Genomic DNA, 54,757 nt, shown 5'->3' on the forward strand with positions numbered 1-54,757 from the left:
CCGAACACGACCGTTAAGCCCTCCAGCGCCGATGGTACTTGGACCGAAGGGTCCTGGGAGAGTAGGACGTTGCCAAGCGAAGAACCACTGTTGATGAATATCAACGGTGGTTTTTTTGTTTTATTCAAACCCTTGGATTGGAATGTTCTATTTTTGATACAATTCAGGGCCTGGCAACCTAAAGGTAGTTCCTCCCCCCAGTTTCATGTATGAACCGAAATGATTTTGGACATCCCACCAATGGGATGTCTTTTGCATATGTTGTCCGCTTCAAGTGGACATGTATTTGTCCCTGCAAGACAAGGGCGATTCCTCTCATTTTTACCAGACTGATTACCTTGACAGCTTCGAGTGGGCTTTGCTAAGATGGCAATAATATATTTTCAGAAACGATTTTCAAGCCTTGTTGCATAAGGATTTTAACAAATACATTACATGACAAATGAGGGGGAAATTACGAAGTGTGGGAACAAAAATTTGCTAAAGAAGGATTTACGTTTGACGATGTTTTGCTGGTACCCCGGAAGTCCGAAGTGCTGCCAAAGGAAGTCGATGTGTCCACGAGACTAAGCGATTCGGTTAAGCTGAACATTCCTTTGATCAGTGCAGGGATGGACACAGTAACGGAAGCTGCCCTGGCCATTGCGATTGCACGTGAAGGCGGCATCGGCATTATTCATAAAAATATGTCGGTTGAACAGCAAGCGGAGGAAGTGGATCGGGTTAAGCGTTCCGAGAGCGGCGTTATCACCAATCCTTTCTCACTGACAGCCGATCATCTCGTATCCGATGCCGAACAGGTCATGGCGAAATTCCGGATTTCGGGTGTTCCGATTGTGGACGAGCATAACAAACTGATCGGTATTCTTACAAACCGCGACCTGCGCTTCGTTCATGATTACAGCATTAAGATCTCCGAAGTGATGACTCGTGAAAACCTGGTAACTGCCCCAGTAGGTACGACGCTTCAAGAAGCGGAAGTCATTCTGCAGCAGCACAAAATCGAAAAGCTGCCGCTGGTTGATGAGAACAACACATTAAAAGGTCTTATTACCATTAAAGATATTGAGAAAGCCATTCAGTTCCCGAATGCAGCGAAAGATGCACAAGGACGTCTGCTCGTAGGTGCGGCTATCGGTATTTCCAAGGATGGTTTGGATCGGGCCGCAGCCCTGGTCAAGGCTGGTGTTGACGTCATCGTCGTCGATTCCGCACACGGCCATCATATCAACATCTTGGATGCGGTTCGCCATCTGCGCAGCTTGTACCCGGATCTTACGATCATTGCAGGCAACGTGGCTACGGGCGAGGCAACACGCGACCTGATCGAGGCGGGTGCTTCGGTTGTCAAAGTCGGTATCGGACCGGGATCGATCTGTACGACGCGCGTTATTGCCGGTATCGGCGTGCCGCAAGTCACAGCAATTTACGATTGTGCTTCGGTAGCCAAAGAATACGGAGTGCCGATCATCGCAGACGGCGGTATTAAGTACTCCGGTGAAATTACAAAAGCACTTGCAGCCGGCGGCCATGCCGTTATGCTGGGAAGCTTGTTTGCGGGAACGGAAGAGAGCCCTGGGGAATCGGAAATTTACCAAGGCCGCCGCTACAAGGTTTACCGCGGCATGGGCTCCATGAGTGCCATGAAACAAGGCAGTAAGGACCGTTACTTCCAGGACGACGATAAGAAGCTCGTTCCGGAAGGAATTGAGGGCCGCGTCGCTTATAAAGGTCCTTTGTCCGACACGATTCACCAACTGATCGGCGGTCTCCGCTCAGGCATGGGCTATTGCGGAACGAAAAACCTGCAGGAGCTGCGTGAAGATACCCAATTTATCCGCATCACGGGTGCGGGTCTTCGTGAGAGCCATCCGCACGACGTGCAGATCACGAAAGAAGCTCCAAACTACTCGTTGTAATATTCGACACGGTTTGCACAAAACCAACATCTTCTTGTACAGACAGGCCTAAATTAGGCCTGTCTGTCTTTTTTTGCAGTATACCCTGTGTTAGAATAGACAAGTAAGATTTAAGGGCAAGAGGGGAGTTAACAATTCATTGAGTAAGAAATGGAGCAAGTTGGGGAAACCATCTTCGCACAAACGTAAACGTCACTTTGTCAAAAAGAGCGTAGCCTCGGTTATGCTATTGAATATGTTAATGCTGTCCGCTCTACCGGCCATGGCTTTGGCTGAGGGAACAACAGCAACAACGACCACTACGAATACCGCATCGACAACTACGGCCAGCAAGGTGCCAAGCGTATCGTCTTTGCAGCTTCAAGTGAGATCCGCCGTGTTGATCGAACCAACGACGGGGCAAGTCCTCTTGTCGGTGAACGCGGATCAACCACTGCCGCCAGCCAGTATGACCAAGATGATGACAGAATATCTCATCGCAGATATGGTCAAAAAGGGCAAGTTTAAATGGGACGATGTCGTGACCGTTGGCGATAATGCTTCCAAGACGATCGGCTCGCGTATTTTTTTAGATGCTAATGATCAACATACCGTTGAGGAACTGTACATAGCGATGGCGGTGGGTTCGGCGAATGATGCTACCGTAGCGCTGGCTGAGTATGCATCCGGGTCTGAACAGGAATTCGTCAAGCTAATGAATGAAACGGCTAAGAAGTTCGGGATGAAGACAGCCCACTTTATCAACTCCACTGGGCTCGACCGTGCGGATATGCCTGAGAAGTATCGTCCTTCGGCTGAAGGGGAGACGGTCATGTCCGCGATGGACGCTGCCATCCTGGGCAAGCATATCGTCCAGGACCATCCGGATTTTTCCAAATATACGGCGATCCAATCCTATAAGTTCCGTGAGCGCGATAAAAATCCGATCATCAATTGGAACTGGATGCTTGAAGCGAATAAGGATATTCCGAACTTTAAGGCTTACGCCTACCCGGGGTTGGACGGCCTTAAGACGGGTCATACCAATAACGCCGGCAACTGCTTTACGGGAACGGCCGAACGCGATGGGATGCGCCTGATCAGCGTCGTCATGGGAACGAAATCGGAAGCACAGCGCTTTACCGAGACCCGGAAGGTGCTTGATTACGGCTTCAACAACTTTGAGATCAAGCAGGCCGTGGCCGGCAAATCCAAGGTTGAAGGTCTGGACTCCGTTGAGGTCAAAAAAGGCGTCAAAACTTCGGTCGGCGTCGTGACGGATGCCCCAGTCTCCTTTATGGTACCTAAAGGCTCCGATGCCAAAGGCGTTACCTTCAAAACTCAGCTTGAGCCGACGGACAAGCTTGTGGCTCCGATCAAGCAGGGAACCAAGGTCGGTACCATCACTTATACCTATAAAGTAGATGGGATTGAGAAGCCTCAGACGAAAACCGTCAATTTGATCACATCGGACGAAGTGGAGAAGGGCAGCTGGCTGCGCCTGTTCTTCCGCGCCATTAAGGAAATGTTTGGTGATTTATTTGACGGAATCAAAAATCTTTTTTAAGATCAATATAAGATTTTTGCTTTAGTCCACCAAAGCAGCTCTGCAGAGTATGCAACCATCCTGCCATTCATAGGCAAGGGCGGATTACATGATATATATTTCGGGAGGCGTAAACCATTGGAAACGGGAACTTCGAGAGTTAAAAGAGGTATGGCTGAAATGCAAAAAGGCGGCGTCATCATGGACGTCATGAATGCCGAACAGGCAAAGATCGCTGAAGCTGCGGGCGCAACTGCCGTTATGGCATTGGAACGCGTTCCTTCGGATATTCGTGCTGCCGGCGGTGTAGCGCGTATGGCTGACCCTACGATTGTAGAAGAGGTTATGAAAGTCGTATCGATTCCGGTTATGGCGAAAGCCCGTATCGGTCATTATGTGGAAGCGAAGGTGCTTGAATCCCTCGGCGTCGACTACCTCGACGAGAGCGAAGTTCTGACGCCTGCCGATGAAGTATTTCATATCGACAAATGGGACTTCACCGTGCCGTTTGTTTGCGGCGCCAAAGACCTGGGAGAAGCGCTGCGCCGCATCGGCGAAGGCGCATCGATGATCCGTACGAAAGGCGAGCCGGGAACAGGCAACATTGTCGAAGCCGTTCGTCATATGCGTCTGATCAACAGTCAAATCCGTAAAGTGCAAAGCATGTCGAAGGACGAGCTGTATGCCGAAGCGAAAAACCTTGGCGTACCATACGACCTTCTGCTTGGTGTGCACGAGAGCGGCAAGCTGCCGGTCGTTAACTTTGCTGCGGGCGGCGTGGCTACTCCAGCCGACGCAGCGCTGATGATGCATTTGGGAGCCGACGGGGTATTCGTGGGATCGGGTATTTTCAAATCCGATAATCCAGAGAAGTTTGCCCGCGCGATCGTGGAAGCAACAACGCATTACCAAGACTACAAGCTGATTGCCGAAGTATCCAAAAACCTGGGTGCGCCAATGAAAGGCATTGAGATTTCGAAGCTGAGCCCGTCTGAGCGGATGTCGGACCGCGGCTGGTAAGAGAGAGAAGGCTGGACATATGAAAATCGGGGTACTGGCGCTTCAGGGTGCCGTAGCAGAGCATATTCGCAGCATCGAGCTGGCCGGCGCTGAAGGTATCGCCATTAAAAAGGTAGAGGAACTGGAGCAAGTTCAGGGCCTGATTATTCCTGGCGGCGAAAGTACGACCATCGGCAAGCTGATGCGGAAATACGGGTTTATTGAAGCGATTCGCCAATTTTCGGAGGCAGGCAAGCCGATTTTTGGCACCTGTGCCGGATTGATCGTACTGGCGAAGTCGATCGAAGGCCAGGAAGAGCCCCACTTGGGGCTGATGAATATCACCGTGGCGCGCAATGCTTTTGGACGTCAACGGGAGAGCTTTGAAACAGATTTGGACGTCAAGGGGATTGAGGAACCGGTTCGTGCCGTCTTTATCCGTGCTCCTCTGATCCGCAGTGTGGGCGATGGAGTCGACGTACTGTCCTCCTATAACGATGAGATTGTGACCGCGCGAGAGGGCCATTTGCTCGCCTCTTCGTTCCACCCCGAACTGACGGATGATTACCGGCTACATCAGTATTTTGTGGATATGGTAAAAGCCAGTCAAGCGTCTTAAATCAGCAGGATAAACGATGGTAACACGATGACACCTTGACTCTTTTGATGATATCTAAACGCTGCCTCATGGGTAAGCTTTAGGTAAAAGGTATTCCTCGGTTGGCGGCCTGAGCGGCGGTCCGAGGATACCTTTCAAGGGGTCAGGGTTGTTTTTTGATTCACGCAGGTCTCATCATGGAAGTACGTCGCACAAGACGTTTTTCTTTTTAGGAGGAATTGTCCAATGTTGGATGTGAAAATATTACGCGGTGATTTCGCGAGAGTGGAGCAGGCACTCAAAAACCGGAACAAGTCGCTGGATTTGATCGCCGGATTTCCCGAGCTGGATACCCGCCGCCGGGAGCTGCTGCAGGAGAGCGAGGCGCTGAAAAACCGCCGCAACACCGTTTCCGGTGAAGTAGCCAAGCGCAAAAAGAACGGGGAGAACGCCGACGAGCTTATTCTGGAAATGCGTCAGGTTTCCGACCAGATCAAAGCGATGGACGAGGAAGTGCGCGAACTGGAGGCGTCTATTTCTGATCTGACGATGGCCATTCCGAATATTCCGCACGAATCGGTACCGGTCGGCCAGTCCGAAGAAGACAATGTGGAGCTTCGCCGGTGGTCGGAACCGACAACGTTTGATTTTACGCCAAAAGCCCACTGGGATCTGGCCCAGGACCTGGGCATTCTTGATTTTGAAGCGGCAGCCAAGGTTACAGGTTCGCGGTTTACGTTCTACAAGGGGCTCGGTGCCCGTCTGGAGCGTGCGCTCATCAACTTTATGATGGATTTGCACAGCAGCGAGCATGGCTACGAAGAAATGCTTCCGCCTTATATCGTGAATGGGGACAGCCTGCGCGGGACCGGACAGCTTCCGAAGTTTGAAGAGGATCTGTTTAAAATCCGTGACACGGACTACTATTTGATCCCGACCGCTGAAGTGCCGGTGACCAACTATTACCGTGATGAAATTTTATCGGTGGAGGATCTGCCGAAGCACTTCGTGGCTTACAGCTCCTGCTTCCGTTCGGAGGCCGGTTCGGCCGGACGTGATACACGTGGCTTGATCCGCCAGCATCAATTCAATAAAGTGGAACTGGTGAAGCTTGTACATCCGGATTCCTCTTATGAAGAGCTTGAGAAAATGACGGCAAATGCGGAGCGCGTTCTGCAGCTGCTGAAGCTGCCGTATCGCGTGATGGCGCTCAGTACGGGAGATATGGGCTTCTCAGCTGCAAAAACGTACGACCTGGAAGTTTGGCTGCCTGAGAGCGGAGCTTACCGGGAGATTTCCTCTTGCTCGAATACAGAGGACTTCCAGGCACGGCGTGCTAATATCCGTTTCCGTCCTGAGCCTAAGGCCAAACCTGAGTTTGTGCATACGTTGAATGGATCGGCACTTGCCGTTGGACGGACTGTGGCAGCCATACTGGAGAATTATCAGCAGGCAGACGGCAGCGTTGTCGTTCCGGATGTGCTTCAGCCTTATATGGGCAATGTTAAAGTTATTGTCCCTAAAAGCCAGGGTTGATATTAGCATTAAACTGTGGTAATATATTTTTGTTACGCGTTGCGTGACACTGATGTATTTTCCACGTGGAGGGGTACCGAAGCGGTCATAACGGGGCGGTCTTGAAAACCGTTAGGGCGCAAGTCCACATGGGTTCGAATCCCATCCCCTCCGCCATTTAAACAAACCAATGACAAAGCCGATTCTGCTTATGCAGGAGCGGCTTTTTTTGTTTTTGCCAAACGCCGTTATCGTATAAAAAGAGCGCATCCTCCGCACATTAACAAAGGCAGGGGAGGTGTTCAATCATGAACCGAGACTTTGAATTGAACCAAAACAAATTGGTCCAAGCTTGGCAATCCCAGCTTCCTCAAACGCTTGACTCATCCGACCAGGCACAGGTGTTTGCCGACGAGGCAAATCCCCAGGCGCTGCGGATCCATATCGATACCGCGGGACGGTCGAAGTATTCATTCGACTTCCAGTGCTCCTACGTGGATACGCGGGAGGTTAAAGTGGATCTGGTGGATGTAGAACGCGAAGGACGCACGGTAGACGAACGCACGGATGTCATTCAGAATATGGCGCAGGATTACACCCGCCAAATTCACGAGTGCGCTCAAGCCCTTCACGATTTGACGCATCACTCTTAAGAAGAGAGGGACAACGATGACCAAAGCCAAACCGGGTGTCGACAAAAATCTCAGCAATGTCGTCGAGGATTTAGATCAAACGGCAGTGAACAGCCATCAGGCAAATCAGTTGCAGCAGAAGCGAAATGATCGCAGGCATGAACATGAAATCAATCATCAGCACACGATCGACCTGGAGCATCCGCATTCTTAACATTCTAATGTATACAGGGGGAATCGCCGATGAGTAAACCAAACGCTGTTCCGGTACCTGAAGCGCAAGAGCAGCAGCCGCGTAACCGAGACCGGGAGCGGTCCGGCATGCAGGAGCCGTTGTCCGGATCGAAGAAGGTCAAGAATCGGAAACATGTTAGTCATTTGAATAGAGAAGGGTCCTAAGGTCCCGTCTAAAAAAGCATCCGGCTAATAGCCAGGATGTCTTTTTTTGCGTTAAAAATGAAAATTCACCAAAAGATTTCCAAAAAAGGGTTCCGGTAACGGACGATATCGTTTATGATTACAAGGGGTATTTTTTTGCTTTTTAGAGACGAGAGGAGAGAGAGATTGTGATGAAGAAGAAATGGGCAGCCCTGATTCTTACGCTGGTCTTGGCAATGACCGTGGTGCTTGCAGGCTGCAGCAGCAAGAAGGAACCGAAGGAAGCGCTGGAGGCTTCGGCCGTCAACGCGATGAAAATGACATCGTACGAAATGAAGAGCAAGGTAACGATTAAAGATCTGCAGGTTACCAGTGCAAGTGCTGATAACGCCGCAGCCAGCCAAGTGATGAGCATGCTGAAAAATGCGGAATTGACGATCGATGGGGTATATCAGAACGATCCACAACAAACGGAGATGACGCTCGGAATTAACCTGAAGGGCGACATGTCCATGAGCTTTAACATTCCGATGGTAATGACCCAAGATAAATTGTACGTCAAAGTGCCTAGCATTCCGATGCTGCCGCTGCCTGAAGACGTTGTAGGTAAATTCCTGGTACTCGATATGAAAGAGCTGGCGGAACAGCAGGGAACGTCCTTTAACCCCGACATGATGAATCCCGAAAAGACGAAGAAGCTCGCCGGCGAAATTATGAATACTCTGTTTACCGAATATGATGGTAAGAAATATTTCAAAGACGTTGCAGTTAAAGACGCGAACCTCCCGGATGGCGTGGATGCCAAGCAGGTCGTTCAATTCTATGTAACCAATGACAGCGTGAAAGAAGCGGCTGACATTCTGGTGAACAAGGCGCTGCCGAAAATCCTTGATATTATCAGCAAGGATGAGTACCGTGAGATGCTTGGTGTCAACCAGGAAGATATCGACCAAATGAAGAAGGATCTGAACTCGACCGACAGCAAGGATGAAATCAGCAAAGGTCTGAACGATCTGAAGAACTACCTGAAAGTTAACCAGTTCGAAGTCAACACGGCCATCAATAAAGATAACTTCCCTGCTTATCAGGGTGCTGTGATGAACGTGGAAATGAACGATCCGGAAACGAAGGACAACATGAAGCTGTCGCTTGAGGCGACGAGCCAATACAGCAAGATCAATGAGAAGCAAACCTTCAGCATCGGCATTCCAAAAGAAGCGGATGTTATTACGATGGAGCAGCTTCAGGAGAAAATGGGAGCTACGGCTTACTAAGCAGCCCCCGTACGAATCACAACAGCCCGGCCAGGGTTACTGGCCGGGCTGTTTGTTTGTGTCAGGCTTTGCCCCGCAGCTTGCGGAAAAACTGCGTCAGCAGCCCAGCGCATTCCTCCTGCAGCACATCGGCAATGACCTCGGTGCGGTGGTTGAAGCGCGGCTCCTGCAGCAGGTTCATCAGCGTCCCGGCGCACCCCGCCTTGGGATCGTAGGTGCCGTAGACGACCCGCGGGAGGCGGGACTGGACGATCGCGCCGGAGCACATCGGACACGGCTCCAGCGTGACGTATAGCGTGCAGTCCAGCAGGCGCCACGATTGTACGGCGATACTGGCTTCCCGGATGGCGACAATCTCAGCGTGGGCGGTCGCGTCCTGGGACGTTTCCCTTAAGTTATAGCCCCGCCCGATGATCTCCCCGTTGCGGACGATGACCGCTCCGATCGGCACCTCCCCCAACTCCTCCGCCAATTTGGCTTGGTGGATCGCCTCGCGCATCCAGTGTTCATGACAATCATTATCCACAGACTCATCCACATGAAGCGGATGTTTCGTTTGATTTTCCAACGTAAAAGTGCCTCCCTATACCGAATTTCGGCTTATTCAGCGAACAAGCATTCTATTGTTAACATGCTGTGCATAAAATTGTGGATAACTATTTGATTACGCACAGAATTATCCCCAATTTATTAAATGGTGCTGTGAATATGTTGATAAGTTGTGGACATGCTGCGTTATTTCGAGTTAAGCCGATCATTTTCGACAAGCTTTTCAAATATCGGCCTACAGAGTATGATGGAATAGATTATTCCAATTATCGCCAAGGCAAGATTAGAGGTGACCCGATGTGTCAATGAAGAAGAAACTGTCCCTCACCATGGCCGGTTCACTCTGTCTGATTTTACTTTTAAATATTATTCTTAGTTTGTACACAACGCAAGCCAGTTTACGCCGGGAAAGCGAACGCAAAATGCTGCTGGCCGCCAGGCAGGTGGCCGCCTCCATTGAGCAGAGCCAGGAGAGCGCTGGCATGGTCGAACGCCAAATCGGGGAGCTGCTGCATGTGGCTGCCAAATTGGCTGCCAAAGAGCTGGACCCGGATATCCAGAACATTACGAACGAGCAGCTGGCCAAGCTGAGCAAGCAGGTGGGAGTCACCCATATCGCCCTGCTGGTCCGAACCGGTGATGATATTATCATTGCCAAGTCCTCGGAACCTGCTGAGCTCGGTCTCTCCACCAAAGACTGGGGATACTGGTATAAGGCGTTTAAGCAGCTCTTCGAGCAAGAACGCGTAACGATTCCGTACGGAGCGGCTGCCGACCATTTTTGGACCGGACCGTTTGAATATTCGAACTCCAAGCCGAACGTAATCGATAAATGGGGTTATTATTATGACGCCAAACGAAACTATATCATTGATCCGTATATTCGCACTGATTCCCTCCATCAGATCGGCACCCATATCCCGAGTCCGGAGGAGGTGCTCGACAAAACGAAGAAAATCAATGGGGAGATTCTTGAAATCAGCTGCATCAATCCGCAGACCTTTGCGGGCGTCCGAATGTCCGGACAAGGATATGTCCATGATAAGACTAAGCTGCATAATCGGCCGATACGCTACGGTACCTATACATATATCGACCTCGAAAACGACAAACAGGCTGTGGAGAAGGCGGCACAGACAGGAGCGAATGTCGTTTATGAAACGCGCATCGATGGTAAAAAGCTGTTAAAGAGCTTTATCCCTGTGAACAGTGCGTCTCAGGCATCCTACATCATCAGCATCGTCATGGATTATGCGCAAATATCCAAGGTATTGCAGAAGCAGCTTGTCTCTTATATATCGATTTCGGCCTTTCTGTTGATTTTATTCGTCATTGTAAGCTATAAGCAGGCCGGATATTTCATTCGGCCGATCGATGCGATTCTGGGTAAAGTGAAAAACGTCGCCCAGGGGCGCTTTGATACGCCGCTCGTCATCAACAGCAAGGATGAGCTCGGATTGCTTGCCGCCAAAATCAACACGATGACCGATAATCTGAGCAGCTATACCGACCAGCTCAAGCAGGCCGTGGAAGAGAACCGCTCGGTGAAAGAGCATCTGGAGTCTGTCATCCAGCAGACGGCGGATGCGATTCATACGACGGACCTTGAGGGGAATATCCTTCAGGTGAATCAAGCTTTTGAAAAGCTGTACGGCTGGTCAAGCGATGAAGTGGTCGGTAAGCGAATCAACCTGGTTCCCGGCCATTTGGAGGGGGAAGTGCAGGCAAGGCTTGACGCTTTAATGCAGGGCGAACAGCTGCCGGCAGTAGAAACGGTCCGAATCAGGAAGGACGGGACCCCCGTGGAGGTCAGTATCAGCACGTCCGCGGTCAGGGATCCGGAAGGAAAGGTCGTATCGTTCATCAGCATCTCAAGAGACATGACGGAACGCAACCGGATGGACGAGCTGCTCCGCCGGTCCGAGAAGCTGACCACGGTCGGGCAGTTGGCGGCCGGGGTGGCGCATGAGATCCGCAACCCGCTCACGACGCTGCGGGGATTCCTGCAGCTGCAAGAGTATAACAACCGCGTCGATCCGAAGCACAACCAGATCATGCTGTCTGAGCTGGAGAGAATCAATCTGATCGTGAGCGAATTTTTAATTTTGGCCAAGCCCCAGGCAGTGCACTTCCGAAATAAAAATGTTCGTGATATTTTAGAGGATGTGCTGTCGCTGCTGAACAGTCAGGCCAATCTGCACGGCATTGAGTTCGTGATGGCCTCCCAGACGGACGAGACGGACGTTCATTGCGAGGAGAACCAGCTGAAGCAGGTCTTTATCAATTTACTGAAAAACGCCATGGAGGCGATGCCTGAAGGCGGCGTCATCTATATTGAACTGTTCCGGCCGGATCCGGACCACCTGGGGATTACGATTACAGATGAGGGCGTAGGGATTCCTGAGCACCAGATGGAGAAGGTGGGAGAACCGTTTTTTACCAACAAGGAAAACGGGACTGGCCTTGGCCTGATGGTCAGCCAGCGGATTGTGGAGGGCCATAAAGGATCACTTCAGATCGAGAGCGCCGTTAACAAGGGCACTCAGGTTACGTTAACGCTGCCGGTGGCACAGCCGGAGCATGGGGAAGGACCAGAACGGGAATGATCCGAACTCTTGTCCGGGGTAAACCATAATGAGATGGGGTTATAAGCTTTGAGAATTAACAAATATATCAGTGAGACCGGGTATTGTTCCCGGCGTGAAGCGGATAAGCTGGTAGAGAGCGGGAAGGTGACGATCAACGGCGTTCAGGCGGTGTTGGGAAGCCAGGCGGAGGAAGGGGACGACGTCCGCGTCAACGGCCGGCCCCTGCAGGCGAAGAAGGAGACGCATGTCTATATTGCGCTGAATAAACCGGTTGGGATCACCAGTACGACGGAGCAGCATATCAAGGGCAACATTGTGGACTTCGTGGGCCACTCGGAGCGGATTTTTCCGATCGGCCGGCTGGACAAGGATTCCGAGGGGCTCATTCTCCTGACGAGTGACGGCGACATCGTCAATAAAATACTGCGGGCCGAAGGCAAGCATGAGAAGGAGTACATCGTCACGGTAGACAAGCCGGTTACGCCGTCCTTTTTAACAGGCATGGCCAGCGGGGTGAAGATTTTGGGCGAAATGACCCTTCCCTGCAAGGTGACGCGGATCTCAGAGCGGGTGTTCAAGATCATACTGACCGAGGGGAAAAACCGGCAGATCCGCCGGATGTGCAGCGCCTTCGGCTACGAGGTGCGCCGACTGCAGCGGATCCGGATTATGAATATCCATCTGGGATCCTTGGGCAAAGGGAAATGGCGGGATTTAACGCCGCAGGAAAAGGAAGAGCTCGGACAGCTGCTGAATTACCGCCTAGGGTAGAGAGGGGCCAGGCCTGATACAGGGTGAGGGCTTCAACCTATTAGCCCATTCCCTGAGACATGTGCCGTCTACTATCAAAAAGGCTGCTCCCTTTATCCAAAGGGAACAGCCTGTCCATTAGTTATCGCTATGCTATTTTTTATTCGTGGTTACCGGGATTTGCTCGCTGATATTCTGGTACTTCCGGATGATGGATACCTCGACGCGGCGGTTTTTAGCACGGCCGGCTGCGGTATTGTTGGAAGCCACGGGCCGGAACTCGCCGAAGGCGGTGGAGGTGAACTTGGCCGGGTTGAGCTGCTTGTTGGTGAGCAGAATCTTCAGGAAGTTCAGCGCCCGGTTGGAGCTCAGGTCCCAGTTGGACGCGTACTCGCTGTTCGAGATCGGCATATTGTCCGTATGGCCGGACACGACGACGTCATACGTCGGGAACTGCTGAAGCATGCTGCTGATGGCGAGCGCCAGCTGGCGTGACTCAGGCTTCACCTGAGCGCTGCCTGAAGCAAACAGGGCGTTGTCGCTGATCGTGATCGTAAGCTGCGATTGGTTCAGTTTGGTATCCAGCTGGTTCGTCAGGCCGTTCGTTTTGATATATTGATCCAGCTGCTGCTTCAGCTTCTCCAGGTCTTCCTGTTCCTGCTTGGCCAGCTGGGCTTTCTGTTTCTTGTCATTGTTATTCGTGACGATGCTCTCTTGGGAGTCTTTTTTGCCCTGGTCCATATTTTTATCCATCGGCAAATTCGACCTGAAATTGAGCACGCCGTTTCCGGTGCTGAGGGCATTGTTGAAGGCCTGGCTCATTTCCTCAAATTTCTTGGCGTCCGTGGCGCTCATGGAATAGAGCACGATAAACAGGGCCAGCAGCAGTGTCAGCAGGTCGGCATAGGGGAGAAGCCAGGATTCGTCGGCATGCTCCTCATGCGGTTCATGTCTAGTCTTCTTGGCCACCTGAACCATCCTCCTTCTCATTCATTTGAGCGCGCTCGGAAGGGGTTAAGAAGACGGAGAGCTTCTGGCTGATCGCAATGGTGGATACGCCGGATTGAATCGACAGCAGTCCTTCCACCATCATGAGCTTGAGCTCCACTTCTTTTTTGGACAGGCGTTTCAGCTTATTGGCGATCGGGTGCCACAGGACATAACCGGTAAAAATACCGAGCAGTGTCGCAATAAAGGCCGCGCCAATCGCGTGGGCCAGCTCGGCCATATTCTCCATCTTGGTCAGGGCGGCGATCAGGCCGACGACGGCACCAAGCACCCCGAGGGAAGGAGCATACATACCGGCTTGGGAGAAGAGCAGGGCACCTGCACGGTGACGCTCTTCCGTCGCCGCAATATCTTCCATCAAGACGTCGCGGACGAACTCCTGGTCGTTACCGTCGATAATCATGCGCATACCGTTGCGCAGGAAGGCGTCGTCGATTTCTTCGACCTTGGTCTCCAGAGCGAGGAGGCCTTCTCGGCGGGTGATGGAGGCCCACTCCATGAACAGGGTGATGAGCTCTTGACGCTGCATGAGTTTTTGTTTGACGAAGGTCATTTTTAACAGCTTCGGGAACTTTTTGACCTCAGACATCGGAAAGCCGATAAACAGCGTAGCGGCGGTTCCGGCGAGAATAATGACATAAGCGGCGGGCGTCAGCAGGCTGACGATCGGGGCGCCCTTCAGCACCATGCCGACTAGGACTGCAACCACACCGAGTATCAGGCCAACAATCGTTGAAATTTCCATTGCACACCTCATCCATGAGAAATAGAATTGAATCCTTTCGGAATCGACCGCGTTTACATCCTTGCAACATGGTCGCTTTCACAAAAAACGGTTTATATTATTTATCGACACCATTCTCTTTTTTTTTAAGGGATATTTTCCGGTATAATGAAATGACAAGGTTCATCTGTCCTACAAAATCAAGCCTAAGCAGCATACCCTGCAGGGAATAATCACAGCACAAACGGGTGACGAATGGCCCACTTGATGCCCCGACCCAGGGGCGCATGGAGCAGGGCGTTCACCATTCACAATAATCGCTTATAGATCGTATGAGTAACTAAACTTCGATATGGAGGGAATGGCATGGGTGTTAAGCATGGTCGTGACTATGACGGCATATTGACCGATTTGACGGCAGCTGTCGGGGAAATTCCGGACAGTTATTTATTTTTTGAAATGGCGGAGCAGGATTGGATGCAGCTGGGTATCGAAGAGAAACGTGAGGTGCATGAGGCGCTGGCGGAGGATTTGTTCTATGCGCTGGGAGCCGAACCTGTCATCACTGTTGGAAGCGGTGTCGTGATGTATGACAAGGACCATCACCGGATCAACCTCTTGATCGGCGACGAGGAGCTGACCGTAGTCTCACTGATATAGTCCCTGGGGCCGGATGGATTTTATAAACCCGTCCATGGTAAGATATTATTCGTATGTACTCTCCTTGGAGAAGCATGATTACATTCAGGGATGAATACAATGGGTAAAGGTTTTTCGCCCGAGCATACATTAATGACACATCCTGGTGAACCTCGGGGATGTTAGGTTTCAGGGAGGAACGGAAGAATGGTATATACGCAAGAAGAAGTAGAAACGCATTTGTCTAAGCTGGAAGGCTGGGAGCTTGAAGAGGGCCGCTGGATCGTGCGCAAATACGTTTTCTCCAATTTCATGAAGGGCATTTCCTTTGTGGATGAGGTTGCGGCCATTTCAGAGGCTTTTGGCCACCACCCCTTTATTACGATTGATTATAAAAATGTGACGCTGCGTTTGACTTCATGGGATGAGGGCGGGATTACGTCCCTGGATGTTAAGGAGGCCCACCAATTTAACGAACTGTTCGAAAAAATGCGTTCCGGCGAAAAAAGGTAACGAGAATAATGCAGCAAATAAAAACACGCTTTGCGATGAACGTCCCGTTCTTCCAAAGCGTGTTTCTGTATGCATTACAACCGTTATTTCTTCTCAGCCAACCACTGGGCCACATTGGCGATCTCTTCAGCTTTCAACTTGTCTTTAAAGGATGGCATGCCGCCCTTACCTTTAGTGATAATGGTGTAAATCTCTTCAGCGGACAGTTGGCTTCCGATCTTTTGAAGGTTCGGGCCTACGGCACCCTGAAGCTGATCCCCGTGACAGCTAATGCAGCCTTGGTCTTTAACCACAGCTTCGGCCGCTGCGGCGTCCATCGTGACTTCCGGCATGGTCGGCTTCTCTTCTTCCGCCACCTGCTCTTTGCCTGGAAGCGTAAACATGAGCACAATTGCCATAACCACTGCGATCGTTAATACACCGCTCATGATCCATTTTTGCATCCGTTTTCGTCCTTTCTATGTAAACTGTCATTCTTCATTCCTTCATTATAACGGAACAAGCCATCACATCAAATAGTTTGTGTCAAAAAAGCAAACGAATCCAAACTTGGGGCCACCAAAAATACACAAATTTGTACCATTTTTATGATGATGGAGTTTTCAAGTTAGATCCCTTCATAGACCATACAGTGAAACAGCTGTTCACCTTCTGGGGTCAGCTTGGGGTAGGTATCAGCGATGACAAACCCCGACTTCCCGTAAGCCCGGATGGCCCGCTTATTCCATGTATGCACTTCAAGGTCGATTTCGTCCCCTGGCCGTTTATCACGGGCTGCACCGACCACAGCCTGCATAAAGCTCTTACCCAGCCCCTGGCCGCATAAATCAGGCCGCATGCCAACACCAAGCCGGGTCACGCCTGCCAAGGGAAAGAACTGCGCGAACCCGCACAGGGTATGTTCAGCATCCAGGACGGACACATATTGGCTTTGCCTCACCTCAGGATCACCAAATTCAACGCCAAGCGCCTCCATCTGATCCCACGGCAGCCAGCCGTATAAATCGTATGGAGGTTCGTACACCCAGCCGCAGACGGTCTCAGCATCCTCCCGCGTCATCGGGACGATCATGAAGCTCTCATGTTGGAGGTTCATGTGCAGATCTCCCTTCCAGACCTCCCTGTAGGATTTGAACATTAGAGAAAAAATATTCCGGATTGTCCCAGATATCTGTTTAATTTCGGAATAGAGGGGTAAATGAGGAGTAGCGGGCGGGAATGGAAGGGTTACCCATTTCTGTCCGCAAAAAATCCCGCAAAAGGAGATTTCGGCAAAAATCTCATTCTACGGGATCTCGTACCCTTGCTTTACCTGCATTACTGGACGTCATCTACGTCCTCGGAATCGACGGCGGCGGTTTTGTATTTATCCGTACTCATGATTCGTTTGGCGCCAACGTAGCGGTTGACGTAGTAGCTGTCGCTCAGAGAGCTGATGATCACACCGCGAGAAGTGGAGGCATGTGCGAATTTTCCGTCGCCGACGTAAATTCCGACATGGGATACTCCGGCTCCCGATGTATTAAAGAATACCAGGTCGCCTGCTCTCAGATCACTGCGGGATACGGCCGAACCCATGCTGAACTGGGAACCAGACTGATGGGGCAGATCGATGCCCAATTGATCAAATACGTACATTGTAAATCCCGAGCAGTCAAATCCGTTTGTTGTGGTTCCGCCCGTTCTGTACTTGGTTCCGATCGCACTGTCAATCACTTTATCCATCTTGGAATCCGCGAAAGCGCTTCCTGTGCCGACCGTGAGCACGATGGCGAAACTCATGACTGCTGCTGCAAGCTTCTTCTTCAAGTAAAATACCCCTTCCGGCGCCTGCGAGGTTAGCTTAAGGATTCGGTAGAAGGCCCCCTATGATCCCTCTGAAGCAAGATCAATTCACCCATAACTGGTTCCCCCGCTTTCCTTAGTGTGAGGAAATTCGGCATGAACTTTTTACACTATGTATAATTCCCTGCTACTTCTTATTCGTTCGCAACTTTGTGTCAGGTAAAGATTACAAAGTTGTTACTATCGCTGGGACTATTGTAACAAAGGAATCGGACTTTGGCAATTGTTTCTAACAGAAAAAGAAGATTTGTAGGAAAATTTATAGGAAATGATGTTTATTTGTTGGCCGAGTGGGTAAAAGAAATGACAAGGGTGGAAAAAACAGGAGAAAACCGTGGATTTACTCGTTTAAAAAAATTTTTTGAAATGCTGTTACCTTTTCGGTGGTTCTTACGTCTAATAAGTAACAACAAACCCGCGGGGCGATTTCGGCAAAAATCAGCGGCGCGGGTTGTTCTGGATATGCATTGTTTTCGAGAGATAATCAATTGTAAACCGCAGCTTGGTATTTGGCCGTACTCATGACCCGTTTGGCGCCAACGTAGCGGTTGGCGTAGTAGCTTTGGCTCAGTTTGCTGATGGTAACGCCTTTCGAAGAGGACGCGTGTGCGAATTTTCCGTTGCCGATGTAAATGCCGACATGGGAAACGCCTGCGCCTAGGGTATTAAAGAAAACCAGGTCTCCTGCTCTCAGCTGGCTTTTGGAAACAGCGGTACCTGTTTTATACTGCGCAGCGGATACACGCGGGAGGTTTAACCCCAGCTTTTGGTACACGTAACGGGTAAAACCGGAGCAATCGAAGCCGTTCGTAGTTGTTCCGCCGGTTTTGTAAGAAACGCCGATCGTGTTGTTAACGATGTGATTCAGAGATGAATCCGCAAATACGCTGCCGGTGCCCATGGAGAACGCAAGTGTAAGGCCCAGCGCTGCGGCTGCCAACTTCTTCTTCAAAAAAATAAACCCCTTCCAATGCCTGCGAGGTTAGCTTAAGGATTCGGTAGAAGGTCCCCTATGATCCCTCTGTAGCGAGATCAATTCACCCAAAATTGGATCCCCCGCTTCCTGGTGCCCGGGAATTCGGCTCGTGATGATTGCACCGGAAATGGACATGCTGACAAGTTACCTATAATTCGTTACATACCAATCAAATGAACGGACAAATGATGAAATCAGTTACAGCAAAGTCAAAATCGTTACAGCAAAGATTACAAAGTTGTTACTAAGTTCGTACTCGGATTATTTTAACAGAGGATTTATACTTTGGCAAATGGTTAACAATCATTTTACAACAAAAACCCCGCCTCTTTTCAACAGAAAGAGACGGGGTTCTTCTTTTATCAGCGGATTAAAGTGATGACAAAATTTTAACTATTCCGAAATATTTTTTTTCGTACGGTTCATTTGCTGATGCCACAAATCATATTGGGAGGAGATATTCCATAATTTAAAGATACAGCTGACCATATGATAGCCCTGTTGGATAATCAGGGTGGCAAGCCCTGCCCAGATCAGAGAGACGCTGCTGGTAATGCCATACAAGAGCAGGCTGACCGCGCCCAGCAGAACGGATATGCCGATGACCGGCAGCGCGCTTCGCAGGCAGATCCAGAGCGAGGAGAACATGCTGGTTCCACCGGTTTTGCCAAACTGCATGAACAGAATCATCTGATGGACGATGTAGCAGTACAGAAGCCAGACTGCAATGTACGGGATGCAGTGAAGCAGCTGGGCATGGTTTTGGATCGCGCTGAGCAGAATTGGATACATCTTCGGGATCATCCAGTATAACGGAGCGGCGATAAGCACCCATTCGATCAGGTGAAAAAGAAACACCGTTTTGCCGTGCAGCTTCATGCCCTGGAAGAAAAACAGTCCGCGTTCCCCCTGATGCTCCCGGTGCAGGCCGTAGAAGATGCCCGCGTGGATAAAAGGGGTCAGCAGCATGCGGAGGGCGACCATCCCCAACAGAACCCACAGATAGGTATGCACGGTGCTGCTTTGGGTTAAGCTCATTTGTCCCTCCACATAATAGAGGACTTGGCTGAGTTCAGTCGGCGGGGGATCGGGATACCGCATCAGCAGCGGCACGACCGCCGAATCGATCAGACGGTACAGGAAGTAGCCCCAGAGCAGCTGGTACAGGAACATGATGATCATGACATAAAATTGGTCTTTGACGCTTTTCCAACCGTTAACAATATAGGATTTCACTGCTCTCACCTCACCAGGACAGACTTCCAAGCAGGGTTTCAATCAGCTTGGTAATGCTTACGTTCCAGCGGAGGAGCACTTTACGATCCATGTCCGCCTTCAGGTAGTTGTTCACATGTTTATTTTCCAGCACGATCGTATAGCCGGGATCGATCATGGCCCAGGCCAGCGGGGAGCTGTATGTCAGCTTGAACTGGGTACTGGCGTTCTTTACGTCCCAAACCTTTTTGATCTGATGCCCGTCCGTAAACGTGAACAGTATCGGCACCTGCGGCAGATCGCCGCCCTTTTTGCTGACCTTCACCAAAGAATCGTACCGGGGCTGCGCCGAATCCTTATCCTTGCGCACCGTAATTTCGTCGACCGAAAAATCGGCCATCTGGCTGCCGTATACATATTGATCGAAGAAGGTCTGCCACGACTTGCTGGTTACCTGCTCGACCACCTTTTGAAAATCCGCCGTGGCAGGATGTTGGAAACGGTATTTCTTCGCATAGGTGGACATGATTTTCTTCATGGTCTGGGCGCCGGTCAGCGTCTCCATTTCTTTCAGGACCATCTTGCCGCGGTAATACACGTTCAGTGCATATTGATTCTGCGACGTATATTTCCAGGCGTCCTGGGTCAGCGGCGCAGGCGAAGCGATGAGTGAGGACTGGATCGGCAGATTGGGGATGACGCCGTATTCCTGCTCCATCAGCTTATCCTCAGCGTAGGAGGTGAAGCCTTCGTCCAGCCAGGCCTCCTCGAACTCGTTGCTGGCGATCATGCCGTAGAAGTACTGATGGCCGATTTCATGGATGACGGTCCGCTCGAGGTCATAACCCGGGGAGTCGTCCTTGGCCCCGAAGGCCGTAATCAGCGTCGGATACTCCATGCCGCCTGCCCCGTTGCCTGCTTCGGGCGGAACGACGATAGACAGGGTGGAATACGGATACTTCCCGTACCATTTGCTGAAATATTTAAGCGCGGCCTTGGCGGCGTAGAAATAGCGCTCCTTTAAATCCTTGTGAGCGGGATCGAGATACAGCTTGATCCGGACCCCGGGCACCTCCGCTGAAGAGAACGGCTCCTCGGCGACGATAAAGTCGGGGGATGCGGCCCAGGCAAAGTCATGTACGTCGTCGGCGTAGAACTGATAAATCTTCTCGCCGTTCTTGATCTGTGAGTTCTGCACCGGGAAACCGGTTGCGGCCACCGTGTAGTTCTTCGGTACGTGAATGCGGACGCTGTAAATGCCGAAATCGGAGTAGAATTCCGAATTTCCGTGGTACTGGTGCAGGTCCCAGCCCTCGCTCGTCCGGCCGCGCGTTCCCACGGGCTCGTAGACGGCGATTTTGGGGAACCACTGCCCTGCCATGACAAAGTTACCGGCGGTCCCCATTCGGGCGAAGATTTTGGGCAGTTGGACTTCGAATTGCATGGTCAGCGTGATGCTTTCGCCTGGTTTCACCGGCCGCGGAAGACGCACCTTCATCAAGGTCTTGTCCTTCGTATTGCCGTCATCCGGCTGCACGTATTGGATCCGGTGCATCAGCGACAGACCGTCGGCGGTCTTCATCGCAGTCAGGGTCATGGACCCAAAGCCGTCGGCAGGCATCGTGTCATTGCGCAGCTTACCGCCGGATTCCTTCATAAACGTCGTATCCATGGAAGCGAAGGCGTTCGGATAGAGGTGAAAATACAGCTCGTTTACCGTTTTTTTGCCGGGATGAGTCCAGGTCAGGGTCTGGGTTCCTTTAATTACCCGGCTGTCCGGATCTAGGGTCGTATCGATGTGATATTCCACCACCCGCTTGCTGAGCACCTCCGCGGTCGGCTGCTGGACGCTCTCCATCGGTGACGGAGGCTTGTAAGCCGCTGGAGGCTTGGCCTGATCCGGAGCGTAGGAAGGCATGGACTCGGGCGAATCCTTAAAGACGAACCACAGTGTTCCCGTAATCAGGAGTACAAGAACGAGAATGGATAAAAAGACGAGTTTGGCGCGTGCTGGGGCCATATACGAATACCTCCCGTTGACAAGCATCTACAGCATGTATATGTTGGCTTTCCAGCGATTATTAGTTAAAATAAAATTAAGTTGGACGGGTATCCACAAATCGCGGAGGCGCAGTGCAGCGTTTCTGTTTTCAAATAGGAGGAACATCAGAAATGGACAACAAGGAACAGGTAGGCAAGAAGCCCATTGCACTGAATATCGTCAGCGGCAAGAGCAAGCACAAGATGGGCTTTGGGGCAGGCTCTATCGATCTGAACAACATTTCTCCGGTCATTATCGATCGCGGCGAAGCCGTCATCGATATCGGAGCGATGCACGCCAAGAGCAAGCCGGAGCGCCGCATTCGCTTTACGCCGAACCGGGAGGAAGTCCCGAACGGACGCCAGGTGTGGATCGTATGGGTCGCGGTGGACCGGAACGAGGATGGACAATTCTACGGCGGTGCCACGGCCAGTGAGATGTGGATCGATGAAGAAGAGAGACGGGGCTGGAAAATCCTTGCTGATCACGTGAACCGGATGGATGCCGCGCTGAAGCGGAAATTTATGCTGGACGAATTGGGATCTGAGGAAAAGACGCTGCTAAAGAACCTGCTTGTGTCGCATAATGAGCAGTGGTGGGAAGCTTCGCCGGATGAGCTGAAGAAGGCGCTGGAGGTATAGCGTAAATCGCGGGCTCTCCTCGTTATAAGAACAAAGGACCTGTTCCTGCTGACGGATGTATCGATCCGTGGGCAGGGCAGGTCCTTTTTTGCATGGCATGAAGGGACAGGGTCTCGTGTACAGCACGGAATTAACCCCTTAGCGAAAAAGGCAGCGGCTCAGGGGCTTTGACCGACACGTACGGATGGCCGTCGATATAAAATCGCCACGGCTTGAGGGCGTACTCCTCCGCGTAATCAATATTGATCCGTGGAGACTGGATGATCGGGAGCTCATCAGCCCGGTCGCCGGACTCAAGCCGCAGCGGGCTGTCCGCATGACCGAGCGCGCAGCCGTTCAGGCTGCGGTCGATCCGCAGCGCGCGGCACAGCTTGCCGGGGCCGTTGCACAAGTTGGCGGCTTTGCCGGAGACGCTGCCCCGGTACCGGCGCATCAGCTCGGCGTCATGCCCGCTTAGCGGCTCCACCGCCCGGATGAGCACGGCCTGAGGGTCGTCCGCGTCGCCGACGACAACGTTGACGCAGTGGTACATGCCGTAGATTAAATACACGTAGGCCAAGCCACCGGCGGCAAACATCGTCTCGGTCCGGGCGGTGCGCCGGTTGCCGTAGGCATGGCTCCCTTTGTCTTCGGCGCCGCCGTAGCTCTCGGTCTCCACGATCCGGCAGCGGATTTCTCCGTCTTCGGTCTCCCGGACCAGCGTCTGGCCGAGCAGGCGGGGCGCGGCTTCCAGCGCGGTCATGGCGAGAAGCGAGGGGGAGATCAGCCGGCCGCCCTCGTTATCCCGGTTCATCATCAGGATCACCTCTTCGGGTTAGTTCATTCTATATATATAACCGGAATTCAGCGCGAAAGGCAAAAGGTAACCCCGCAAGCATGGCTTGAATCCTTGGTCCGGTGTATCGGGATCCCTGGGAGAGGGGGCCCGCCAAACCGAAGCACTTCGGAAGAAGGCAAAAAAGGGAGCGGCTTTACCGGCTCCCTTTTTCAAATATGGTTTTCGGGCTGTACTCAGCCTAGTCTAGCCCCCGAACCTTTATAACGCGCTGCGTTTAGTCGGTCAGCCACCGCTTAAAGTCGGACCACCAGGAGTGTTCTTCGGCCTTGTTTTTCACGTCCGGTTGTTCCTTCTCCCCGCCGTGAAGCGAGCAGTATTCGGTCGGTTCCGTACCTGCGATGAATACCTCAAGCTTCTTGTGGGGACAATCGGCCGTGGCGAGCTTGCCGGATTCTTCATCAATGTAGACGCTGACGACGCCGCTCGGAATCGTGAAAATTTTGGGCGGTACGTTCTCCAGCGCCTTCTCGGTGTACTGGGCAAAAATGGGCGCTGCCCGGTGGGCGTCCGTCGTCGTAATCGTTTTGCCCTTGTCAAAACCGACCCATACGGCGGTCGCAAGCTCCGGCGTATATCCGACCAGCCAGGCGTCGGTATCGGTCGTTCCGGTTTTGCCGGCCACGGGACGCTTCATGATGGAGGATACGCGGTTACCGGTCCCGCCGGACTCAAATACACTCTCCATCAGATGCGTCAGCACGTAAGCTGCCGCCGGATCGACGACCTGCTCGCCGGCGGGCTTGGGAGCCTCGTAGATTACCTCGCCGGCGGCATCGGTAATCTTCAGGACGGCGACCGGCGGGATCCGCTTGCCATTGTTGCTGATCACCGCAAAGGCGGACGCCATTTCGAACGGACTGATCGGCGAAGTCCCGAGCGCCAAGGAGGGGACGGACTCGAGCGGGCTGACGATGCCGAGCTTGCGCGCCGTGGCGATCACGTTATCCGCCCCGACCTTCAGCATCGTATTGACCGCGTAGATGTTGTCCGAGGCCGCGATGGCCTGCTCCATGTTGATCTCGCCCAAATATTTGTCTCCATAATTGCTGGGCTGATACGTTTTCCGGTTGTTGTCGTAGTGAAACAGGGTCGGTTCGCTGTTAAACGTCGTGAGACCCGTCATCGTTTTTGAAGACAATGCTGTTAAATACATAATCGGCTTGAAGGAGGAGCCGGGCTGGCGCGTCTTGGCCAGCGCATGGTTGTACTGGCTCTCCTTGTAGTTCTTGCCGCCGACCATCGCTTTGACATAGCCGCTCCGTGGGTCGATTGACACGAGCGCGGTCTCCAAATCGCTGGCCGAATCCATGCCTTTGGCCACCGCCTCCTCAGCCGCGGCCTGGGCATGCGGGTCCAGGGTGGTATAAATGTTAAGACCGCCGTGATCGAGCATGTCCTCGCTGATACCGAGCTGGCTGGTCACCAAGTTTTTTACATAATCCCGAAAATACGGCGCCGTCAGGTTGGATTTCTGCTGTCCCTGCGGTTTGATCGCCAGCTTCTCGGCTGCAGCCTGGTCCGCCTCCTTCTGCGTAATATCGCCGGTGGCCACCATGGTTCCCAGGACGATCTTCTGCCGTTTCTTGGCGTTATCCAGATGGGTGTAAGGCGAGTAATAGGTCGGCCCCTTGGGAATCCCGGCCAGCATCGCGCTTTCCGCCAGGTCGAGATCCTTGGCCGGCTTGCCGAAATACATCAGGGAGGCTGCTTCGATGCCGTAAGCGCCGTGACCGTAGTAAATTTCGTTAAAATACATTTGAAGGATTTCATCCTTGGTATACTTCATTTCCAGCTGAGCGGTGTACATGGCTTCCTTGATTTTGCGGGACCATGTTTTTTCATGGGATAAATATAGATTGCGGGCAAGCTGCTGCGTCAGGGTGCTTGCGCCCTGAACCCGGGCCATATGCTCCAGGTTGACGAGTGCCGCGCGTCCCATGCCCTCCAGGTCAAACCCGAAATGGCCGTAGAACTTGCGGTCCTCCACCGACAGGGTCGCCTTCACGAGCAGCGGTGAAATTTGATTGAGCTTGATGGGTTCGTAGCTTCGCCCGCTGGCCGAAAACGTGGCGATAATGTCGCCTTGACTGTCTAGAAGGCGCGAATTGCGGTCCGTATCGGCAAGCGGAAGGTTTTTTTGATACAGCCAGCCGAGCAGAACGCCTCCCGCGATCAGAAGGAGGACGACCACGCCGGTAAAGAGCTTTAGCATCAACAGGAACCGGTTTTTCCGTTTGGGCCGCCGCGTGAATAGGTTCGCCATGTACTGTAGCCCCTTTCCTTACTTAAGAGAATGGAATGTATAGCTTTTCAGCGGAACTGAGCAATCTGATACTTTCATTATGGGAAATGCAGGCAGCAGATATTCACGCCGGGCCCGGGATTCACGGGAAAAAGCGCTCGGCCTCCCGGTCATGCAGGGTGAGGGGGCATACAGAGCCACCTGAGGGATAAAAAGTCCGTGCTGACGCGGCCATAGCCAGGGGACGAAGCGTTAGGAAAGTGTTTCTTTACACGAATTTCTTCTATCGCGTATAATTCAAAGGATGTGTTTATACATCGGCAGTTTGGTACAATAAAGAAGATGTACGTGCTACTCGAGAACATGCGGCAGGGAAGATCAATCCCTCCTTTATCCTGGGAAAGAAAGAAGGTAATGACGATGGAATTGTGGTTCACGGAGAAACAGACGCCCGCATTCGGTATTACTGCCAAAATCAAACAAACGTATGTAAATGAAAAAACCGATTTTCAGGATCTGGCCATGGTAGAGACTGAAGAGTTTGGAAATATGCTGCTGCTTGACGGAATGGTCATGACGACCGAGAAGGATGAATTCGTATACCATGAAATGGTGGCGCATCCGGTGCTGAATACGCATCCGAATCCGAAGCACGTCCTTGTCGTAGGCGGCGGAGACGGCGGCGTGATCCGCGAAATCATCAAGCATTCGAAAGTGGAAAAAGCCGTGCTCGTCGACATCGACGGCAAAGTCATCGAGTACTCGAAGAAGTACCTGCCGTCCATCGCGGGCAAACTGGAAGATCCGAAGGTGGAAGTACTGGTGAACGACGGCTTCATGCACATCCACGAGCACAAGAACGAATACGACGTCATTATGGTTGACTCGACGGAGCCTGTGGGCCCGGCGGCTCCTCTGTTTGAACGCGGCTTCTACCAAGGCATTTATGAAGCGCTGAAGGATGACGGCATTTTCGTGGCGCAAACGGACAACCCTTGGTTTAAGGCCGACTTGATCCAAAAGGTGAACAAGGACGTGAAGGAAATTTTTCCGATCGTGCGCGTTTATGCTGCGAACATCCCGACATATCCGAGCGGCTTGTGGACATTTACGATGGGCAGCAAAAAATATGATCCGCTCGAGGTGGACGAGTCGCAAATTCCGGAGATGGACACGAAGTACTACACGCCACGCCTGCACAAGGCGGCTTTCGTATTGCCTAAATTTGTGGAAGATCTGACGAAATAGGGGGAGGCAACATCATGAAACTAGACCAAGCTTATTCGGGCAACGTATTTATTTGCAGCTCGGACGATTACGAAAATTCCAAGGCGGTCATTTACGGCATGCCGATGGACTACACGGTCAGCTTCCGTCCGGGATCCCGGTTCGGTCCGGCGCACATCCGCCAGGCTTCCGTGGGTCTGGAGGAATACAGCCCTTACTTGGATAAAAGCATTCTGGATCTCAAATACTTCGACGCCGGCGATCTTCTGCTGCCGTTCGGCAATGCAGGACGCAGTCTCGAAGTGATCGGCGAGTACGTGGGCAAACTGCTCGGCGACGATAAATTTCCGATCGGGCTCGGCGGCGAGCACCTGGTGACCTGGCCGGTCATCCAGCAAATGTACGCGAAGTATCCGGATCTGATCCTGATCCACATCGACGCGCATGCCGACCTTCGCGAGCAGTACGAAGGCGAGCCGCTGTCGCACTCGACGCCGGTCCGCAAAGCAGCCGGGCTGATGGGCGGCAAGAACATCTACCAATTCGGCATCCGCTCCGGTTCGCGCGAGGAGTTCCAGTATGCCCGCGAGAACATTAACTTCTATCCGTTCGACGTGGCGGCTCCGCTTCGGGAAGCCCTGCCGCAAATGGGCAATCGTCCGGTATACGTCACGATCGACATCGACGTGCTCGACCCGTCGGCGGCGCCGGGAACGGGAACCGCGGAAGCGGGCGGCATCACTTCCAAGGAATTGCTGGAGGCGGTGCACCTGATCGCCAATTCCGAAGTCAACGTGGTGGGCTGCGACTTGGTGGAAGTGGCGCCGGTCTACGACCATTCGGAGCAGACCCAGATCGTGGCGGCGAAGCTGATTCGCGAAATGCTGCTCGGATTTGTAAAATAAAGAAACGAAAAGAAGCACCCGATGCTAACCGGGTGCTTCTTTGTTGTGCCATCGTACGAGGATGGTGATCCGAGATAAAGCTGTGAGAGCTGCAAAGCTAGTCCAAGCTTTTGCTCAGTTTGACGATTTGGTTCCAGCCGTCGTCGATGCTGATTTTCCCGAACATGATCGACTGCGTGATGTTATCATACTCCTTCGTAAAATTGGCCCAGCCGCCTTTATTGCCGGGACCCGGGTCGAACGCGGCCCCGTCCTTGGATACTTCGTTGATCAGGCCCAGTGCATTTTTGTCCACATCGGTGAACTTAGGCTTGAGCGCATCAGCGACGGTCTTGTTGACTGGGATTCCGCGGGAAGTGCCGAGGATTTCGCCGGCTTCCTGGCTGTTGACGAACCAGTCGATGAACTTCTTGGCTTCGTCTTTATACTGGCTGTTGGGGCTGACGCTCCAATACATGGAGGCTTTGAGCCATCCGCCCGCCTGTGTTCCCCGTGGCTGGGTCGTCAACGCCATTACACCCGGTTTCAGGGCGTCCGTTCCGCCGAATTCCGCGGCATGCGCGCCCCGGAGCAGAATTTTCTCCTGAATGAGCAAATCCATCTGCGCGTCCTGCGATTTATCCGACACCGTCACATCCGGCGGAGGCACAAGATGGTCCTTGCGCAGCTGTGCCCATTTGTTCATCCAATCTTTCCAGGTGGTTTCGTCGTAGTGGAACTTCCCGTCCTTGCTCATCGAGAAGCCTTTGCCCATGCTCAATTGATAGGACATGTAGGATGCGCCGTCTGCCGTCAAATCCCGGGTCAGGTATTGGTCTTTGGCCAATTTCGGCTTCAGATCGCGGGCCATGGCGAAAAACTCATCCCATGTCTTGGGAGGCTGAACCCCGAGGCTGTCCATGATCGTCTTGTTGTATACCATGCCCCAGGCGTTGTTGCCGAGCGGCATCGCGTACAGCTTGCCTTGATAGGTGCCGGTTTCGAGCAGGGCCTTGTCGATGTTATCCGTCGGAATGGACGAGAGATCCTCCAACCGGCCGCTGGAGGCCCAGTCGTTGAACCAGGCGGCATCCATCTGGAAAATATCCGGGGTGTTTTTCCCTGCGGACTGGGTCGAGAGCTTGTCCTGGTATCCGTCAAACGATTGGTATTCCGGCTCGAACGTGATTCCCGGATTGTTTTTGGAGTATAAATCAAGCGCTTTCAAGGTTGCGTCGTGACGGGCCTGCGAGCCCCACCACATGATCCGCAGCGTAATGGACTTGCCGTTTCCGGTGCCCGCAGCTCCGGTTTCTTCCTTCTTGACCCCGCTGCAGGCGGATAGAACGAGGGACAGCATAAGGACGGCCGCAGTACCTGCGGCAAGACGTTGCCATGATTTTCTCATTGGTTGAACCTCCCTTAAGTAAAGGAACTCTTTCTTGCTCTAAGGTACCAGGACGAGGAACATCCGCGTAGCGGACGATCCTACAAATCGTTTCAGTATTTTACGAATATCGGCGAACTGCCGGCAGCGTTTGTCCTGTATGCTGGGCGGAACCAGGATCGGCTGTAGCTGCGTCAGGCCCGATAGAACTCAGTCGGACTGCGCCCGGTATGCTTTTTGAACAGCGTGGTAAAGTACGGAACGTTGCGGTATCCGACCCGCTCGGCAATTTCGGCGATGAGCAGCTTTTTCTCCAGAACCATGCTTTTGGCTTTTTCCATCCGGACCCGGGTCAAATAATCGCCGAACGTCTCGCCGGTGAACTGGCGGAACAGGGTGCTCAAATAATTTTTGGAAATATAGACCTGATCGGCAACATCCTGGAGGTGGATGTTTTCGGCGTAATGCTCGTGAATGTACTGAATGATAAACTCCACCGTTTCCTTATGCTTCAGGTTCTCATTGGGAGTAAACCGGCGGCAGATCCGTTTAACCTTCTCGGCCACCCAGGCCTTCCACTGCTGCGCGTTTTCTATCAATCCCAGCTCCTTGGACAGATCCGCAGGAGGCAGCTCGTCGTCAAGCTTGTGGCCGGAATCGTACAGCGTGAAGGAGAGGATGGCAAACAGCTGTGTCCCGAGGGCTGCCAGCTCGCCGGGAGATAGCTGTGCCACGCCGCTGTCGCTGCTTGCGAAATCCTCCAGCGCAAGCAGCGCCCGCGGCTCATCGAAGGTCCGGACCGCATCCGCCATTTCCTGAAAAAATCGGACCGGACGCACGTTTCGCGCTGCCGGATGCCGGAAGCCGGCTTCGGTGTAGACGTAGACGCAGGGATGGTTTGCATCCGGCTCACGCCGCTCGGCCAGGGCCTGGAAGGCCTCTTCCGTGGAATCCGCAATAGCCGTCCAATCGTCTTTCCGGAGGCCCGCTCCGATACGCAGCTTGACCTGAAGGTAACGGTCCACTGACTCAATGATGCGCCCGGCCAGTGCCAGCACCTCGGAGCGAAACGCTTCTGCGGGCCAGGAGAGGGGCTTATACAGCAGCAGGGTCATATGGTGACTATGCAGCTCTAAAAAGTAACTCCTCAGTCCATCCTGCCTGGCCAGCTCCTCGACCGTATTACCGACGGCAAAGCGGAACAGGTGCCAGTCCCGGGCCGAAATGCCCTCCGTCCGCCCCTGCCGCTTGATTTCCAGGGCCAGCATCATGAACTGGGCGCCTTTCCAGCCAAGCCGGTCCAGCATCCGGTACGGCCCGGTCGGCGGGGAAAAGGTCCCGCCCGTGAGGACCGATTTCACCCATTCCCTCTCCAGGTAGGGCTCGTACTGCATCAGCCGGTCCTGAAGCTCCTGCTCCCGGTTCTCTGCTGCTCTTTTCTCCGACAATTCGGCGATTACGCGCTGCAGTACCTCACGGATCGTAGCCGGTGAGGCAGGTTTGGGCAAATAATCGTCAACCTGCAGCCGCAGCGCTTTGCGGGCATAATCAAAGTCCGAGTAGCCGCTTAAGATGATGATTTTGCCGTCAAACTGCTGCTTGCGTAGCTGCTCGATCATTTCCAGCCCGTTCATGACCGGCATATAGATGTCCGTAATGACGATATCCGGTTTGGCAGCTCTGATCAGCCGGAGCCCCTCTTCACCGTCCATGGCCTCCCCGATGGGTCGGATGCCGAGCTGCTCCCAGGGAATGAGCCGCGACATCCCCCCAAGCACCTGCCGGTCGTCATCCACGATCGCGAGCGTCCACATCACTTCGTCCTCCTTCCAAATCCGGCTGCTGGGTCAGCTTCGGAAGATAAATTTCCGCCTCGGTGCCTGATCCGCCAGTACGATTCCGGAGCGATACGCCGAAGGGCGGACCGAAAAATACTTGAATGCGCTCGGTTACATTACGGATGCCGTATCCGCCCGTCGGATGGCGCCTCCGGGTTTTCCAATCGTCCCGCAGGCCGACGCCGTCATCCCGGATCCGGATCCGGATGCCGCGGTCCTCTTGCACGGCATTCAGGACGATTCGGCCATGGCTGCGTCCATGGAAGCCGTGCACGATGGCGTTTTCCACGAAGGGCTGCAGTGTCAGCTTCGGAATCAGAAGCTGCCGCAGTTCCTCCGGACATTCGATCTCCCAGTCCAGACCTTGGCCCCTTTTGAACTGCTGAATTTTCAAATAGCATTCGACGTGAAGCAGCTCATCCTGCATCGGGATCAAGGATTCGCCGCCGGACAACCCGATACGGAACATTTGCCCCATCAGTTCAAGCACCCGGCTGATCTCCTCCTGGCCGGCCTCCAGCGCCATCCAGTTCAGCTGATCCAAGGTGTTGTAGAGAAAATGGGGGTTGATCATTGCCTGCAGCGCCTTGATTTCCGCCTCGCGCTGCGCCTTGTACTGCTGTTCCAGCGATTGGTACAGCGTCTCGATCCGCTCGGTCAGCTTGCGGTAGCCACTGAAGAGACTCCCGAATTCGTTGCGGTATTCCGTAGGCAGCGGCAGCCCCTTCTTGCCGGGATTGAATGCCTGCATCAGCTGGACCAGCTTCCGGATCGGCACCGTGAAATTCCTCGAAAGGAACAGCGTGAAGAACACCGACAGCAGGATGGCGGCTGCTCCGATCGCAGCCATGGTCCATGCCAGGCGGACACTTCCACCTGTGATGTCCTTCCATGGCGTAAGCTCGACCAGCATCCAGCTGCCGGGGGCCGTGCGGGACCAGACGGTCAGCATGTTCTTCTCCGGAAGCGAGCCTGCCGCTTCCAGCAGCTGATGCGCATGGCCGGCATCTCCGCTGACCTCCTTCAGGATGGCGTCGATTTCTCCGGGAGGCGGAGCGATCCGGGTGTGCATGATCATCCGGCCGCCGGAATCGAGCAGCAGCCGGCTGGCCGAGGAATTGTCCTCGGTCAGGATATCCTGCAGAAATTTGACGCGGACGTTAATAATGAGAATTCCGCGGTTCACCCCGTCCGGCGTCGTGATTTTACGGATAAAGCTGATGACCTGCTGCTTCCCCTGCGGCGAGCCGACCTCGCGCTGTCCGATCCAGACGAAGTCGGCTTTGTCGACGGCCGGATACCAGCTTTCCCGGCTGGCGTAAGCTAGCGGGAGGTACTGAATGTTGGCGTTCGGGTCGACTTGCAGCGGATTGCTCATATAGATCTGAAAGGAGAACATCGAGCGTGAACTGTTCAGCATCGGCGCCAGATAATCCCGGTTCAGCTCGTCCCTGGCCGTTTTGCGGGCATAATAATCTCCTTTCATCGTCAAATAATTGACCAGCGGGGAGTTGATGGCTACGGCGAGCGAGGTCTGCTCCACGGCGCTCATCTGGTCGGTAAGCTGTTTGTTGAGCTGCTGCAGCACCGCCTGTTGATACATGGAGGCGCTGTCCGCCTGCTCATTGGCGGAGAACCGGTAGCTGACGATCATCATGATCGTGATCAGGACCGCGATAAAAGCGGCAAAGCTGAAGAAAAACACATAATCGATACGGAACATGCGAAACGGATTCATGGCTTTTCCCCTCCTCTTGGGTGCGGCGATGCCATAGCGTTAACGCGCTGCTATCCCAAAGCGGCCGTTCACGGCGCGCCGGGAGAGAGGCTCACGTTGACGATACGGTGCGGAAGAAAAGCATGGAATGAGCGAGTCCCCGTGATTCCGTTATTGCGCTCCAGGATGACTAGCCTTTCAGCCCTGACGTAGCAATGCCCTCGACGAAATGCTTCTGCGCCAGGAAGAAGATCACGACCGGCGGCAGCACGGAGAGCAGGGACACGGCAAGCAGCTGACCCCACGGCACGGCCGACTGGGAATCGATGAACATTCGGAGCGCCAGCGGAACGGTATATTTGTCCACGGTATTCAAATAAATCAGCGGACCGAAGTAATCGTCCCAGCCCCAAATAAACGAGAAGATCATGACCGTGATCAGCGCCGGCAGGGTCAGCGGCATGACGATGCGCAGGTAGATGCCGAACCAGGTGCAGCCGTCGATTTTCGCCGACTCGTCAAGCTCCCGCGGAATGCCCCGGATGAATTGGACGATCAGAAAAATAAAGAAGGCTCCCCCCATGGCCGACGGGACGATCAGAGGCAGATACGTATTGATCCAATCGAAAGAATGGAACATCGTATACTGCGGGATGAGCGTGACCTGGCCCGGCAGCATCAAGGTCATCATCAGGATGGAAAACCACAGCCCTTTCAGCGGAAAGGTCAGCCTGGCGAACCCGAAGGCCACCAAGCTGGCCGAGATGACGTGCAGCACTGTGGTCGCCACGTTCAGCTTGAGGCTGTTCATGAAGAAGCGTGTAAACGTATACTTGGGCAGCGCGTTCCAGCCTTCCGTATAATTCTGCCACAGCCATACTTTGGGGAACAGGGTGGGCAGGCTGATCTCGGCCGTCGATTTGAAGGAGGCACCGATCCACCAGAGCACGGGATAGAACATCACAAAGCAGAACACGATCATCAGAATATGAACCAGCCAATTTTGTTTTTTCAGAACGTCTGTCATTTGCGACCCTCCGTTTCCGTTTCGTAGAACACCCAATATTTGGACGCGATAAAATTAATCGCTGTGGCGATGCCGATAATGACCAGCAGGATCCAGGCCAGTGCCGAGGCGTAGCCCATCTGCAGCGAACCGAAGGCTTTGTTGTACAGGTACAGGGCAAACATTTCGGTCGAATTGACCGGACCTCCGTTGGTAACGACAAACGCCGAGGTGAACATCTGGAACGCGTTGATGATCCCCATGATCAGGTTGAACAGGATGACGGGCGACAGCATGGGCAGCGTAATCCGGATGAATTTGCGAAAAGGTGTGGCCCCGTCCACGGAGGCTGCTTCGTACAGCTCCCCGGGAATCTGCTTAAGACCAGCCAGAAAAATAATCATCGACGAGCCGAACTGCCACGCCGTCAGCAGCACCAGGGTTCCGAGGGCAGTGGAGGGCGTTCCGATCCAGTTCTTCGGGGCGATGCCGACCAGAATCACTAGATGGTTGATAAATCCGTTGAGGCCGAAAATGTTGCGCCACAGCACGGCCACCGCCAGGCTTCCCCCGATCAGGGACGGCAGATAAATGATCGTGCGGTAGAAAGAAATACCCCGAATATTCCGGTTCAGCAGCATAGCGACCAGCAGCGCTGCCAGCAGCTTCAGAGGAACCGAAGTAATGACGTACAGGAAGGTCACCTTCAGCGAGTTGAAAAAGAGCCGGTCCTGCGAAATATCCTGATAATTTTTGAGCCCGATCCAGCGGGCTGGTTCCAGCAGAGAAAACTCGGTGAAAGATAAATAGAAGGATTGAATAATGGGCCACAGCTGTAAAATGAGAAAACCAAGCAGCCAGGGGGCGATGAACAGGTAGCCGGCCAGCGGGGCGTTCCAGCGTCCTTTCAACGTCTTGGCAACCGCTTTCATGTTTTTGCCCGGCTGGGCCTTGTCCGCCGCCGGTATCGTTTGTGCATTCAAAATCAATCACCTCACGCCTTTTAGTAGCTCTCATTGTATCGTGGGCTGAACCATGCCTGTAGTCGAAGGATGCACAAATTCTTTCACTATTGAATGGTGTTTGCTCCTGTTTGGCTTGCTTCGCTCTCTTGTTTTGCGCTGTGCGCAAAGCCAAAGTCGCTCACCAATCCAAACACTCGCACGCTAGAGGAAGAGGACCTTTTTTTGCGAGTGGGGAATCCCCAAAGAGGGTAATGTAATCGATATGGAGGTGTCGTTATGATCATGAAAAAGCTGCTTAGAAGCTCTTCCTTGGCTGCCGCTGCGCTTATGCTGATGCTGCCGGCGGGCTGGGGATTATCCCCAACGCAGACTTCGGCCGCCGCCGCGGCGCCTGCTCCCTGCGGAAGCGGCGATCACGGCCTGCTTCAGCAAGAGCAGAAACAGCATATGGGGGAAGGCGCGGACCCGCTTCATTTTACCGATATTCAGTTTCTGAACGGGTCGACGGGCCGGGCGGCAGGAACCGGGTTTATGATCGGCACATCGGATGCGGGGTGCCACTGGCAGGAAATTTACACGGGGAAATGGAACTTTGCCCAGATTAAATTTACGGACAACGTGAACGGATGGGCCATCGCCACCCTTCCTTCCCACCAGACTACGCATCTGCTCAAGACGGTGGACGGCGGATCGCATTGGAAACAGGTGTATACGGCCAATCTGCCGTTTAACCGGCTGGAGGCGCTCGGCAAGAACGCGGTGAACGGCTACACGCAAAATGGCGCCTACCGGACCGATAACGGCGGGAACAGCTGGGTGAAAATCCCTACCCCGGCCAATACGAGATATGCGACGTTTCGGGATAAGAACAACGGGTTTGTCCTGGTCATTGTTCCCGGCTCTGGCTATAAAGTACTGGGCACGGCCGACGGCGGGCACAGCTGGGGCACGAAGCTGAACGTGAAGTTTGACTCCCCGTACCCTGCGGGCGGACAAATTTACAGCAAGGACAATCAGGTCTGGGCGCTGTTCTATGGCGGCTCAGGCATGTCCCAGGTATCCTATTCGCTATATGGCAGCACGGATCAAGGCCTACATTGGAAGCGCGTCATCGCCCAATCCACGGCAGGCGGGGGCCCGGCTCCCGGCAGTGGGGCCGCTGTTGTTAATCAGGGGCCGGCCCAGCCAGGCGGACACCCCGGCAACATGCAGCTGATCGGCAAGGAGACGGCCTTTCTGTCCGGCGGCTCTCCGGCGGGCGGCATGGTGTCTGTCGGCGTGACTTATAATGGAGGAAAGACGTGGAAGAACGTAAAGCTGTCCATTCATGGTTACGATTCACGGATCTCCTTTACGGACGGCAAGACGGGCTGGCTTGTGGTGACCAGCGCCACCAAATCGTCGATTTATGCCACCCATGACGGCGGTGCCAGCTGGAACCGGAAGTTCGCATTTAAGGAAGCGTTGAATCCTTAAACGGAAGTAACAAGGTACGAATGAAGTTGCAGTAACAGTCAAAAGGCGGGGCTGCCGGTTATTACTGGCGGTTCCGTCTTTTTTCGATGACGGCGTGGGTTTACCGGAATACGAATCCCCGGCACTGTGAAAGCTGTACAGTAGCGGCAGTCTGCGGCAGGCACGGTTTGTATTGAATTGATACAGCGAACTGGATATAGTAGTACAATAGGAAAGAATAGATTGGAGTATTGCGTAATGCCAGATGCCAGAAAGGCTACCGTCCGTCTGCGCAGCCGTCATGACGGCCAGGAGGTCAACCAGGAGATGACGGCGCAGGTATTTGCCCGCGGACAAACTCTCTATGTGATGTACGAGGAGCCGGAAGCGGATTTGCAGGGGCGGAAGACCAAAACGACAGTGAAAATCGGCGCAAACAGCCTGAAAATGATCCGGCACGGCGCCGTGGAATCCGAGCAGTCTTTTCAGGAGGGGCAGCGGCTTCCCGGCTTTTACCGTTCGCCTTATACGTCCTTTAACCTATCGACGGATACGCGTTCCCTTAAGATGGACCTGGACGGAATGACAGGGGAAATCAGCTGGGCGTACGATCTATATGTATATGAGGAATGCACAGGGCATTTCACCATCAGCTTTTTTATACAGGAGGATAATCAATCATGACACTCAATCCACTCGAACAGATTCACCAGCTGGTTTTGGAGGCGGTCAAGGAAGCGGTGGTCGCCGCCGGGCTGGCCAGCCGTGAAGAGCTCCCCAGCATTACGCTTGAGGTGCCGAAAGATAAATCTCATGGGGACCTTGCCACCAACGCCGCCATGCAGCTGACCCGGATCGCCAAGAAAAACCCGCGCCAGATCGCTGAAGCGATCCTGGAGCATATCGATGTGAAGAAGGCGTCCATCGAGAAGGCCGAAATCGCCGGCCCGGGCTTCATTAACTTTACGCTGAACAAAAGCTATCTGTACCCCGTGATCGAGCAGGTCTATGCACAGGGGGAAGACTATGGACGCGTACAGCTCGGTCAGGGACAGCGCGTGCAGGTCGAGTTCGTCAGTGCCAATCCGACCGGCAGCCTGCACTTGGGACATGCCCGGGGAGCCGCCGTGGGCGACGCCCTGTGCAACATTTTAGACTTTGCCGGGTATGAAGTAACCCGCGAATACTATATCAACGATGCGGGCAACCAGGTCGAAAACCTGTGCAAATCGATCGAAGCCCGGTACCTGCAGGCGCTCGGACAGGATGCGGAAATGCCTGAGGACGGATACCATGGCGAGGATATCAAGGGGTTTGCCAAGGACCTCGTCGCCGAGAAGGGAGATTCCCTGCTGTCCATGGATCCGGGCGAGCGGACGGCGTTCTTCCGTTCGTACGGCCTGGAGAAAGAGCTTGGCAAAATCAAACGCGATTTGGCACGCTTCCGGGTACATTTTGACGAATGGTTCAGTGAAACTTCCCTGTACGAGAAGGGGCTCGTTGAAGCATCCCTGGACGAACTGAAAGCCAAAGGCCAGGTGTACGAGCAGGACGGCGCCACTTGGCTGCGGACGACCGAATATGGGGACGACAAGGACCGTGTATTGGTGAAAAATGACGGCACCTATACGTACCTGACACCGGATATCGCGTATCACCGGGACAAATACAACCGCGGCTACGACCGCATGATCAATATTTGGGGAGCCGACCACCACGGCTATATTCCGCGGATGAAAGCAGCCATGCAGGCCATCGGCAACGATCCCGACAAATTGACCGTGCTCATCGCGCAGATGGTCAGCCTGTTCCAGAACGGGGAGAAGGTCAAGATGTCCAAGCGTACGGGGAAAGCCGTAACGATGGAGGACCTGATGGAAGAGGTCGGCATCGACGCTATCCGCTACTTCTTCACGATGCGCAGCATGGACTCCCATCTCGATTTCGACATGGATTTGGCCATTTCGACGTCCAACGAAAATCCGGTGTTCTATGTGCAGTACGCGCACGCCCGGATTTGCAGCATTTACCGTCAGGCGGAAGAGCAGGGCGTTGCGCTGCTCCCGCTGTCCGAAGTGGACCTCACGGTGCTGAACACCGAGCATGAGTATGACCTTCTCCGTAAAATCGGCGAGCTGCCGGAGGAAATCGCCACTGCTGCAGCGGGCTACGCGCCACACCGGATGATCCGCTACGTGTATGACTTGGCTTCCCTGTTCCACAGCTACTATAAGGCGCAGCGCGTTATCACCGAGGATGCCGCTCAAACGCAGGCACGCTTCGCCCTGCTCGGCGCTGTGCGGACCGTTATCGCCAACGTGCTGAGAATCGTGGGCGTATCCGCTCCGGAGAAGATGTAATTCCTTCTTCCCCTTTTGAATACGCCGAACATATGAAAGGCCGTCTCCGGTATTTGCCGGAGGCGGCCTTTTTCAACAAATGCTAAATATTGTAGTTATTTGGCATGTACGTGAGCAGAAGCTCCGTTTGTCCTGAGCGGTACAGGCCGCTCTCGTCTAGCTTGGATTATTTTTGCGTTTGATGCCTTCACGCAGCAGCCGGTAGGCATTGATTTCACCGGTGTGCACGACGCGGGATTGCCCTTTTCTCGGGCGCAGCGGCGTGGCGGTTGCGACGAGGAGCTCTTTAATTTCAGCCGGCGACAGGTCGGGATTTTGGGCAAGCAGCAGCGCGATTGATCCGCTGACATGCGAAGTCGCCATGGAGGTGCCGCTCATCTCGTGGTACTTGCCGCGCGTCCAGGAAGAAATGATTTTATCGCCCGGCGCATAAATATCGATGAGGTCGCCGCGGTTGCTGAAGCTGGCGATGCGGCGGTTCCGGTCGGTCGCTCCCACGGATATGGTCTGCCCGTACCTTGCAGGATAGTCGATGCTTCGCCGTTTCCCGTCATTGCCGGACGAGGCGACGATCGAGATCCCGGCCGTATAGGCCTTGCCGACGATGTCCAGCAGCGCCTTGCTTTTGGTCTTCATGCCGAAACTCATATTGATGATGTGCATGCGGTTGCGGACGCACCAGTCGATCCCCTGGATAATGTCCGAGACATAGGCGGATCCGTTGTTGTCGAAGGCTTTGACCGGAAAAATCATGGCCCGCGGGGCGACGCCGATCATGCCGTCGGGACCGTTCGCGGCAGCAATGGTTCCTGCAATGTGGGTGCCGTGCCCGTTGTCATCGAGCGGCAGCAGATGCCGGTGCAGCAGATTGATCCCTTTGGCCAGCGACTGGCGCAGATCGGGATGATAGTAGTCGGCCCCGGTATCGATCACTCCGATCCGGATGCGGTAGCCCGTCGAAGTGGACCAGGCTTTGGGAGCCTGAATTTGCTTGACTCCGTACGGAATGCCTGGGCTTTGGTTGACTTTGTTGTTCACCAAGGTATGGACCTGCATTTGGGTGTCCTCTTCAATAATAAGATCGTCATGATACTTGGACATCAACCTGCTGCTGACCGGAAACGGAGCGATCATGGCCTCGAGGAGATCGGACACCTGGATGCCGGGCATGTTCGGATACCGAAGGTGAAGCGTCTGCAGCCGATCCTGACAGGCATAGAAATGCCGCGGTTCGCGAAACCTGATAATATTTTTTTCTCCGGACGATACGGGACTCTCCATATCTTTAAGCAGCATCTGGATAAAATCGTTGTAGTCCATGTTGGGCAGTCCCCCTCATAATGAACCCTGCTTTTGCATTGTATGAGCGGGGAGTGCGGCAGGAGTGGGAACATGCCCTTTTTTGACGAAATAGGCCCTGCCCCGATGTCAAAAACCCGAGGCGGACATAATATAGACTGAAGAGGCCATGGGCGTCTCTTTCCAGGTCCCGTGAGGAGTTTCTCCTTCGTGGGCGGATACAGTCGGAAGGCGGAGGATACTCCGCCTTTTCATTCGCCATTTTTGGGACAACCTTGCAGTCATCCTTTATGCACTTAAAACTTGCATTTTATTTATAAATAGGTTTTACTTAGTTTTGATAATGGATATGTTGTTATAAGTAACGATATATAAGGTGAACTTTGCGTGAGAGGAAGTGTCCGTAAGTGAGTAACTCACTCCAGCTTAAAATGGATCCCGAGAGAATCCGGGAAATGCCAATGGTCGACCTGGCCTTTGCCATTTTGAAGGCGGCGAATACGCCGTTTTATTATCTCGACCTGATGAAAGAGGTAGCCAAGCTTCGCGGTTTGACGGATGAAGAAATTAAAGAGACCGTTGCGCAGCTATATACAGAAATTAATATCGACGGCCGGTTTGCCTGCGTAGGAACGAACCTGTGGGGACTCAAGCGCTGGTATCCGATCGACCGCTCCGAAGATCCGATCAGCAGCGCCAAGCGTCCGCGCATCATTAACGATGACGACGATGATGAGGATGATGATTTCACGGACGAGGAAGATACGTTTGCTGAGGACAGCGACGATGATTTCGACCGGATCGACGAGGATCATGACGACATCTATTCCGATGACGATTCTGAGGAAGAAGTGGAAGATGACGAAGAAGTGATACTCGATGACGAGGATCTGGAAGATGAAGAAGTCGACGACGAGGATGAGGAAGAGGAAGAAGAAGACGACCTCGATGAGGACAAAGATTAATTCCATCCGCAGAATCGCCAATCCTCTCTTGACAGGGGACAAGGCACAGAGTAAACTATTGCATGGGCTTATGATTGAGATTTAAATATGCGTAAAATAATAAAAAGTGCCCCGTACTACGGGTGTCACTTTTTTGTTTTTTAATGCGGTATGTCATGGAAGCGGAACTATCCTTCCACCATATTCGCGGGGGTAGATGAACTGAGAATGGAATGGAAATGATTCGTCTTTTTTAGTTCAATCTATATAATGTTGATTACCCAATTGTGCCATTTGATTTCAAATGGCGCATTGTTGTTCACAGAGAGAGAAAGCAACAAACTTGTTTCGGCCCGATTCCGATGAAAAAACGTGAATTGGGTTACGCTAAACATCATATGTCGCCTGAATTTCTGGACTTTAATAGGAGGGTTTTTACAGTGACAAAGTATATTTTTGTGACGGGCGGGGTCGTGTCTTCCTTGGGTAAAGGAATTACCGCCGCTTCACTCGGAAGGCTGCTTAAAAATAGGGGTTTAAAGGTGACGATCCAGAAATTCGATCCGTATTTGAACGTAGACCCCGGCACCATGAGTCCTTACCAGCACGGTGAAGTATTCGTAACGGACGATGGCGCCGAGACCGACCTTGATCTGGGGCACTACGAAAGATTCATCGACATCAACCTGTCCAAGAACAGCAATGTCACGACGGGGAAGGTGTACTCCTCGGTGATCAGCAAAGAACGCCGCGGGGAATATTTGGGCGGGACGGTTCAGGTCATTCCACATATCACGAACGAAATTAAGGAGCGGGTGTTCCGTGCAGGCCGCGAAGCAGGCTCTGACGTCGTGATTACGGAAATCGGCGGAACCGTCGGCGACATTGAAAGTTTACCGTTTCTTGAGGCCATCCGTCAGATCAAGAGTGAAATTGGCCGCGAGAATGTGATGTACATCCACGTGACGCTGATTCCTTACATTAAAGCAGCAGGGGAAGTGAAAACCAAGCCGACCCAGCACAGCGTGAAGGAACTGCGCAGCATCGGCATTCAGCCAAACGTGATCGTATGCCGGACGGAGCATGAGCTGTCTGCGGATATGAAGGCGAAAATCGCACTGTTCTGCGATATCGACGAAAGTGCGGTCGTGGAATGCCGCGACGCATCTACGCTTTACGAGGTACCGCTGAACCTTCGCGATGAAGGGCTCGACGAGATCGTGGTCAACTACTTGAAGCTGACGACGCCGAAGCCGGACATGACCGAGTGGGAAAGCCTTGTGGATCGCATTAACAAGCTGGAGAAAACGGTGGAAATCGCCATTGTCGGCAAATATGTCGCTCTGCATGATGCTTATTTGAGTGTGGTTGAATCCCTTTCGCATGCAGGCTTTGACGCAAACGCGGATGTGAAGATCCGCTGGGTGAACGCGGAAGAAGTGACCGATGAGAACGTGGGCGAGCTGCTGCACGGCATCGGCGGCATTCTGGTTCCAGGCGGCTTCGGTGACCGCGGGATTGAGGGTAAAGTATCGGCGATCCGTTACGCCCGTGAGAAGCAAATCCCGTTCTTCGGCATTTGCCTCGGCATGCAGGTGTCTGTGATCGAATACGCCCGTTCCGTGCTGGGACTCGAAGGAGCGAACAGCTCGGAGATCAACCCGTCCACCGAGTATCCGGTGATCGACCTGCTTCCGGAGCAGAAGGATATTGAAGATCTGGGCGGAACGATGCGCCTTGGATTGTATCCTTGCAAGCTGACCGAGGGCTCCTTGGCGATGCAGTGCTACAATGACGAGCTCGTCTACGAGAGACACCGCCATCGTTATGAGTTTAACAATGAGTACCGCGAGCAGATTGAAAAAGCGGGCTTGCGCATTTCCGGAACGTCCCCGGACGGACGTCTGGTGGAAATTGTGGAACTTCCGGGCCATCCTTGGTTCCTGGCTGTGCAGTTCCATCCGGAATTCACGTCACGTCCGAACCGTCCGCAGCCGTTGTTCCGTGAATTCGTGAAGGCTGCGCTGCAAGTAGAACGTTAATATACAGCTATGGGTCTCCCTCAGGAGGCCCATTTTTCATTTATATGAAGTTGCAGGAATTTGTATCTAGAAGGCGAATACCTTTAAATGGAGATTGCAGGAGTATGGAATTAACAGTTTAGTTAGGAATTAGGGGTATGATTCGGACGCAGCTGATTGTTGGGAGGTAAGTTGAGTGGATAACAAAAAGGTATTGATCGTCGATGACCAGAACGGTATTCGCATTTTACTCATGGAAGTGTTCAACAGTGAAGGTTATACGACGTTTCAGGCGGCCAACGGCAAGATTGCACTGGAAATTGTGGAGAAGGAATCGCCGGATCTGGTTCTGCTCGATATGAAGATTCCCGGAATGGACGGGCTTGAAATCCTGAAGCACATCAAGGAAATGAATCCATCCATCAAAGTGATCATGATGACGGCCTACGGAGAGCTTGATATGATCAAGGAAGCGACCGAGCTTGGAGCACTCATGCACTTTACGAAGCCGTTCGATATCGATGAGATGCGGGTGGCGGTAAACATGCAGCTCAAAGACAGCCCGGTTCAATTTGGCTAAAGCGTTGGAATTCTGCTGACCCGGCAGAATTCTTTTTTTTGCCCTGCCCTTCCTATATCTGCTTAATTTCAAATGCTTGTTTAGCATTTACAATATGATGTGGTATAATAGCGCTGAATGCAATGCGAATTTCGGCTTAAAACCCTTAGATCAGACAAACACTTTTTAGGAGGATTGGAACCATGCCATTAGTATCCATGACAGACATGTTAAACAAAGCACTTCAAGGGAAGTATGCGGTTGGTCAATTCAACATCAACAACCTTGAGTGGACGCAAGCGATTCTTGCTGCCGCCGAAGAAGAGAAATCCCCGGTAATCCTGGGCGTATCCGAAGGCGCGGCTCGTCATATGGGCGGATTCTATACCGTTGTAAAAATGGTCGAAGGCCTGCTTCATGATATGAAGATTACGGTTCCCGTAGCCATTCACCTGGACCACGGTTCAAGCTTCGACAAATGTAAGGAAGCGATCGACGCTGGATTTACGTCCGTTATGATCGATGACTCGCACAGCCCGATCGACACCAACATCGAAACGACGCGCAAAGTTGTTGAATACGCTCATTCCAAAGGGGTTTCCGTTGAAGCCGAAGTTGGAATGGTCGGCGGTCAGGAAGATGACGTAGTCGGATCTGTTATGTATGCCAAACTGGATGACTGCGTACGCATCGTCAAAGAAACCGGAATCGACACGCTGGCTCCGGCGCTTGGCTCTGTTCATGGACCTTACAAAGGCGAACCAAACCTCGGTTTTAAAGAAATGGAAGAGATTCGCGACGCCGTGAACCTTCCGCTCGTTCTTCATGGCGGGACAGGCATTCCGACGCATGATATCAAGAAAGCCATCTCTTTGGGCACATCCAAAATCAACGTCAACACAGAGAACCAAATCTCGTTCACCAAAGCGGTGCGTGAAGTTCTTGCTGCTAAACCGGACGTATACGATCCGCGTAAATACATCGTTCCAGGCCGCGATGCCATCAAGGCAACCGTTGTCGGCAAAATCCGCGAGTTTGGATCCAACAACCAGGCTTAATGTTACACAAGGTTTGAAGTAGGGCTCAGCCCTACGGTGTGGTTCATGATATAGAGGGCTGCCCCCGCTCCGGGGCGCCCAATTGAATAGCAAGGAATGGAAAGCACACCGCTTAGCCGGTGTTTTTCCATTTCATACACCTAAATGGACACAGAACTATTTTGCGGCTGCGAAGTATGTGGGGGGAACCTTAGCTTATGGAAAAATTGATGATCAGCGGTGGACGCCCACTGCAAGGCACCGTTTCAATCAGTGGGGCGAAGAACAGCGCCATCGCGTTGATTCCCGCGGCTATTTTGGCGGAGTCCGAAGTAATACTGGACAACCTGCCGCTGCTTAGTGATGTGGCGGTTTATGCAGAAATACTGGAAGAGCTTGGGGCAAAGGTGTCTTGGGATGGCAGCCAGATGAACATCGATCCTTCGCGGATCGTATCCATTCCGATGCCCAACGGGCCGGTGAAGAAGCTGAGAGCCTCCTATTATATGATGGGTGCGCTGCTTGGCCGGTTTAAGGAAGCTGTCGTCGGTCTGCCGGGAGGATGCAATTTCGAGCCCCGTCCGATCGATCAGCACATTAAAGGTTTTGAAGCGCTGGGCGCGACCGTGACGAACGAGCATGGCGCGATTCATCTCCATGCGAAGGAGCTGCGCGGGGCAAAAATTTACCTCGACGTATCCAGCGTAGGCGCGACGATTAACATTATGCTGGCGGCTGCCAGAGCCAAAGGCTCCACAATTATTGAAAATGCGGCGAAAGAGCCTGAAATTATAGATGTGGCCACGCTTCTGAACTCCATGGGAGCCATTATTAAAGGCGCCGGCACGGAAACGATTCGTATCGAAGGCGTATCCGAGCTGCACGGCTGCCGCCATTCCATCATCCCGGACCGGATCCAGGCGGGAACATATATGATTGCCGCCGCGGCAACGCGCGGTGACGTATTGATCGACAATATTATTCCTAAGCATTTGGAAGCTGTCACAGCCAAGCTGCTGGAGATGGGGGTCCAAATCGAGGAGCTTGACGAGAGCATTCGCGTGATGGGAAGTCCGTCATATGGCCATGTCGATGTGAAAGCACTGATATACCCAGGATTTGCTACAGATTTACAATCGCCAATGACCAGTCTGCTAACCCAGGCCGAAGGCGTAAGCGTGCTCAGCGATTTTGTCTACAGCAACCGGTTTAAGCATGTGCCGGAGCTGGTCCGCATGGGCGCTAAAATCCGCGTCGAGGGCCGTTCGGCCGTCATCGAGAAGAGCCGCCTTAATGCGGCCAAAGTCAAGGCTTCCGACCTCAGAGCGGGGGCTGCGCTGGTGATCGCCGGCCTTACGGTCGAGGAAGGCGTAACGGAAGTGACCGGCGTGGAGTATATCGACAGGGGTTACGATCACCTCGTCAGCAATCTGCGGATGCTTGGCGCCGATGTTTGGCGCGAGCAATAATCAGGGTGCCGTAATATTAGGAGAATGCGGGAAATAGATTGAATGAAGCTGATTTTTTCATCATGACCTGCATATCTCCTTCTAATTTGGGTAATCCTATCCTAATGAGGATTTTCATAGACTCATAGATTAGCGTCTTCATCCATTTGATGCTAAGCTCTTGTCAGGACTTATAAAATTGAATAGGTGGTTATTACATGGATTTACAAATTGCCGATTTGGAAGAAATGAAGCTGACCGAATTGTACAAACTGGCGAAGAAGTACCAGATCCCTTATTACGGTCAGTTGAAGAAGAAAGAACTGATTTTTGCTATTCTGAGAGCGCAGGCCGAACAGAGCGGACTTATGTTTATGGAAGGTGTGCTCGAGATTCTCCCGGAAGGTTACGGCTTCCTAAGGCCGATCAATTACCTCCCAAGCACCGAGGACATTTATATCTCCGCCTCCCAGATTCGTAAATTCGACCTTCGTACGGGAGACTTGGTATCAGGGAAGTGCCGCGCACCGAAGGAGAACGAGCGGTATTTCGGTTTGCTGCAAGTCAATGCGGTCAACGGGGAGAGCCCGGAGACGGCATCCGAACGGTTACACTTTCCGGCACTGACTCCTCTCTATCCGCAAAAGAAACTTGTGCTTGAAACATCCCCTAACCATTTGTCTACTCGAATTATGGATTTGCTCGCCCCGGTCGGTCTGGGACAGCGCGGTTTGATCGTTGCACCTCCAAAAGCAGGTAAAACGCTCCTCTTAAAAGAAATTGCCAACAGCATTTCCACCAACAATCCCGAGATTGAACTTTTTGTACTGCTGATTGACGAACGTCCTGAGGAAGTGACGGATATGCAGCGTTCCGTAAAAGGAGAGGTGGTTGCGTCAACGTTTGATGAGCTGCCGGAGAACCACATCAAGGTTGCAGAACTGGTGCTTGAACGCGCGCTGCGTCTGGTTGAGCATAAGAAGGACGTTGTCATTTTGATGGACAGCATCACCCGTCTGGCCCGTGCTTACAACCTGGTTATCCCGCCATCCGGACGTACGCTGAGCGGCGGTATCGATCCGGCAGCATTCCATCGTCCGAAGCGGTTCTTTGGTTCTGCCCGGAACGTGGAGGAAGGCGGCAGTCTGACCATTTTGGCCACGGCGCTGATTGATACCGGTTCGCGGATGGACGATATCATTTATGAAGAGTTTAAGGGGACCGGCAACATGGAGCTGCACCTGGACCGCAAGCTGGCCGAGCGCCGCATTTTCCCGGCCATCGATATCCGCCGTTCGGGAACGCGTCGTGAAGAAGTGCTGTTAACGAAGGATGAGCTCGATACCATTTGGGCGATCCGTAAAAATATGAACGAATCCGCCGACTTCGTGGAGGGATTCTTGAAGAAATTGCGTGACTGCAAAACCAATGCCGAATTTTTGGCTTCCTTTGACGTGCATGGAGCAGGAAACGGCCATAGCCGCAGTTCCTCATCGTCCTCGAACAGCCACAGCAGCAACCGGCGCACCTCACGCCCGTCGACGGCTTCCGTGCCGCTGACTTAAATTTAGCATAAAGAGGTGAACATCATGTATCTGGTATATGCCGATGAAAAAGGCAACGTATTTGATCATCCCACACTGTACGGTCTCGGCCGCAGCGCGGATATGATCGTGGAAATTATGGAAGATGAGCTGATTCCCCTGCCGGAAGGCGCGACGCTGGTCGGCCTCCCCAACACTCGTGCCATCGGTATGGATCCGGAAACGGGTGAGATGACGGCGCTCCCGGGAGATGCTCAGGCTGTGGGGGCACTGCTCCCGCAGGGTTACACCCGGTTATGCCTGCCCGGCTATGTGAAGACGGACAAGGAATACAAGCTGCCGCTCTTTGGTTACTCGGCTGTCGTGTGGAAGGATGGACAATTTTACACGACGGGCCGGCTGTCGGATGACCCGGAGAAGTGGAACCCGCTGAACTGCGATGTAGAGGAATTGGAACTTGGCGTGAAGCGCCTGACGGAGAAGTATCCGGAGAACCGGCTGTACCAGCATTTATCCAATTGTGCGCTCGGTTATGAATGTCTAACCGCATCCAACACCTTTTTGAATCGTTGGGAAGGGGCTGTTCCGGTATCTTACTCCTGTAATGCCGGCTGCTTCGGATGTATTTCAGAACAACCGGATGACAGCGGATTTGTGGCGCCCCAGACCCGGATGAATTTCAAACCGAGGGTGGACGAGCTCGTTCAAATTATGCTGGAGCATTTAAAAACGCCGGAGTCGATCATCAGCTTCGGACAAGGCTGCGAAGGCGAACCCTCCACACAGGCCAAAATCATCATTGAAGCGATGCGCGAGGTGCGTTCGATCACGGATATGGGATATATTAATATCAACACGAATGCCGGCCTGACGGATTTCATCCGCGGCATCGTCGATGCGGGTCTTGACCTGATGCGGGTAAGCACGATCAGCGCGCTGGACGACCATTACAACGCCTACTATAAGCCGCGTGGTTATACGCTTGCCAATGTGGAGAAATCGCTGAAGTATGCGTCGGACCAAGGCGTTTACACGTCCATCAACTATTTGATTTTCCCTGGCGTCACAGACCGTGAAGAGGAAATCGAGGCGATGGTGGAGTTTGCGCGCCGGACCAATCTGAAGCTGATTCAGCTGCGCAACCTGAACATTGATCCGGAGAGCTATTTGGAATTGATCCCGCCGGCCAAAGGCGAAATTCTGGGGATGAAGCAGGCGATTGAAATTTTCCAAGCGGAGCTTCCGGATGTGGTCATCGGTTCCTATACCCATGTTCCGCCTCCAAGCATGATCCGCCCGAAGAAGCCGATTCTGTCTTAATCCGGCAGCGCTTGGAATGGGAAGAAACCATTGATTTGTAGGCGCGTCCCTGCTATAATGAATTTATGTGTCAACATAACTCTGGGTCCGCCTGAGGCTCAGGGCAAAAAGAGGTGAAAGTCATGAAAACAGAAATTCAACCAAAATACCACGTTACTACGGTAACTTGCGCATGCGGCAACACGTTCGAAACGGGTTCGGTGAAAGAAGAGCTTCGCGTCGAAATCTGCTCCAACTGCCATCCGTTCTTCACTGGTAAACAGAAATTCCTGGATGCTGGCGGCCGTGTTGATAGATTTAAGAAGAAATACGGAATGTAATCGCTGCTTGGCAGCATAGGTCCGTTATATTTTTAACAAATGACAATCCCCGGTTCGATGAACCGGGGATTTTTTCTTTAATAAGATCAATATAATTACAGTAAACTCCGATCCTGTATTCCTTAGGAAACCTTCCTTTTACGCACCATGCATGTATTCCGCGTCTTAATTGTTCAAGTCGACCGATTGGCCGATTTTTGCCCATACGTTGGTTTTATTAAAGCCGAGGCGCCATAAGGCGATACCTTTCAGATTGTACCGTTTGGCCAGGCCAATTTTGGTGTTCACGGTGTTTTCGTTTTCGCTGGCAAGGTTAACGCCGAGAACCAGTTTGCTGGCAGGCACCTGTTTGAGCGCAAGCTGGATGGCCGCATCCACTTTGTCGTTAGGCTGCGGGCTTTTCTCATCGGTATAGGCATAAGCCATAACGATGAGCTCATCGGCCAGCGTGCCAAGCTTTTTATAATCGTATCCATGAAAAGAACCGTTCAGAGGCGGCAGGGCGATCGACAGCTTCAAGCCCTGGGCGTGAGTAGCTGCCGCTGCTTTTTGGATGAAAGCATTATAGGATGCCTGTACAGCCGCTGCGTCCCCCGTAAGCCCGAGTCCTTCCAAGTCCAGCAGAATGCCTTGGAATCCGTTAGTTTTGGCCGTATCTACCATCTGCTGAATCAGGCTTGCCTGAAGCTCAGGATCCTGGGTCGCCTTCGTCAGTTCCAGTTTGGTGTCGCCGGAAAATACCATCAAATAAGGGGTGGTGCCGGCTGCAGCAGCGGAGCTGACGAGGCTCTCCGGCGTCACATCGCCGGCCGCTTGCGGCCATTTAAAATCCTGGCCTGTCGTTGTGAACCGGCCCTGATCGTCGATGCGGCTCCAGCCAAAGGCGGCTGCGTCGAAGCTTGGAATCAGGCTCGACTCAGAAAATGACGAGATGGCGTAAAAGGCCAGCGTATACATTTTTTCTTGGGGGGACACGATAGTAACGGTATGCGTCGCCTGATCCCAGTTGACGCCGGCGCCGAACTGCTGGCTGAAGAAGCTGAGCGGAATTAGGACACTTCCTCCGGACATTTGGGGAGCTACGGTCAGCGCCGTTTTGGTCCCGTCTACGGTCGCGCTGCGGCTGCCGACGGTCAGAACGACCTTTTTCGTGGAATCCTTGTCTGTCTTTACTGCTGTGATCTGCTTGGCCGAGGCATTCCACTGCACGCTGATGCCCAGCGCTTCGGAGATGGCCCGGAAGGGCACAAGTGTCGTTCCTTGAACAACTTTAGGTGCAGCCGGGAAAGGCAGCGGATATCCGTCCAGCACGATGCTGACGGGTGCAGCGGCGCTAGCCGGCTTTTGGCCGATGCCGCTCCAGGCAGTGGCTGCAATGAGCAGGCACAATGCGGTTTTGGTTGCTTTATTCATACGCGATGTTCCTTTCCGTTTTAAATCGTATGTGTAGGATTGGTTGTGGTATAGGACCACTATATCAATAAACGTTTGCTAGATGAATATGGAACGAGAATAATAGATTTATTTTTGAGCGTTTATCCACTTTCTGCCGGGTGGTTGCTTTTTGTACAGGCATGCGATATACTTATTTTCACCGTGCTAGATGGGGAGGTAGCGGTGCCCTGTAACTCGCAATCCGCTGTAGCGAGGTTGAATTCCTGTTAGAGGTATTGTCGATGTGAGGTTTGGTCCCTGCGTGCAATGTTGACGGTTGGGTCCTCCGCAATGAGTACTTGTGAACCTGGTCAGGTCCGGAAGGAAGCAGCCATAAGCAAGCCCACTCTTGTGCCGGAGGATAGCCTAGCCCGAGTTGTTACGCAGGGGTGCCACTCGGATCGCAATCATCAATAACAGGTGCACGGCTTAAACTTGACAATTATTTCAGCATCTTTGCCATCAGGTGGTAAAGATGCTTTTTATTTATTCCGGATGTTCTCATGGCGGCCTTTCATTTTCACGGATGCAGGCGGCGGACACGTAAAAGCCTGCTGCAACATGCGTGTTGGACGTTTTGCATGACGCCGGATTATAGTATAATGATGAGGCAACGAACCCACGCTTAGTGGAAGTTGAAAGAGGGTAAGCGAAGTGGAACATATAGCGTTGTACCGTGCCTGGCGGCCTCAGTCGTTCCGGGACATGGTGGGACAACAGCATATCATTCAAACGCTGCAGAACGCGATCCGCGAACAGCGGGTTTCCCATGCCTACCTGTTCAGCGGCCCGCGCGGAACCGGTAAAACCAGCGCGGCCAAAATTTTGGCCAAAGCGGTGAACTGCGAGCGTGGACCTGCAGCGGAGCCGTGCAATGAATGCGAATCCTGCCGCAGAATTACTTCGGGTGCGGTGATGGACGTTCAGGAAATTGACGCTGCTTCTAACCGCGGCGTGGAAGAAATCCGCGATCTTCGCGAGAAAGTGAAGTACGCACCGACCGAAGTAAGGCAGAAGGTTTATATTATTGACGAAGTGCATATGCTGACGACAGAGGCGTTTAATGCGCTTCTGAAGACGCTGGAGGAACCCCCTCCGCACGTCATGTTTATTTTGGCGACGACCGAACCGCACAAGCTGCCGGCGACGATTATATCGCGCTGTCAGCGCTTTGATTTCCGCCGGGTATCCCTGGAGGAGCAGACGGATCGGTTAAGACAGATTTCACAGGAAGAAGGCATTGAAGCCGAGAATGAAGCGCTTCAATATATAGCGAGGCTATCCGACGGCGGGATGCGGGATGCGCTGAGCATCTTGGATCAGATTGCGTCGTTTACCGGCGGTCATGTATCTTATGAACAAGTGCTGAGTATGACCGGTGGGATTGCTTCGGAGCAATTCGGCAAACTTGCACAGGCCATTCTGGAAGGTGACGTGGGCCAGGTGCTCATGCTGGTGGAAGGTTTTATGCAGGAAGGCAAGAGCGCCGATAAATGCATGGAGAACCTGCTGTATTATTTCCGCGATTTATTGATGATCCAGATGATTCCGCAGGCAGACAAGCTCACGGACCGTGTCCTTCATCCGGAAGAATACAAGGAGATGGCTTCCGCCTTTTCCCGCAAGCAGCTGTTTCAAATGATCGATACGCTCAATCATTATCAGAGTGAAATGAAATATGCTTCCCAGCCTCAGACCTTGTTCGAGGTTGCACTGCTTAAGCTGTGCGGCATTCCCCGTGAAGCGGGAGACGGCGATCGCCCTCAGGAGGCGGCGGCCGATTCGGCTGTGATCAATCAGCTCAAGCAGCAGGTCGCCTCTCTGGAGAAGAAGCTCGAGCGCTTCATCAAGTCCGGTGCGGCTCCGGCCGCTGGTAATAGCGGACCATCCAGGCCTGCAGCTCCGCCGGCCCCGCGCATGTCGTCGGCCGCGAAGATTCCGGCGAATATGGATCAGTTTGTAGCAAGTAAGGGAAGTCCTGAATTCATGGAGATTCAGCGCCAGTGGGCTCATATTCTGCAAGGAGTCAAGGAGGAGAAGGTGACGGTCCATGCCTGGTTTATGGACGGCGAGCCGGTTTCCGCGACTGAGGACACCGTGCTGGTTGCCTTTAAAAATAATATCCACCGGGAAACGACCGAGAAGCCGGCCAATAAGCAGGTGATCGAGGGTGTGCTGCACTCCGTGCTCGGCAAACCGTATCATTTGGTTACCATGATGCAGCGGGATTGGAGCGCCTCGATGGAAGGGGCTGCGCAGCCCAAGGAAGAGCTGAAGCTCGAGCATGAGCATGAGCATGAATCGAAAGATCCGAATTCAAAACCATGGATTGATGAGGCGCTCCAGATGTTTGGAGAGGACCTCGTTGTCATAAAAGATTAACCGCACCTTGAAGTGCACTTAATTAATTTAAGGAGAGATGACCCATGAATAATATGAATCAAATGATGAAGCAAGTGAAAAAAATGCAGGAGCAAATGCTCAAGGCGCAGGAAGAGCTTGCTGACAAAAAGGTCGAAGGTACTTCCGGCGGCGGCGTGGTTACCGTGGAAATGAACGGCCACAAAAAACTGCTCTCCATTACGATTAAGCCGGAGGCTGTTGATCCGGACGACGTGGAAATGCTGCAGGATCTGGTGATGACTGCCGTGAACGATGCGCTGAGTAAAGCGGACGAAATTGCGAATGCCGACATGGGCAAATTTACAGGCGGAATGAAAATTCCTGGCTTGTTCTAAATTTAAAGCTGAAGGAGATCCTGCGCTTTGTATTATCCCGAACCGATCTCGAAGCTGATCGATGCGTTTACGCGACTGCCGGGCATCGGGCCGAAAACCGCGGCCCGGCTTGCTTTTCATGTGCTGAACATGAAAGAGGACGACGTCATTGACTTTGCCAAGGCCCTGGTCAGCGTTAAGCGGAATCTCACTTACTGTTCCGTATGCTGCAATATTACAGACACCGATCCGTGCCGGATTTGTCAGGATAAAACGCGCGATCCGTCTGTCATTTGCGTAGTGCAGGATCCCAAAGATCTTGTCGCCATGGAGCGGACCAAGGAATTCAATGGTTATTATCACGTTCTTCAGGGAGCCATCTCTCCGATGGAGGGAATCGGTCCCGATGACATTCGGCTGAAGGAACTGCTTACCCGGCTTAGCGATGAGCGGGTCAAGGAGCTTATTTTAGCGACGAATCCGAATATCGAAGGGGAAGCGACGGCGATGTATATCTCGCGGCTGGTACGCCCTTTTGAAATCGTCGTGACGCGTATCGCGCATGGTCTGCCGGTAGGCGGGGACCTGGAGTACGCGGATGAGGTAACCTTGTCGAAGGCATTGGAAGGACGGCGTCAATTGAACTGAAGTTATGCTTAGTGTTTAGCGTTTTGTTAAGTGATCATTTACATTTGAATCGTGCAATTATAGAAGGAGCCTCTTCGGAGGCTTCTTTTTTTGTTCTAAGTTTGTCCCTTTCCTGAATAAGTATGAGAATGGAGGCGGTGTGAGGCACCCGTACTTTAGCCGCCCGTAACTTTCGTGGACAAGGGAGGGGTCTGGGACATGACTTGGTTCAAGAGGAATAAATCAGGAATGTCTGCCCGGCAGTACAAAGAGGATCAGGAAGAGAAGTGGATCGTTTATAACGATGTCCAAAATGCTCATGCGGAATGGGAACGCGCCAGGCTGCGGTTTGAGGAGGCGCTCGGACAAGATCAGATCGATTATGCCATTTATATGCTGGAAGCAGCGGAGCGCAAGTATCAAATGCATTTGAAGCAAGCCAAAGACATTGGCCTCAACCGAGTGCAAATGATAACAAGGGAAGCATCGGCGGCGGCCAGAGGGACGGGCACCCGGACGATGTCCCATTAAATTAGTGGAGGTAATGTTGTATTTATAACGATTTGATTGGGAGGAGATCGATCCATGACCGTAAAAATGTTGATTTGGGGTGTGCTTGGCGTCTCGCTGTTTCTGCTTCTGTTCATCGTCTTTAAGAAAAAGCTGGGGTTTGGCTGGTTGACGATGTTCGGAGCGCATTTGGTGTTGGCGGCACTGGGACTTTACCTGGTAAATTTCTCAGGCTTGATGTCCGAAGTATACATTCCGCTTAATCCAGCAACCATAGGAACGGTAACGGTGTTGGGACTGCCTGGCGTTGCACTTCTTTATGGTTTAAAAATAACTTTAATGGGGTAGTTGACGGGTGGTTGCATTCTGTGGTACATTAATTCTCGCCCCTTTCGAAAAGGTACAAGCCTGCCGGACTGGCAGGAAGCGAAAGAAAAAAGAAATTAAAAAAAGTGCTTGACGAATTGCTGGGTAACATGATATATTATAAGAGTTGCTGCTGAGATAAAAGAGCGGCGCTGAAAGAGAAGTTTTGATCTTTGAAAACTGAACAACGAGTGAGTATAAACGCGATGGTCTTATGACCGGAGCGATTGAGATTAAATCAATCTCGTCAGATTCAAAATGAGCTACAAACTTTCTTGGAGAGTTTGATCCTGGCTCAGGACGAACGCTGGCGGCGTGCCTAATACATGCAAGTCGAGCGGACTTGATGGAGAGCTTGCTCTC

Annotated in this window: 50 protein-coding genes, 1 tRNA gene, 2 rRNA genes, 1 other RNA gene and 2 riboswitches; of the genes, 36 read left to right on the plus strand and 18 right to left on the minus strand. The window is 52.8% G+C overall.

Translation table 11 applies throughout. The features are described from left to right. The 11 genes from rrf to ABID47_RS33340 all read left to right on the plus strand — a co-directional run. Positions 1-78 (plus strand): 5S ribosomal RNA (gene rrf / locus ABID47_RS33590); the annotation flags it as partial. A 383-nt stretch (positions 79-461) separates the two neighbouring features. Continuing rightward, entirely contained in the window at positions 462-1,919 is a 1,458-nt protein-coding gene (guaB, locus tag ABID47_RS33295) for an IMP dehydrogenase (protein WP_076176925.1), read from the plus strand. A gap of 223 nt (positions 1,920-2,142) precedes the next feature. Continuing rightward, positions 2,143-3,465: a D-alanyl-D-alanine carboxypeptidase family protein gene (locus ABID47_RS33300; protein WP_354503416.1), complete on the plus strand. Its 1,323-nt coding sequence runs from the start codon at positions 2,143-2,145 to the stop codon at positions 3,463-3,465. 117 nt (positions 3,466-3,582) lie between these two features. Continuing rightward, positions 3,583-4,464 carry a pyridoxal 5'-phosphate synthase lyase subunit PdxS gene (gene pdxS, locus ABID47_RS33305; RefSeq protein WP_076176926.1) on the plus strand — a complete coding sequence of 294 codons (882 nt, stop codon included), beginning with the start codon at positions 3,583-3,585 and terminating at the stop codon, positions 4,462-4,464. 19 nt (positions 4,465-4,483) lie between these two features. Further along, on the plus strand, positions 4,484-5,062 hold the full coding sequence (gene pdxT, locus ABID47_RS33310) for a pyridoxal 5'-phosphate synthase glutaminase subunit PdxT (protein ID WP_212986169.1): 579 nt from the start codon (positions 4,484-4,486) through the stop codon (positions 5,060-5,062). A 225-nt stretch (positions 5,063-5,287) separates the two neighbouring features. Further along, positions 5,288-6,577, plus strand: a complete 1,290-nt coding sequence (gene serS, locus ABID47_RS33315; protein ID WP_089549444.1) for a serine--tRNA ligase — start codon at positions 5,288-5,290, stop codon at positions 6,575-6,577. A 67-nt stretch (positions 6,578-6,644) separates the two neighbouring features. Next, a tRNA-Ser gene (locus ABID47_RS33320) sits at positions 6,645-6,733 on the plus strand. Positions 6,734-6,864: 131 nt separating this feature from the next. Next, on the plus strand, positions 6,865-7,209 hold the full coding sequence (locus tag ABID47_RS33325) for a hypothetical protein (RefSeq protein WP_076176929.1): 345 nt from the start codon (positions 6,865-6,867) through the stop codon (positions 7,207-7,209). 16 nt (positions 7,210-7,225) lie between these two features. Next, positions 7,226-7,402 (plus strand): hypothetical protein, encoded by a 177-nt coding sequence (locus tag ABID47_RS33330; protein ID WP_251679275.1) that lies wholly within the window; start codon positions 7,226-7,228, stop codon positions 7,400-7,402. A gap of 29 nt (positions 7,403-7,431) precedes the next feature. Then, positions 7,432-7,587, plus strand: coding sequence for a small acid-soluble spore protein P (locus ABID47_RS33335; RefSeq protein ID WP_354503420.1), 156 nt, complete (start codon positions 7,432-7,434; stop codon positions 7,585-7,587). A gap of 170 nt (positions 7,588-7,757) precedes the next feature. Beyond that, the gene (locus ABID47_RS33340; protein ID WP_116234508.1) at positions 7,758-8,840 is read left to right on the plus strand and encodes a hypothetical protein; all 1,083 of its coding nucleotides are present in this window, start codon (positions 7,758-7,760) and stop codon (positions 8,838-8,840) included. Positions 8,841-8,901: 61 nt separating this feature from the next. Here the strand turns inward: ABID47_RS33340 and tadA are convergent, their stop codons facing one another. Continuing rightward, on the minus strand, positions 8,902-9,408 hold the full coding sequence (tadA, locus tag ABID47_RS33345) for a tRNA adenosine(34) deaminase TadA (RefSeq protein WP_354503423.1): 507 nt from the start codon (positions 9,406-9,408) through the stop codon (positions 8,902-8,904). A 286-nt stretch (positions 9,409-9,694) separates the two neighbouring features. Here tadA and ABID47_RS33350 point away from each other — a divergent pair, with 286 nt between their 5' ends. Continuing rightward, the gene (locus tag ABID47_RS33350) at positions 9,695-11,995 is read left to right on the plus strand and encodes an ATP-binding protein (RefSeq protein WP_354503425.1); all 2,301 of its coding nucleotides are present in this window, start codon (positions 9,695-9,697) and stop codon (positions 11,993-11,995) included. Positions 11,996-12,043: 48 nt separating this feature from the next. Continuing rightward, positions 12,044-12,748: a 23S rRNA pseudouridine(2604) synthase RluF gene (gene rluF / locus ABID47_RS33355; RefSeq protein WP_251679271.1), complete on the plus strand. Its 705-nt coding sequence runs from the start codon at positions 12,044-12,046 to the stop codon at positions 12,746-12,748. Between the two features lie 132 nt (positions 12,749-12,880). Here the strand turns inward: rluF and motB are convergent, their stop codons facing one another. Further along, complete coding sequence (motB, locus tag ABID47_RS33360; RefSeq protein ID WP_354503427.1) at positions 12,881-13,696, minus strand: flagellar motor protein MotB; 816 nt, start codon at positions 13,694-13,696, stop codon at positions 12,881-12,883. Then, the gene (motA, locus tag ABID47_RS33365; protein WP_105444927.1) at positions 13,680-14,480 is read right to left on the minus strand and encodes a flagellar motor stator protein MotA; all 801 of its coding nucleotides are present in this window, start codon (positions 14,478-14,480) and stop codon (positions 13,680-13,682) included. Before motA ends, motB begins: the two co-directional genes overlap by 17 nt. A gap of 345 nt (positions 14,481-14,825) precedes the next feature. On the opposite strand from motA, the gene ABID47_RS33370 reads away from it, so the two are divergent. Next, positions 14,826-15,119: a hypothetical protein gene (locus ABID47_RS33370; protein WP_076176936.1), complete on the plus strand. Its 294-nt coding sequence runs from the start codon at positions 14,826-14,828 to the stop codon at positions 15,117-15,119. 186 nt (positions 15,120-15,305) lie between these two features. Further along, on the plus strand, positions 15,306-15,611 hold the full coding sequence (locus tag ABID47_RS33375) for a 4a-hydroxytetrahydrobiopterin dehydratase (RefSeq protein ID WP_076176937.1): 306 nt from the start codon (positions 15,306-15,308) through the stop codon (positions 15,609-15,611). Between the two features lie 83 nt (positions 15,612-15,694). On the opposite strand, the gene ABID47_RS33380 is transcribed toward ABID47_RS33375, so the two are convergent. The 6 genes from ABID47_RS33380 to ABID47_RS33405 form a co-directional block, all read right to left on the minus strand. Next, complete coding sequence (locus ABID47_RS33380; protein ID WP_076176938.1) at positions 15,695-16,054, minus strand: c-type cytochrome; 360 nt, start codon at positions 16,052-16,054, stop codon at positions 15,695-15,697. 164 nt (positions 16,055-16,218) lie between these two features. Continuing rightward, a complete protein-coding gene (locus tag ABID47_RS33385) occupies positions 16,219-16,707 on the minus strand; it encodes a GNAT family N-acetyltransferase (RefSeq protein WP_354503430.1) in 489 nt (162 codons plus the stop codon). A 221-nt stretch (positions 16,708-16,928) separates the two neighbouring features. Continuing rightward, a complete protein-coding gene (locus tag ABID47_RS33390; protein ID WP_420819922.1) occupies positions 16,929-17,420 on the minus strand; it encodes a C40 family peptidase in 492 nt (163 codons plus the stop codon). A 3-nt stretch (positions 17,421-17,423) separates the two neighbouring features. Then, a riboswitch (cyclic di-AMP (ydaO/yuaA leader) is annotated at positions 17,424-17,563 on the minus strand. A gap of 377 nt (positions 17,564-17,940) precedes the next feature. Then, positions 17,941-18,408 carry a C40 family peptidase gene (locus ABID47_RS33395; RefSeq protein ID WP_076176941.1) on the minus strand — a complete coding sequence of 156 codons (468 nt, stop codon included), beginning with the start codon at positions 18,406-18,408 and terminating at the stop codon, positions 17,941-17,943. Between the two features lie 4 nt (positions 18,409-18,412). Beyond that, positions 18,413-18,550: riboswitch (cyclic di-AMP (ydaO/yuaA leader) on the minus strand. Between the two features lie 275 nt (positions 18,551-18,825). Further along, complete coding sequence (locus tag ABID47_RS33400) at positions 18,826-19,668, minus strand: hypothetical protein (RefSeq protein ID WP_089549438.1); 843 nt, start codon at positions 19,666-19,668, stop codon at positions 18,826-18,828. A 10-nt stretch (positions 19,669-19,678) separates the two neighbouring features. Then, positions 19,679-21,667 carry a M1 family metallopeptidase gene (locus tag ABID47_RS33405; protein ID WP_354503431.1) on the minus strand — a complete coding sequence of 663 codons (1,989 nt, stop codon included), beginning with the start codon at positions 21,665-21,667 and terminating at the stop codon, positions 19,679-19,681. Positions 21,668-21,819: 152 nt separating this feature from the next. Here ABID47_RS33405 and ABID47_RS33410 point away from each other — a divergent pair, with 152 nt between their 5' ends. Beyond that, positions 21,820-22,329, plus strand: a complete 510-nt coding sequence (locus ABID47_RS33410) for a YwhD family protein (RefSeq protein ID WP_089549436.1) — start codon at positions 21,820-21,822, stop codon at positions 22,327-22,329. A 130-nt stretch (positions 22,330-22,459) separates the two neighbouring features. On the opposite strand, the gene ABID47_RS33415 is transcribed toward ABID47_RS33410, so the two are convergent. Both ABID47_RS33415 and ABID47_RS33420 read right to left on the minus strand, forming a co-directional pair. Continuing rightward, positions 22,460-23,125, minus strand: coding sequence for a DNA-3-methyladenine glycosylase (locus ABID47_RS33415; RefSeq protein WP_435530695.1), 666 nt, complete (start codon positions 23,123-23,125; stop codon positions 22,460-22,462). 256 nt (positions 23,126-23,381) lie between these two features. After that, entirely contained in the window at positions 23,382-25,430 is a 2,049-nt protein-coding gene (locus ABID47_RS33420) for a transglycosylase domain-containing protein (RefSeq protein WP_435530696.1), read from the minus strand. A 399-nt stretch (positions 25,431-25,829) separates the two neighbouring features. Between ABID47_RS33420 and speE the strand changes: the two genes are divergently transcribed. Together speE and speB are read left to right on the plus strand one after the other, a co-directional pair. Then, entirely contained in the window at positions 25,830-26,657 is an 828-nt protein-coding gene (speE, locus tag ABID47_RS33425) for a polyamine aminopropyltransferase (protein WP_076176946.1), read from the plus strand. A 14-nt stretch (positions 26,658-26,671) separates the two neighbouring features. Further along, positions 26,672-27,541, plus strand: coding sequence for an agmatinase (speB, locus tag ABID47_RS33430; RefSeq protein WP_089549432.1), 870 nt, complete (start codon positions 26,672-26,674; stop codon positions 27,539-27,541). 97 nt (positions 27,542-27,638) lie between these two features. On the opposite strand, the gene ABID47_RS33435 is transcribed toward speB, so the two are convergent. The 5 genes from ABID47_RS33435 to ABID47_RS33455 form a co-directional block, all read right to left on the minus strand. Beyond that, a complete protein-coding gene (locus tag ABID47_RS33435; protein WP_354503434.1) occupies positions 27,639-28,928 on the minus strand; it encodes an ABC transporter substrate-binding protein in 1,290 nt (429 codons plus the stop codon). A gap of 173 nt (positions 28,929-29,101) precedes the next feature. Then, positions 29,102-30,721, minus strand: coding sequence for a response regulator transcription factor (locus tag ABID47_RS33440; RefSeq protein ID WP_354503436.1), 1,620 nt, complete (start codon positions 30,719-30,721; stop codon positions 29,102-29,104). Next, on the minus strand, positions 30,696-32,483 hold the full coding sequence (locus ABID47_RS33445; RefSeq protein ID WP_354503438.1) for a cache domain-containing sensor histidine kinase: 1,788 nt from the start codon (positions 32,481-32,483) through the stop codon (positions 30,696-30,698). The genes ABID47_RS33440 and ABID47_RS33445 overlap by 26 nt, the downstream gene beginning before the upstream one ends. Before the next feature lie 169 nt (positions 32,484-32,652). Next, positions 32,653-33,489: a carbohydrate ABC transporter permease gene (locus ABID47_RS33450; RefSeq protein ID WP_354503441.1), complete on the minus strand. Its 837-nt coding sequence runs from the start codon at positions 33,487-33,489 to the stop codon at positions 32,653-32,655. Then, entirely contained in the window at positions 33,486-34,451 is a 966-nt protein-coding gene (locus ABID47_RS33455) for a carbohydrate ABC transporter permease (RefSeq protein WP_105444917.1), read from the minus strand. Before ABID47_RS33455 ends, ABID47_RS33450 begins: the two co-directional genes overlap by 4 nt. Positions 34,452-34,709: 258 nt before the next feature. Here ABID47_RS33455 and ABID47_RS33460 point away from each other — a divergent pair, with 258 nt between their 5' ends. From ABID47_RS33460 to argS, 3 genes are all read left to right on the plus strand, one after another. After that, on the plus strand, positions 34,710-35,909 hold the full coding sequence (locus tag ABID47_RS33460) for a WD40/YVTN/BNR-like repeat-containing protein (protein ID WP_354503443.1): 1,200 nt from the start codon (positions 34,710-34,712) through the stop codon (positions 35,907-35,909). A gap of 237 nt (positions 35,910-36,146) precedes the next feature. Next, the gene (locus ABID47_RS33465; RefSeq protein ID WP_354503445.1) at positions 36,147-36,572 is read left to right on the plus strand and encodes a YwiB family protein; all 426 of its coding nucleotides are present in this window, start codon (positions 36,147-36,149) and stop codon (positions 36,570-36,572) included. Beyond that, positions 36,569-38,248, plus strand: a complete 1,680-nt coding sequence (argS, locus tag ABID47_RS33470; RefSeq protein ID WP_354503447.1) for an arginine--tRNA ligase — start codon at positions 36,569-36,571, stop codon at positions 38,246-38,248. Before ABID47_RS33465 ends, argS begins: the two co-directional genes overlap by 4 nt. A gap of 156 nt (positions 38,249-38,404) precedes the next feature. Here argS and ABID47_RS33475 read toward each other — a convergent pair whose 3' ends face one another. Next, the gene (locus ABID47_RS33475) at positions 38,405-39,568 is read right to left on the minus strand and encodes a S8 family peptidase (RefSeq protein ID WP_354503449.1); all 1,164 of its coding nucleotides are present in this window, start codon (positions 39,566-39,568) and stop codon (positions 38,405-38,407) included. Between the two features lie 386 nt (positions 39,569-39,954). Here ABID47_RS33475 and rpoE point away from each other — a divergent pair, with 386 nt between their 5' ends. The 8 genes from rpoE (at position 39,955) to rpmE (ending at position 48,740) form a co-directional block, all read left to right on the plus strand. Then, positions 39,955-40,512: a DNA-directed RNA polymerase subunit delta gene (rpoE, locus tag ABID47_RS33480; protein ID WP_354503451.1), complete on the plus strand. Its 558-nt coding sequence runs from the start codon at positions 39,955-39,957 to the stop codon at positions 40,510-40,512. A gap of 419 nt (positions 40,513-40,931) precedes the next feature. Beyond that, the gene (locus ABID47_RS33485) at positions 40,932-42,533 is read left to right on the plus strand and encodes a CTP synthase (RefSeq protein ID WP_251679252.1); all 1,602 of its coding nucleotides are present in this window, start codon (positions 40,932-40,934) and stop codon (positions 42,531-42,533) included. 175 nt (positions 42,534-42,708) lie between these two features. After that, positions 42,709-43,092, plus strand: a complete 384-nt coding sequence (locus ABID47_RS33490) for a response regulator (protein ID WP_076176959.1) — start codon at positions 42,709-42,711, stop codon at positions 43,090-43,092. Positions 43,093-43,274: 182 nt separating this feature from the next. Then, on the plus strand, positions 43,275-44,129 hold the full coding sequence (gene fba, locus ABID47_RS33495) for a class II fructose-1,6-bisphosphate aldolase (RefSeq protein WP_076176960.1): 855 nt from the start codon (positions 43,275-43,277) through the stop codon (positions 44,127-44,129). 197 nt (positions 44,130-44,326) lie between these two features. Next, entirely contained in the window at positions 44,327-45,577 is a 1,251-nt protein-coding gene (locus ABID47_RS33500) for a UDP-N-acetylglucosamine 1-carboxyvinyltransferase (RefSeq protein WP_076176961.1), read from the plus strand. 197 nt (positions 45,578-45,774) lie between these two features. Then, the gene (rho, locus tag ABID47_RS33505; RefSeq protein ID WP_076176962.1) at positions 45,775-47,121 is read left to right on the plus strand and encodes a transcription termination factor Rho; all 1,347 of its coding nucleotides are present in this window, start codon (positions 45,775-45,777) and stop codon (positions 47,119-47,121) included. 24 nt (positions 47,122-47,145) lie between these two features. Further along, the gene (locus tag ABID47_RS33510) at positions 47,146-48,420 is read left to right on the plus strand and encodes a radical SAM protein (RefSeq protein WP_145142738.1); all 1,275 of its coding nucleotides are present in this window, start codon (positions 47,146-47,148) and stop codon (positions 48,418-48,420) included. A 122-nt stretch (positions 48,421-48,542) separates the two neighbouring features. After that, complete coding sequence (gene rpmE / locus ABID47_RS33515) at positions 48,543-48,740, plus strand: 50S ribosomal protein L31 (RefSeq protein ID WP_076176964.1); 198 nt, start codon at positions 48,543-48,545, stop codon at positions 48,738-48,740. Positions 48,741-48,905: 165 nt separating this feature from the next. On the opposite strand, the gene ABID47_RS33520 is transcribed toward rpmE, so the two are convergent. After that, positions 48,906-50,153: a stalk domain-containing protein gene (locus ABID47_RS33520; protein ID WP_354503456.1), complete on the minus strand. Its 1,248-nt coding sequence runs from the start codon at positions 50,151-50,153 to the stop codon at positions 48,906-48,908. Between the two features lie 181 nt (positions 50,154-50,334). On the opposite strand from ABID47_RS33520, the gene ffs reads away from it, so the two are divergent. The 7 genes from ffs to ABID47_RS33555 form a co-directional block, all read left to right on the plus strand. Then, positions 50,335-50,602, plus strand: an RNA gene (ffs, locus tag ABID47_RS33525) — signal recognition particle sRNA large type. A gap of 226 nt (positions 50,603-50,828) precedes the next feature. Continuing rightward, positions 50,829-52,556, plus strand: a complete 1,728-nt coding sequence (gene dnaX / locus ABID47_RS33530; protein ID WP_354503459.1) for a DNA polymerase III subunit gamma/tau — start codon at positions 50,829-50,831, stop codon at positions 52,554-52,556. A gap of 44 nt (positions 52,557-52,600) precedes the next feature. Next, a complete protein-coding gene (locus tag ABID47_RS33535) occupies positions 52,601-52,912 on the plus strand; it encodes a YbaB/EbfC family nucleoid-associated protein (RefSeq protein WP_076176967.1) in 312 nt (103 codons plus the stop codon). A gap of 27 nt (positions 52,913-52,939) precedes the next feature. Continuing rightward, positions 52,940-53,539 carry a recombination mediator RecR gene (gene recR, locus ABID47_RS33540; protein WP_076176968.1) on the plus strand — a complete coding sequence of 200 codons (600 nt, stop codon included), beginning with the start codon at positions 52,940-52,942 and terminating at the stop codon, positions 53,537-53,539. Positions 53,540-53,737: 198 nt separating this feature from the next. Then, a complete protein-coding gene (locus tag ABID47_RS33545; RefSeq protein ID WP_354503461.1) occupies positions 53,738-54,049 on the plus strand; it encodes a hypothetical protein in 312 nt (103 codons plus the stop codon). A gap of 54 nt (positions 54,050-54,103) precedes the next feature. Then, positions 54,104-54,376 (plus strand): pro-sigmaK processing inhibitor BofA family protein, encoded by a 273-nt coding sequence (locus ABID47_RS33550; RefSeq protein WP_089549419.1) that lies wholly within the window; start codon positions 54,104-54,106, stop codon positions 54,374-54,376. A 290-nt stretch (positions 54,377-54,666) separates the two neighbouring features. Continuing rightward, a 16S ribosomal RNA gene (locus ABID47_RS33555) occupies positions 54,667-54,757 on the plus strand; the annotation flags it as partial.

It is taken from the genome of Paenibacillus favisporus (assembly GCF_040545415.1).
Taxonomy (GTDB): Bacteria; Bacillota; Bacilli; order Paenibacillales; family Paenibacillaceae; genus Paenibacillus_AQ; species Paenibacillus_AQ favisporus.

Bases quoted from the DNA above. Each gene is read 5' to 3' on its own strand.
- ABID47_RS33335 (WP_354503420.1), top strand. From the start codon at position 7,432: ATGAGTAAACCAAACGCTGTTCCGGTACCTGAAGCGCAAGAGCAGCAG.
- ABID47_RS33330 (WP_251679275.1), top strand. From the start codon at position 7,226: ATGACCAAAGCCAAACCGGGTGTCGACAAAAATCTCAGCAATGTCGTC.
- ABID47_RS33450 (WP_354503441.1), bottom strand. From the start codon at position 33,489: ATGACAGACGTTCTGAAAAAACAAAATTGGCTGGTTCATATTCTGATG.
- ABID47_RS33415 (WP_435530695.1), bottom strand. From the start codon at position 23,125: ATGATGAACCGGGATAACGAGGGCGGCCGGCTGATCTCCCCCTCGCTT.
- ABID47_RS33370 (WP_076176936.1), top strand. From the start codon at position 14,826: ATGGGTGTTAAGCATGGTCGTGACTATGACGGCATATTGACCGATTTG.
- rpmE (WP_076176964.1), top strand. From the start codon at position 48,543: ATGAAAACAGAAATTCAACCAAAATACCACGTTACTACGGTAACTTGC.
- ABID47_RS33435 (WP_354503434.1), bottom strand. From the start codon at position 28,928: ATGAGAAAATCATGGCAACGTCTTGCCGCAGGTACTGCGGCCGTCCTT.
- ABID47_RS33340 (WP_116234508.1), top strand. From the start codon at position 7,758: ATGAAGAAGAAATGGGCAGCCCTGATTCTTACGCTGGTCTTGGCAATG.
- ABID47_RS33300 (WP_354503416.1), top strand. From the start codon at position 2,143: ATGCTATTGAATATGTTAATGCTGTCCGCTCTACCGGCCATGGCTTTG.
- motA (WP_105444927.1), bottom strand. From the start codon at position 14,480: ATGGAAATTTCAACGATTGTTGGCCTGATACTCGGTGTGGTTGCAGTC.
- serS (WP_089549444.1), top strand. From the start codon at position 5,288: ATGTTGGATGTGAAAATATTACGCGGTGATTTCGCGAGAGTGGAGCAG.
- ABID47_RS33440 (WP_354503436.1), bottom strand. From the start codon at position 30,721: ATGTGGACGCTCGCGATCGTGGATGACGACCGGCAGGTGCTTGGGGGG.
- fba (WP_076176960.1), top strand. From the start codon at position 43,275: ATGCCATTAGTATCCATGACAGACATGTTAAACAAAGCACTTCAAGGG.
- ABID47_RS33510 (WP_145142738.1), top strand. From the start codon at position 47,146: ATGTATCTGGTATATGCCGATGAAAAAGGCAACGTATTTGATCATCCC.
- ABID47_RS33550 (WP_089549419.1), top strand. From the start codon at position 54,104: ATGACCGTAAAAATGTTGATTTGGGGTGTGCTTGGCGTCTCGCTGTTT.
- ABID47_RS33535 (WP_076176967.1), top strand. From the start codon at position 52,601: ATGAATAATATGAATCAAATGATGAAGCAAGTGAAAAAAATGCAGGAG.
- speE (WP_076176946.1), top strand. From the start codon at position 25,830: ATGGAATTGTGGTTCACGGAGAAACAGACGCCCGCATTCGGTATTACT.
- ABID47_RS33545 (WP_354503461.1), top strand. From the start codon at position 53,738: ATGACTTGGTTCAAGAGGAATAAATCAGGAATGTCTGCCCGGCAGTAC.
- ABID47_RS33420 (WP_435530696.1), bottom strand. From the start codon at position 25,430: ATGGCGAACCTATTCACGCGGCGGCCCAAACGGAAAAACCGGTTCCTG.
- ABID47_RS33405 (WP_354503431.1), bottom strand. From the start codon at position 21,667: ATGGCCCCAGCACGCGCCAAACTCGTCTTTTTATCCATTCTCGTTCTT.
- ABID47_RS33475 (WP_354503449.1), bottom strand. From the start codon at position 39,568: ATGGACTACAACGATTTTATCCAGATGCTGCTTAAAGATATGGAGAGT.
- ABID47_RS33520 (WP_354503456.1), bottom strand. From the start codon at position 50,153: ATGAATAAAGCAACCAAAACCGCATTGTGCCTGCTCATTGCAGCCACT.
- ABID47_RS33380 (WP_076176938.1), bottom strand. From the start codon at position 16,054: ATGCAAAAATGGATCATGAGCGGTGTATTAACGATCGCAGTGGTTATG.
- ABID47_RS33500 (WP_076176961.1), top strand. From the start codon at position 44,327: ATGGAAAAATTGATGATCAGCGGTGGACGCCCACTGCAAGGCACCGTT.
- pdxT (WP_212986169.1), top strand. From the start codon at position 4,484: ATGAAAATCGGGGTACTGGCGCTTCAGGGTGCCGTAGCAGAGCATATT.
- ABID47_RS33410 (WP_089549436.1), top strand. From the start codon at position 21,820: ATGGACAACAAGGAACAGGTAGGCAAGAAGCCCATTGCACTGAATATC.
- ABID47_RS33350 (WP_354503425.1), top strand. From the start codon at position 9,695: ATGAAGAAGAAACTGTCCCTCACCATGGCCGGTTCACTCTGTCTGATT.
- ABID47_RS33445 (WP_354503438.1), bottom strand. From the start codon at position 32,483: ATGAATCCGTTTCGCATGTTCCGTATCGATTATGTGTTTTTCTTCAGC.
- argS (WP_354503447.1), top strand. From the start codon at position 36,569: ATGACACTCAATCCACTCGAACAGATTCACCAGCTGGTTTTGGAGGCG.
- rho (WP_076176962.1), top strand. From the start codon at position 45,775: ATGGATTTACAAATTGCCGATTTGGAAGAAATGAAGCTGACCGAATTG.
- ABID47_RS33465 (WP_354503445.1), top strand. From the start codon at position 36,147: ATGCCAGATGCCAGAAAGGCTACCGTCCGTCTGCGCAGCCGTCATGAC.
- ABID47_RS33375 (WP_076176937.1), top strand. From the start codon at position 15,306: ATGGTATATACGCAAGAAGAAGTAGAAACGCATTTGTCTAAGCTGGAA.
- ABID47_RS33325 (WP_076176929.1), top strand. From the start codon at position 6,865: ATGAACCGAGACTTTGAATTGAACCAAAACAAATTGGTCCAAGCTTGG.
- ABID47_RS33460 (WP_354503443.1), top strand. From the start codon at position 34,710: ATGATCATGAAAAAGCTGCTTAGAAGCTCTTCCTTGGCTGCCGCTGCG.
- ABID47_RS33385 (WP_354503430.1), bottom strand. From the start codon at position 16,707: ATGAACCTCCAACATGAGAGCTTCATGATCGTCCCGATGACGCGGGAG.
- speB (WP_089549432.1), top strand. From the start codon at position 26,672: ATGAAACTAGACCAAGCTTATTCGGGCAACGTATTTATTTGCAGCTCG.